This window comes from Trinickia sp., assembly GCF_051953405.1.
In the GTDB taxonomy this organism is placed as follows: domain Bacteria; phylum Pseudomonadota; class Gammaproteobacteria; order Burkholderiales; family Burkholderiaceae; genus Trinickia.
The window spans coordinates 1-53,214 of record NZ_JBQCIV010000156.1; the positions used below are offsets into that span (position 1 = coordinate 1).

At 61.3% G+C, this 53,214-nt stretch carries 47 protein-coding genes; 35 read left to right on the forward strand and 12 right to left on the reverse strand.

Annotated features, from left to right (window positions below; genetic code table 11):
• Positions 1–1,573: PQQ-dependent dehydrogenase, methanol/ethanol family (locus ACTHN9_RS28110; protein ID WP_440540110.1), on the reverse strand; the 1,573-nt coding region annotated here is incomplete at its 3' end.
• A 539-nt stretch (positions 1,574–2,112) separates the two neighbouring features.
• Here ACTHN9_RS28110 and ACTHN9_RS28115 point away from each other — a divergent pair.
• The 14 genes from ACTHN9_RS28115 to ACTHN9_RS28180 all read left to right on the forward strand — a co-directional run bounded on the left by ACTHN9_RS28115 (position 2,113) and on the right by ACTHN9_RS28180 (position 15,769).
• Positions 2,113–4,476 carry a TonB-dependent receptor gene (locus ACTHN9_RS28115; protein ID WP_440540111.1) on the forward strand — a complete coding sequence of 788 codons (2,364 nt, stop codon included), beginning with the start codon at positions 2,113–2,115 and terminating at the stop codon, positions 4,474–4,476.
• A gap of 212 nt (positions 4,477–4,688) precedes the next feature.
• Entirely contained in the window at positions 4,689–6,731 is a 2,043-nt protein-coding gene (locus ACTHN9_RS28120) for a sigma-54-dependent Fis family transcriptional regulator (protein WP_440540112.1), read from the forward strand.
• A gap of 322 nt (positions 6,732–7,053) precedes the next feature.
• Positions 7,054–7,128 carry a pyrroloquinoline quinone precursor peptide PqqA gene (gene pqqA / locus ACTHN9_RS28125; protein WP_006410019.1) on the forward strand — a complete coding sequence of 25 codons (75 nt, stop codon included), beginning with the start codon at positions 7,054–7,056 and terminating at the stop codon, positions 7,126–7,128.
• 69 nt (positions 7,129–7,197) lie between these two features.
• Entirely contained in the window at positions 7,198–8,127 is a 930-nt protein-coding gene (gene pqqB / locus ACTHN9_RS28130; protein WP_440540113.1) for a pyrroloquinoline quinone biosynthesis protein PqqB, read from the forward strand.
• Positions 8,124–8,858 carry a pyrroloquinoline-quinone synthase PqqC gene (gene pqqC, locus ACTHN9_RS28135; protein ID WP_440540114.1) on the forward strand — a complete coding sequence of 245 codons (735 nt, stop codon included), beginning with the start codon at positions 8,124–8,126 and terminating at the stop codon, positions 8,856–8,858. The genes pqqB and pqqC overlap by 4 nt, the downstream gene beginning before the upstream one ends.
• Positions 8,855–9,136, forward strand: coding sequence for a pyrroloquinoline quinone biosynthesis peptide chaperone PqqD (pqqD, locus tag ACTHN9_RS28140; RefSeq protein ID WP_440540115.1), 282 nt, complete (start codon positions 8,855–8,857; stop codon positions 9,134–9,136). Before pqqC ends, pqqD begins: the two co-directional genes overlap by 4 nt.
• Positions 9,108–10,277 (forward strand): pyrroloquinoline quinone biosynthesis protein PqqE, encoded by a 1,170-nt coding sequence (gene pqqE, locus ACTHN9_RS28145; RefSeq protein WP_440540152.1) that lies wholly within the window; start codon positions 9,108–9,110, stop codon positions 10,275–10,277. Before pqqD ends, pqqE begins: the two co-directional genes overlap by 29 nt.
• Before the next feature lie 380 nt (positions 10,278–10,657).
• A complete protein-coding gene (locus tag ACTHN9_RS28150; protein WP_440540116.1) occupies positions 10,658–11,953 on the forward strand; it encodes a toxic anion resistance protein in 1,296 nt (431 codons plus the stop codon).
• 1 nt (position 11,954) lies between these two features.
• Positions 11,955–12,371 (forward strand): hypothetical protein, encoded by a 417-nt coding sequence (locus ACTHN9_RS28155; RefSeq protein ID WP_440540117.1) that lies wholly within the window; start codon positions 11,955–11,957, stop codon positions 12,369–12,371.
• Between the two features lie 45 nt (positions 12,372–12,416).
• Positions 12,417–13,280 carry a heavy metal-binding domain-containing protein gene (locus ACTHN9_RS28160; RefSeq protein ID WP_440540118.1) on the forward strand — a complete coding sequence of 288 codons (864 nt, stop codon included), beginning with the start codon at positions 12,417–12,419 and terminating at the stop codon, positions 13,278–13,280.
• A gap of 31 nt (positions 13,281–13,311) precedes the next feature.
• On the forward strand, positions 13,312–14,151 hold the full coding sequence (locus ACTHN9_RS28165) for a heavy metal-binding domain-containing protein (RefSeq protein WP_440540119.1): 840 nt from the start codon (positions 13,312–13,314) through the stop codon (positions 14,149–14,151).
• 86 nt (positions 14,152–14,237) lie between these two features.
• Positions 14,238–14,633, forward strand: a complete 396-nt coding sequence (locus tag ACTHN9_RS28170; RefSeq protein ID WP_440540120.1) for a nuclear transport factor 2 family protein — start codon at positions 14,238–14,240, stop codon at positions 14,631–14,633.
• A 32-nt stretch (positions 14,634–14,665) separates the two neighbouring features.
• A complete protein-coding gene (locus ACTHN9_RS28175) occupies positions 14,666–15,409 on the forward strand; it encodes an SDR family NAD(P)-dependent oxidoreductase (protein WP_440540121.1) in 744 nt (247 codons plus the stop codon).
• Positions 15,410–15,442: 33 nt separating this feature from the next.
• Positions 15,443–15,769 (forward strand): low molecular weight protein tyrosine phosphatase family protein, encoded by a 327-nt coding sequence (locus ACTHN9_RS28180; protein WP_440540122.1) that lies wholly within the window; start codon positions 15,443–15,445, stop codon positions 15,767–15,769.
• A 30-nt stretch (positions 15,770–15,799) separates the two neighbouring features.
• Here ACTHN9_RS28180 and ACTHN9_RS28185 read toward each other — a convergent pair whose 3' ends face one another.
• Positions 15,800–16,705 carry a LysR family transcriptional regulator gene (locus ACTHN9_RS28185; RefSeq protein ID WP_440540123.1) on the reverse strand — a complete coding sequence of 302 codons (906 nt, stop codon included), beginning with the start codon at positions 16,703–16,705 and terminating at the stop codon, positions 15,800–15,802.
• A gap of 118 nt (positions 16,706–16,823) precedes the next feature.
• Between ACTHN9_RS28185 and ACTHN9_RS28190 the strand changes: the two genes are divergently transcribed.
• The 5 genes from ACTHN9_RS28190 (at position 16,824) to ACTHN9_RS28210 (ending at position 22,100) form a co-directional block, all read left to right on the forward strand.
• A complete protein-coding gene (locus ACTHN9_RS28190) occupies positions 16,824–17,414 on the forward strand; it encodes a flavodoxin family protein (RefSeq protein ID WP_440540153.1) in 591 nt (196 codons plus the stop codon).
• 72 nt (positions 17,415–17,486) lie between these two features.
• Entirely contained in the window at positions 17,487–18,536 is a 1,050-nt protein-coding gene (locus ACTHN9_RS28195; RefSeq protein ID WP_440540124.1) for an aldo/keto reductase, read from the forward strand.
• A 202-nt stretch (positions 18,537–18,738) separates the two neighbouring features.
• A complete protein-coding gene (locus ACTHN9_RS28200) occupies positions 18,739–20,499 on the forward strand; it encodes a sensor histidine kinase (protein WP_440540125.1) in 1,761 nt (586 codons plus the stop codon).
• A gap of 280 nt (positions 20,500–20,779) precedes the next feature.
• On the forward strand, positions 20,780–21,091 hold the full coding sequence (locus ACTHN9_RS28205) for a hypothetical protein (RefSeq protein ID WP_440540126.1): 312 nt from the start codon (positions 20,780–20,782) through the stop codon (positions 21,089–21,091).
• 295 nt (positions 21,092–21,386) lie between these two features.
• Positions 21,387–22,100: a hypothetical protein gene (locus ACTHN9_RS28210; protein WP_440540127.1), complete on the forward strand. Its 714-nt coding sequence runs from the start codon at positions 21,387–21,389 to the stop codon at positions 22,098–22,100.
• An 88-nt stretch (positions 22,101–22,188) separates the two neighbouring features.
• On the opposite strand, the gene ACTHN9_RS28215 is transcribed toward ACTHN9_RS28210, so the two are convergent.
• Complete coding sequence (locus ACTHN9_RS28215) at positions 22,189–23,064, reverse strand: LysR family transcriptional regulator (protein WP_440540128.1); 876 nt, start codon at positions 23,062–23,064, stop codon at positions 22,189–22,191.
• 108 nt (positions 23,065–23,172) lie between these two features.
• Between ACTHN9_RS28215 and ACTHN9_RS28220 the strand changes: the two genes are divergently transcribed.
• Positions 23,173–24,108, forward strand: coding sequence for an NADP-dependent oxidoreductase (locus ACTHN9_RS28220; protein WP_440540129.1), 936 nt, complete (start codon positions 23,173–23,175; stop codon positions 24,106–24,108).
• Between the two features lie 274 nt (positions 24,109–24,382).
• On the forward strand, positions 24,383–25,441 hold the full coding sequence (locus tag ACTHN9_RS28225) for a surface-adhesin E family protein (RefSeq protein ID WP_440540130.1): 1,059 nt from the start codon (positions 24,383–24,385) through the stop codon (positions 25,439–25,441).
• 51 nt (positions 25,442–25,492) lie between these two features.
• On the opposite strand, the gene ACTHN9_RS28230 is transcribed toward ACTHN9_RS28225, so the two are convergent.
• The 3 genes from ACTHN9_RS28230 to ACTHN9_RS28240 all read right to left on the reverse strand — a co-directional run bounded on the left by ACTHN9_RS28230 (position 25,493) and on the right by ACTHN9_RS28240 (position 28,036).
• The gene (locus ACTHN9_RS28230; RefSeq protein ID WP_440540131.1) at positions 25,493–26,557 is read right to left on the reverse strand and encodes a glycosyltransferase family 9 protein; all 1,065 of its coding nucleotides are present in this window, start codon (positions 26,555–26,557) and stop codon (positions 25,493–25,495) included.
• Positions 26,558–26,724: 167 nt separating this feature from the next.
• On the reverse strand, positions 26,725–27,057 hold the full coding sequence (locus ACTHN9_RS28235) for a putative quinol monooxygenase (RefSeq protein ID WP_440540132.1): 333 nt from the start codon (positions 27,055–27,057) through the stop codon (positions 26,725–26,727).
• Positions 27,058–27,322: 265 nt separating this feature from the next.
• Positions 27,323–28,036 (reverse strand): SDR family NAD(P)-dependent oxidoreductase, encoded by a 714-nt coding sequence (locus ACTHN9_RS28240; RefSeq protein ID WP_440540133.1) that lies wholly within the window; start codon positions 28,034–28,036, stop codon positions 27,323–27,325.
• A gap of 130 nt (positions 28,037–28,166) precedes the next feature.
• Between ACTHN9_RS28240 and ACTHN9_RS28245 the strand changes: the two genes are divergently transcribed.
• The 7 genes from ACTHN9_RS28245 to ACTHN9_RS28275 all read left to right on the forward strand — a co-directional run bounded on the left by ACTHN9_RS28245 (position 28,167) and on the right by ACTHN9_RS28275 (position 42,833).
• Positions 28,167–29,126: a LysR family transcriptional regulator gene (locus tag ACTHN9_RS28245; protein WP_440540134.1), complete on the forward strand. Its 960-nt coding sequence runs from the start codon at positions 28,167–28,169 to the stop codon at positions 29,124–29,126.
• A 1,137-nt stretch (positions 29,127–30,263) separates the two neighbouring features.
• Positions 30,264–36,338, forward strand: coding sequence for an MG2 domain-containing protein (locus ACTHN9_RS28250; protein WP_440540135.1), 6,075 nt, complete (start codon positions 30,264–30,266; stop codon positions 36,336–36,338).
• Between the two features lie 87 nt (positions 36,339–36,425).
• Positions 36,426–38,843, forward strand: a complete 2,418-nt coding sequence (gene pbpC / locus ACTHN9_RS28255) for a penicillin-binding protein 1C (protein WP_440540136.1) — start codon at positions 36,426–36,428, stop codon at positions 38,841–38,843.
• 70 nt (positions 38,844–38,913) lie between these two features.
• Positions 38,914–39,405 (forward strand): DUF523 domain-containing protein, encoded by a 492-nt coding sequence (locus ACTHN9_RS28260; protein ID WP_440540137.1) that lies wholly within the window; start codon positions 38,914–38,916, stop codon positions 39,403–39,405.
• A 112-nt stretch (positions 39,406–39,517) separates the two neighbouring features.
• Complete coding sequence (locus ACTHN9_RS28265) at positions 39,518–40,351, forward strand: alpha/beta hydrolase (protein ID WP_440540138.1); 834 nt, start codon at positions 39,518–39,520, stop codon at positions 40,349–40,351.
• A gap of 72 nt (positions 40,352–40,423) precedes the next feature.
• A complete protein-coding gene (locus tag ACTHN9_RS28270; protein ID WP_440540139.1) occupies positions 40,424–41,707 on the forward strand; it encodes an ankyrin repeat domain-containing protein in 1,284 nt (427 codons plus the stop codon).
• A gap of 202 nt (positions 41,708–41,909) precedes the next feature.
• Positions 41,910–42,833 (forward strand): hypothetical protein, encoded by a 924-nt coding sequence (locus tag ACTHN9_RS28275; RefSeq protein WP_440540140.1) that lies wholly within the window; start codon positions 41,910–41,912, stop codon positions 42,831–42,833.
• A gap of 132 nt (positions 42,834–42,965) precedes the next feature.
• On the opposite strand, the gene ACTHN9_RS28280 is transcribed toward ACTHN9_RS28275, so the two are convergent.
• The gene (locus tag ACTHN9_RS28280; protein WP_440540141.1) at positions 42,966–43,646 is read right to left on the reverse strand and encodes a YceH family protein; all 681 of its coding nucleotides are present in this window, start codon (positions 43,644–43,646) and stop codon (positions 42,966–42,968) included.
• Positions 43,643–45,028: an MFS transporter gene (locus ACTHN9_RS28285; protein ID WP_440540142.1), complete on the reverse strand. Its 1,386-nt coding sequence runs from the start codon at positions 45,026–45,028 to the stop codon at positions 43,643–43,645. The genes ACTHN9_RS28280 and ACTHN9_RS28285 overlap by 4 nt, the downstream gene beginning before the upstream one ends.
• 101 nt (positions 45,029–45,129) lie before the next feature.
• Between ACTHN9_RS28285 and ACTHN9_RS28290 the strand changes: the two genes are divergently transcribed.
• The 3 genes from ACTHN9_RS28290 to ACTHN9_RS28300 all read left to right on the forward strand — a co-directional run bounded on the left by ACTHN9_RS28290 (position 45,130) and on the right by ACTHN9_RS28300 (position 48,038).
• Entirely contained in the window at positions 45,130–46,005 is an 876-nt protein-coding gene (locus tag ACTHN9_RS28290; RefSeq protein ID WP_440540143.1) for a LysR family transcriptional regulator, read from the forward strand.
• 106 nt (positions 46,006–46,111) lie between these two features.
• Positions 46,112–47,089 (forward strand): magnesium/cobalt transporter CorA, encoded by a 978-nt coding sequence (corA, locus tag ACTHN9_RS28295; RefSeq protein WP_440540144.1) that lies wholly within the window; start codon positions 46,112–46,114, stop codon positions 47,087–47,089.
• Positions 47,090–47,198: 109 nt separating this feature from the next.
• Positions 47,199–48,038 (forward strand): AraC family transcriptional regulator, encoded by an 840-nt coding sequence (locus ACTHN9_RS28300; RefSeq protein ID WP_440540145.1) that lies wholly within the window; start codon positions 47,199–47,201, stop codon positions 48,036–48,038.
• Between the two features lie 24 nt (positions 48,039–48,062).
• On the opposite strand, the gene ACTHN9_RS28305 is transcribed toward ACTHN9_RS28300, so the two are convergent.
• The gene (locus ACTHN9_RS28305) at positions 48,063–48,650 is read right to left on the reverse strand and encodes a LysE family translocator (RefSeq protein ID WP_440540146.1); all 588 of its coding nucleotides are present in this window, start codon (positions 48,648–48,650) and stop codon (positions 48,063–48,065) included.
• A 230-nt stretch (positions 48,651–48,880) separates the two neighbouring features.
• Here ACTHN9_RS28305 and ACTHN9_RS28310 point away from each other — a divergent pair, with 230 nt between their 5' ends.
• Complete coding sequence (locus tag ACTHN9_RS28310; RefSeq protein ID WP_440540147.1) at positions 48,881–49,459, forward strand: transglutaminase-like domain-containing protein; 579 nt, start codon at positions 48,881–48,883, stop codon at positions 49,457–49,459.
• Between the two features lie 86 nt (positions 49,460–49,545).
• On the forward strand, positions 49,546–50,265 hold the full coding sequence (locus ACTHN9_RS28315) for a sulfite exporter TauE/SafE family protein (RefSeq protein WP_440540154.1): 720 nt from the start codon (positions 49,546–49,548) through the stop codon (positions 50,263–50,265).
• A 177-nt stretch (positions 50,266–50,442) separates the two neighbouring features.
• Here ACTHN9_RS28315 and ACTHN9_RS28320 read toward each other — a convergent pair whose 3' ends face one another.
• Positions 50,443–50,868 carry a VOC family protein gene (locus ACTHN9_RS28320; protein ID WP_440540148.1) on the reverse strand — a complete coding sequence of 142 codons (426 nt, stop codon included), beginning with the start codon at positions 50,866–50,868 and terminating at the stop codon, positions 50,443–50,445.
• A gap of 323 nt (positions 50,869–51,191) precedes the next feature.
• On the opposite strand from ACTHN9_RS28320, the gene trhA reads away from it, so the two are divergent.
• Positions 51,192–51,812 (forward strand): PAQR family membrane homeostasis protein TrhA, encoded by a 621-nt coding sequence (trhA, locus tag ACTHN9_RS28325; protein WP_440540149.1) that lies wholly within the window; start codon positions 51,192–51,194, stop codon positions 51,810–51,812.
• Between the two features lie 14 nt (positions 51,813–51,826).
• On the opposite strand, the gene map is transcribed toward trhA, so the two are convergent.
• Together map and ACTHN9_RS28335 are read right to left on the reverse strand one after the other, a co-directional pair.
• Positions 51,827–52,594, reverse strand: a complete 768-nt coding sequence (gene map / locus ACTHN9_RS28330) for a type I methionyl aminopeptidase (protein WP_440540150.1) — start codon at positions 52,592–52,594, stop codon at positions 51,827–51,829.
• Positions 52,591–52,803 carry a ParD-like family protein gene (locus ACTHN9_RS28335; RefSeq protein ID WP_440540151.1) on the reverse strand — a complete coding sequence of 71 codons (213 nt, stop codon included), beginning with the start codon at positions 52,801–52,803 and terminating at the stop codon, positions 52,591–52,593. Before ACTHN9_RS28335 ends, map begins: the two co-directional genes overlap by 4 nt.
• Positions 52,804–53,116: 313 nt before the next feature.
• Here ACTHN9_RS28335 and ACTHN9_RS28340 point away from each other — a divergent pair.
• On the forward strand, positions 53,117–53,214 hold a 98-nt coding region (locus ACTHN9_RS28340; RefSeq protein ID WP_440540155.1), incomplete at its 3' end, for a DUF4148 domain-containing protein.

Genomic DNA, 53,214 nt, shown 5'->3' on the forward strand with positions numbered 1-53,214 from the left:
GCGCCACGATGCCGCTCGCCAGCTTCGGGCTCTGCCAGAGTACCTTGCCGGTCTCTTCGTCGAATGCATAGAGGTGGCCGTCGAGCGAACCGCTAAACGCCAGGCCGCCCGCCGTGCTCGCGACGCCGCCGTTCCACGGCATCTTGCTCCAATGGCTCCACACCTTCTTCCCCGTGTTCACGTCGATCGCCTGCAATTCGCCGTAGCCTTTGCTGCCGGGTTCGGGTTGGATCTCGAACCCTTCGCCGAGATACGGCAGGCCTTCCATATAGCTGACCGACTTGCCCGACAGGCTCATGCATGCATGGAGCGTCGGCACGAAGGCCAAGTGCTTGGCGGGATCGTAGGAGACAGACCACCAGTTCTTGCCGCCGAGGAAGCTCGGGCAGGTATTGATCGTCGTGCCGACGTTCGGGTATTTCGATGGATCCTCGATCGGATCGCCTTCGGCGGTATAACCCGTGACCGACGTCGCCTTCACAAAAGGCTTCGCGTAAATGAGCTTGCCCGTCGCACGATCGACCGCATGGAAGAAGCCGTTGCGGTCGGCATGGATAATCGCGTCGTACGCCTTGCCGTCGTACTGCACCTTCGCGAGGATCGGCGTGTTCACGCCGTCGTAGTCCCACGTGTCGTTACGCGTGTACTGGTAGTGCCATTTGATGTCGCCCGTCTTCGGATCGAGCGCGAGCAGCGAATCCGAATACAAGTTGTTGCCCGGACGCAGCTTCGCAAGCCAAGGGCCCGGGTTGCCCACGCCCCAGAAGAGCGTCTTCGTCGACGGATCGAATGTTCCCGTCAGCCACGATGCACCGCCGCCGTGCTCTTGCATCCCGTCGGGCCAGGTGTCGCCGCCTTTTTCCTTGGCGCCCGGAATCGTCGTGCGCTTCCAAAGCACGTTGCCGTTATTGGGATCGAGCGCGGCGATGAAACCGCGCGCACCGTACTCGCCACCCGAATTGCCGACGACGATCGCCCCATCGAGCGCGAGCGGCGCAAGCGAGAAGGCGTACCCGGTACCCGGATCGAACATCTGCTTCTTCCAGGCGACGTTCCCGGACTGCGCATCGAGCGCGACGATTTCGCCATCGAGCATCGCGATATAGGCATTCTTGCCGTAGAGCGCCACGCCGCGATTCACCACGTCGCAGCAGGCATTCTTGAAGGCCTCGGGCCCGAGCTTCGGCTCGTACTTCCACAGCGACTTGCCCGTGGCCGCATCGAACGCATAGACGTTGTCTTTCGGCGTGCTCACGAACAGGTAGTTGCCGTTGACGATCGGTGTCGCCTCGAAGCCCTGCTGCAAATCGGCCGGAAACTTATAGCTCCATGCGAGCGAGAGGTTTTTGACGTTCGACGTATCGATCTGCTTCGCCGGCGAATGAGACTGCCCGTCGTAGGTGCGGTAGTAGGTGAGCCAACCGGGATCGCTCTGCGCGCTCGCGAGCCGGTCGAAGGTGACCGCCGGGTAATCGCCGGCGGCGTTGGACAAGTGCGGCGCGAGGCCGACGGCAGCGAACGCGCAGGCTGCGAGCGCTTTCCGCCAAGGGTCTGGTGCGGGACTGCTCTTCATGTGTGTCTCCTATATCGACCGGGGCGGGTGCCTACGCGTGGGAACACGCTGCGGTCCTATGCAAAGCTGGGTTCGACGTTCGGTCGCGGCGCGGCTCGTCTCGTGTGCGATGACACTTCGAATGAGCCAGGGCCGCGGGCGACGCTGAATGCAAAGGGTGTGCCATTGCAGGAGCAATGGGCCGCGAAGGACGAACGGTCGTCGTTCGTCAATGCCCCGCGACAATCGGTCTCGATTGAGCCTTCAAGACAGATCGCCTAAAGCTGAAACACTGCATGCAGAGCGAGTGTCGCGAAACGAAACAGGGTGTCCGCTTGCGCGACGTTCCGCTCAAGTTCGATTCGACTTCACGTCGTCATGTTCTCGATCGCGCGACATGCCGCGCCGTAGTGTGGCAAGCATTGGCATGGATCTCGCACAAATTCGCTAAAAGCCAAAACGACGAGACGAGTATCGGAGGAGACCATGAGCCGGTTCAGGAAGGTGTACTGCCCCAACCATGTGGGCTGCGCAATGCATGCTGAAGCGGCGGTAGTCGAATGAAGAGGAGCACCGATCATGTCCATGCAGTCCGGCGCCATCGCCCGCATATATCGAAGCCGCGTACGCGCCTTACGCGTTACCTCGCCGCGAGTGCGCTCGCGGGGCTCGCGCCCCTCGCCCAAGCGCAGACCGATGCCGCGCGAGCGCTGCCCGTTGCGGCAATCCCCAACCCCGCCGCTTCGGGCGGCGCAACCTATAGCACGACGCTCCAGCCGATCGTCGTAGTGGCGACCATGCCGCTCGTCGGGATAGGTTTGCCGCTCTCGCAAGTGGCCGCCAATGTGCAGGTGGTCCATGCGCGGCAACTCGATGCGCAGCATCGCGAAACGTTGGCCGATTATTTCGAGAAGAACCTGCCGAGCGTCGATGTCGGCGATGCGCAAGGCAATCCGTATCAGACTAACGTCAACTATCGGGGCTTCACGGCTTCTCCGTTGATCGGCACACCGCAAGGTCTCTCTGTCTTCATGGACGGGGTTAGGATCAACGAGCCGTTCGGCGATGTCGTGAACTGGGACTTGATCCCGCGACAAGCCATCGACACGATCGAACTCGTCCCCGGCTCAAACCCGCTGTTCGGCCTGAACACCCTCGGCGGGGCGATTGCGATTTCAACGAAGAACGGCAAGGACGACCCAGGCGGTAACGTGGAAGCGACAGGCGGTTCGGGGGGCCGCAAGTCTGTCGCGCTCGAGGAAGGCGGCACGATCGGACCGCACGTCGACTACTACTTGACGGGCAACGTCGCGAACGAGGACGGCTGGGCCGATCATAATGCAAGCCGTATTCGGCAGGCCTTCGGAAAGCTGCGCTATCGCGACGCCGATACGACCGTCGCGTTTTCCGCGGGCGGTGCCGACAACGACTTGCAGGGCATGCAGACGATTCCACGCTCGTTTCTCGACGACTTCCGGCAGGCCTATACGTTCCCGGATCGAAACTCGAACAGCATCGGTTATGCAACGCTGTCGGGCGAGCACGCGGTGAGCGATCAAGTCGAGGTGAGCGGCAATGTTTATTTTCGCCGCCTGCTCAGCAAGAACATCAGCAGTAACAACAATAACGACTACGGCGCGGTGCAGGCCGACGGGTCGATCGATACGCGGCAGGGCAGCAATGTCGCCTCGACGATCGGCACGAACCGCTATGGCGCGAGCCTGCAACTCACGCTGCTCGGCCGGCTCGGCGGCATGAAGAACCAATTCGTTGCCGGCGCGGCAGCCGATTTCGCCAACTCGCATTACACCGAAGCCTCGCAAGCGGCCTATTTCACGGCTTCTCGCGCAGCCGTCGGCATCGGCGACTCCGTTCAGCAGGTGAACGCCAAGACGCACGATGCCAACCTCGCCTTCTATCTGCAAGACACGCTCTCGCTCACGAAGCAATGGACGTTCACGCTTTCGGGACGCTACAACTGGGCGAAATCTCGGATCGGCGATGAAAGCGGTGCTCAGCCGCAGCTCGATGGTAGCCACGCGTTCTCGCGCCTGAATCCTGCACTCGGCTTGACGTGGCACCCGACCCCGACCTTCACGGCCTATGCCACCTACAACGAAGGCATGCGCACGCCGACGGCGATCGAACTCGAATGCGCCGACCCTGCCGCGCCTTGTTCCCTGCCGAACGAGTTCGTCGCCGACCCGGCATTGTCGCCCGTCGTCTCGAAGACCGTCGAAATCGGCGCGCGCGGCCGCATCGGCCGCGCCACGACATGGAGCGCCGCCATTTACCGCACGACGCTCTACGACGATATCGCGTTCATCAGCTCGCCCGCCGCGACGCAGGGATTCTTCCAAAACGTCGGCAACACGCGCCGCCAGGGTGTCGAACTCTCGGCTCGTACGCGGCTCGGCAAGCTCGACATCGCGGCGAACTACAGCTATATCGACGCGACCTATCGATCGAGCTGGACCGAAAGCAGCCGCGGCAATTCGAGCGCCGATATCGACGGCAACGTTCAGGTAAAGCCCGGCAACCGTCTGCCGGGTATTCCTGCCCATACCTTCAAGCTACGGCTCGACTACGCGGCAACGCCCAAATGGAGCGTCGGCGCGAATGCGACATACCGCAGCGGCATCTATGCCCAGGGAGACGAAAACAACCGGGATGCGAACGGGAAAATCGCGGGCTACTTTCTGGTCGACTTCGATACGGCGTACCAGGCGACCAAACGTCTGCGCGTGTTTGCGACCATCGCAAATGTCTTCAATCGCCGCTACGCGAGCTTCGGCGCGCTCGGCCGGAACTTCTTCAACGGTCCGGGTCACACGTTCGATGGTGCCGCGCCCGTCAGCGAGCCATTCGTCGGACCAGGGGCGCCGCGCGGCGCGTGGGCAGGCATTCGGTACGCGTGGGATTGATGCTTGGAGCGGGCCTATCGGCCGCGTATTCGGGGTATCCCCGATATTCGGTCGCACGCGCGAGCGTCATCGTATTAGATCGACGCCCTCTCGACGAAACACCCGCTTAAGCGGAGGGATCTAGCAGCACGGTTGCTAGCTGGCGCAATTTTTGCTCTCGTCGGAGTCAAAAGCGTGCGGGCCGTGTGCCGACGCACGACTAGGAGGAGACAATGCGCAACGTCGTTCATCGCCCCGAGCGAGCCGTCGCGGGTGGCGAATCGGGCTGGCCCACGCCGTGCATTCAAAAGGCGCACGAGCGTTCGGAGCGTTTCGGCCTCGTCACGAGCACACGCCCCGACTACGACATCTTGCCGGCCTCCGAGCTTGCGCTGAAAGTCGAGCAAAACCGTATTCTCTGCGCCCATGCCATGCCCGTCATGGAGACGCTGCGCGAGCAGATCGTCAACACCGAAAGCATGGTCGTGCTCACCGATGCCCAAGGGCTCATCCTGCATTCGATCGGCGACGACGACTTTCTCGCCCGCGCCGAGAAGGTCGCGCTGCGCCCAGGCGCGCAGTGGTCCGAGGACCGGCAAGGGACGAACGCGATCGGCACGGCGCTCGCGGAGCGCAGCGCCACCGTCGTCCATGGCGATCAGCATTTTCTTGCGGCGAATCATTTCTTAACTTGTTCGAGCGTGCCGATTCTCGATCCGTATGGCGACCTGATCGGCGTGCTCGACGTGACAGGCGACTACCGCAGTTACCATCAACACACGATGGCGCTCGCGAAGATGTCCGTCCAGATGATCGAAAACCATCTGTTTTCGGCCACGTTTCGCGACACCTTGCAGGTCGCGTTTCATAGCCGCCCCGAATTTCTCGGCACCCTGATGGAAGGGATCGCCGCCTTCACCGGCGACGGTCGGTTCCTTTCTGCGAATCGCAGCGCGCAGTTCCAGCTCGGCATGCCGCTCGCTGCGCTGCGCGCGCATACGCTTTCGTCGCTGTTCGGCATGACGAGCGCGGAGCTGGTCGACCGGCTACGCACGAGCCGCGACCCGATTCTCTCGCTGAATCTGCACAATGGCGCGGTTGTCTGCGCGAACGTCACGTTTCGGCGTGCGCTGCTGACGTCGGCTAGCTGGCAGGCCGAAGCCGGCTCGCAAACGAGCCCCCCGCCCCAGCCGTGCGCGGGCCAGGCCGCGCGCGGCAACCCGCGCATGCTGCGCCTGGACCAACTCGACACCGGCGATCCTCAGGTCGCAGCCGTGATTACGAAGCTGCGCAAAGTCATCGGCAAAGACATTCCGCTGCTGATCACCGGCGAGACAGGCACCGGCAAGGAATTGCTTGCCCAGGCCATCCATAACGAATCGCCCCGGCGCTCGGGGCCGTTCGTCGCCGTCAACTGCGCCTCGATTCCCGAAACGCTGATCGAATCGGAGCTGTTCGGCTATGAAGAAGGCGCGTTCACCGGCGCGCGGCGCAAAGGCGCCGTCGGCAAGATCGTGCAGGCCCACGGCGGCACGCTCTTCCTCGACGAAATCGGGGACATGCCTTACCCGCTGCAGGTTCGGCTGCTGCGCGTCTTGCAAGAGCGTGTCGTCAATCCGCTCGGTTCGACGAAGACCATCCCGGTCGACATCGCCATCGTCTGCGCGACGCACCGCGATCTTCGCGAGATGATCGCGCAAAACCGTTTCCGCGAAGATCTCTATTACCGCTTGAACGGCCTCATCGTGAAACTACCGCCGCTGCGCGAACGCAAGGATCTCGTGGTGGTCGTCGGCAAGATGCTGGAGCGAGAAGCGCTTAGGGGCGGCGACGGCCAATGTTTGACGATCGCCCAAGAAGTCATGGCGCGGTTCGAGCAATGCACGTGGCCCGGCAATTTCCGGCAACTCGGCAACTTGCTGCGCACCGCGGCCGCCATGGTCGATGAAGACGGAGAGATCCGGTGCGAACACTTACCGGACGATTTCTTTGGCGATCTGCGGCCGGAGCCGGTTCACGAGCAACCTGCTGCCGCAGCAGCGGCGGCGGTCGAAGCCGAACCGGCCTCGGCCTCGGCTTCGACTTCGCGCGCCGCTTCGGCTTCGCAACAAGGCACGCGGCTACAAGACGTCGCCGCCCAAGCGATCGCCGCAACGCTCGCGCAGTATGGCGGCAACGTCTCCGCCGCGGCGCGCGCCCTTGGCGTCTCGCGCGCCACGCTGTACCGGAAGATGCCGAATCTCGCGCCCGCCAAGCCGGACGACCGGAAGCACTGATGCCCCTTTGTTTTTCTCGTACGCTCCGCCCGAAGCATGTGTCTCGGTGAGCGCTCGGTGTGCTCGCCGCCGCTCGGTGTCGCACCCCGGTGTCGCAACTTGAGACAGTGTGTCGCCGGTTGAAACAACCCGCGTCGAGTCATCGCACACGAACGCCGCCGTGCGGCCGATACCGCGCGCATCTCGCCCTTCCATCGCCTTCCTTGCATTGGAACCGCACCCGCGTCGCCATCGGCATACGCCTTGCTATTAGAAAGCGACCGCCCGTTAAACAGCGCGGTACGTCGCTTCACCGATGTTCAACTCGCTCAAGGAGAGAACCATGCAATGGACCACGCCCGCCTATACCGATCTGCGCTTCGGCTTCGAAATCACGATGTATATCGCCAACCGCTAACGCGTAGGTGAGTGCGCCGCGCGCGAGGCCGACTCGCTTCGCGCGCGAGCGCCTACGAGGACACACGCTATGTTGATCAAGGTTCTCGGTTCCGGCGCAGGCGGCGGGCTGCCGCAATGGAATTGCAATTGCGCGAACTGTTCGAGAGCACGCGCATTCACGAACGGACTCAAGCCGCGAACCCAATCGTCGATTGCGATCAGCGAGCACGGCGAGGACTGGGTACTCGTCAATGCGTCCCCCGACTTGCTCGCTCAATTGCGCGCCCACCCCGAGTTGCAGCCGGCCCGCTCGCTGCGCGATAGCGGCATCGCGGCCGTCATGCTTTGCGATGCCCAGATCGATCATGTAACGGGACTGCTCATGCTGCGCGAGCGCACGAGTGCGCTGCCGCTTTATGCGACCCGCCCCGTGCTCGACGATTTGTCGAGCGCATTCCCGCTCATTCCCTTGCTCGGCCATTACTGTGGCGTCGAGCCGCATCCGATCGCACCCGGCGAATCCTTCCGCATCGAACCGCTGACCGGCGTGCGCTTCACCGCGATGGCCATCGAAAGCGCTGCGCCGCCGTACTCGCCGCACCGGAACGCGCCCGTGCCCGGCGACAACATTGCACTGATCGTCGAACATGTCGCGACAAGCGCGCGCGCCTTCTATGCGCCGGGGCTTATGCACGCCTCGGATGCCATGATGAGCGCGATGCGCTCGGCTCAGGTGGTACTCGTCGACGGCACCTTCTGGACCGACACCGAGATGATCGATCTCGGCCTTTCCGGCAAGCACGCCGCCGAGATGGGGCATCTCGCGCAATGCCCGGCAAACGGCCGACCCGGCATGCTTGCGCTGCTGGATACGTTGCCCAGTACGACACGCAAAGTGCTGATTCACATCAACAACACGAACCCGATTCTGGATCCTGCCTCGGACGCGCATGCGATCGTGCGCGAACACGGCATCGAGATCGCGGAAGACGGGATGGAAATACAGGTGCAGCCTTGAACGCCACACCCGCCGCCACATCGACGCATACCCCCCAATCGACCCCCTCCCCGTGGACGCGCGAGGCGTTCGAGGCGCAATTGCGTGCGCTCGGCAAGCGATACCACATCCACCACCCCTTCAACGTCCGTTTGAACAGCGGCCAATGCACGCCCGACGAGATTCGCGGCTGGGTGGCGAACCGCTTCTACTACCAAATCAATATCCCGCTGAAAGACGCGGCGATTCTCTCGAACTGCGACGATCGCGAGACACGGCGCCTGTGGGTTCAACGCATCCTCGATCATGACGGCTACGGCGAAGATGCGGGCGGTATCGAGTCCTGGGCATGTCTCGCCGATGCCGTAGGGCTATCGCGCGACGAGCTGTGGTCGCTCGAGCACGTGGTACCGGGCGTGCGATTTGCCGTCGACGCCTACGTCAATTTCGCGCGCCGGGCGCCGTGGCAGGAAGCCGTCTGTTCGTCCCTCACGGAAATGTTCGCGCCGCAGATTCACAAAGACAGGCTCTCGGGCTGGCCGGCGCTGTACCCTTGGATCGACCAGAAAGGGCTGCACTATTTCCGAAGCCGGATACCGCTGGCGTCGCGCGACGTCGAACATGGATTGGCCGTCACGCTCGATTACTTCCGGACGAGCGAGGCACAACATCGCGCGCTCGACATCCTTCAGTTCAAGCTCGATATCTTGTGGTCGATGCTCGACGCCGTCGAAAGGGCCTACGCGCGATGAACTACGACAACGCCATGACCGGCGCACCGTTGCGTCCTCGTCTCCGTTCGATCTACCGGCTGCAATGGGAATCGCAGCAGGACGCTTACGTGCTGCTTTATCCCGAGGGGATGGTGAAACTCAATCCGAGCGCCGGACAGATCCTCGTTCGCTGCGACGGCACGCGCGAACTCGACGAGATCATCACCGAACTCGAAGACCTCTTCAACGCGCAGGACCTTGCGGCCGATGTCTATCGATTCCTCGATCATGCGCGGCAGCGCGGCTGGGTGGATTGAAATGAACGCACCGGCTCCTGCTTGCGTGGCTGCGCCGCTTTGGCTGCTCGCCGAGTTGACCTATCGGTGCCCCCTTCACTGCGCCTTTTGCTATAACCCGATCGACTTCGCGAATCACGGGCCGGAACTCGATACCGAAGCATGGCTGCGCGTCATTTCGGAGGCGCGAGCCTTAGGCGCCGTGCAGATCGGGTTTTCCGGCGGCGAGCCGCTGGTACGCGACGATCTCGAGACGCTAGTCGAACATGCGCGCGAACTGGGGTTCTATACGAATCTGATTACGTCGGGCGTCGGGCTTACCGAGGCACGCATCGCCGCGCTAAAAGAGGCCGGGCTGGACCATATTCAGCTTTCGTTTCAGGACTCCACGCGCGAGGTGAACGATTTTCTCTCCAACACACGCACGTTCGAACTCAAACGCAGAGTCGCTCGGTTGATCAAGGCGTATGGCTATCCGATGGTGCTCAACTGCGTGCTTCATCGATATAACCTGCCCCATGTCGGGCAAATCATCGAAATGGCGCTCGACATCGGCGCCGAATATCTCGAGCTGGCGAATACGCAGTACTACGGCTGGGCCATGCTCAACCGCGAACAGCTCATGCCGACGCAGGAGGCATTGCGCGAGGCCGAGGACACAGTCAACCGATATCGCGCCATGGTGGGTGAACGTTGCCGAATCTTATTCGTCGTGCCGGATTACTTCGAGAAACGTCCAAAGGCATGCATGAACGGATGGGGATCGGTGTTTCTGGGCGTGGCGCCCGATGGCGCGGCACTGCCGTGCCATGCCGCTCGGTCGTTGCCGGGGCTCGATCTGCCGAATGTGCGCGAGACGTCGCTATCGTCGATCTGGTACGAAAGTACAGCGTTCAATGCATTTCGCGGCGAGCATTGGATGCGCGAGCCGTGTCGAAGCTGCGACGAACGTGCGACGGATCACGGTGGGTGTAGGTGCCAAGCCTATCTGCTTACGGGCGATGCGAGCGCGGCCGATCCGGTGTGTGCGAAGTCGCCGCATCATGGGGAAGTCGAAAGGGTCGTCGAATTCGCGCGGCAAGTAACGCCCGGCAACGGGTTAGAACGGCCACTCGTTTTTCGCAGCATGACGCCGCCTGGACGGACGTCGAATCGCGAGTAAGCGCGTCTCCTGCACGCCCACCCATTCCCTCCCGACACACGCGCCCCCCGCCCATAGCCGCATTAAAACTGGCGGGCCGCGCGCCGCAAAAATTAAGCTTCAACGCGCGAGCGACGCTCGTCGATAACCGCAAAGTTTTTGGCGATTACCTCATTCTTGCCCTGCGCGTCTGTTCGGCTCCCCAATGACTTATACTGCCAGCCGCGAGCGAATGCGCTATGGATGAGCTATATTCGCCAAATCATTAAAACCCTGCGCCCCGCGCAAACCCGGCCACGACAATGAAAGCTAAATGACATCGTAGGTCGGGATCGTTTTCATCCACGATACGATACGCGCGGGCCCGCCCCGCTTTTCCGTACTATTACTCGAGCATAGGTATGAGCGACGAAGCGTCGAATTCGAAACCGACCGATACGTCCGATGCACCGTTGGATTTATCGGCGTATCTGAATCCAGAAAGCCCGGAACCCACCGCCGCAAACGGCGAATCGACGGCGCTAGTGGCCGCGGAACCGGCGCTCGCGGCCAACCTTCCGCCCGAGGTTCAGGCGCCCATGGCGCCGATGGCGCGCCTGGTCGATCTCGCCTCGCTCTCGCCCGAGCAGCGCGCAATGGCGGAGGAGCGGGCCAAGGCCATCCGGTTCGACGATGCCACGTCCACCTTGAATTTCGTCGATAATGCGCTGGCGCCGCTGGCTACGGCATCGCGCCGGCTGCTGTCGGAAACGACCGTCGGCGAAGCGGGCGAGATCGGGCGCATCGCCGCCGCGGTCATCGACGGCATCAAGATTCTGCGCATCGAGGAATTGCAAGAGGAGGCGCGGGAAGCCGCACCGAAGGCGACCGGTTTTCTCAGCCGGCTCGGGCGACTGGGCAAAGTCGCGCACAGCGCGATCAAATCGTTCCAGGAAAACCGCAAGGCATTTCTTGCGTTGATGGACGAAGAAGTCGCCCGGGCACGACGGATCAAGAGCGACTTGATGATTACGATTCAGCAACTCGATCAGCAGTCGCAATCGGTGCGCACGGGTGTTTCGGAGTTGTCGATCAGCATCGCGGCGATGCAACTCGCCCTCGACCGCGGCCTCGTCGAAGCCGAGCAATTGCGTCAAGTGGCGCTGCGCACGAATACGGCCGGCGACGCCGCAATCGCCATGGATTACCGCAATACGCTCGCCAACTTCCGCGGCCGAATTGCCGATCTGCGCGAAGCGATGATTTCCGCCGCCAGCCTGATTCCCCTGATCGCCTCCAATCGCAAGGCGGCCGAAACGCGTGTCAGCAAGCTCAGCACCGGCATCATGGTGACGATTCCGCGTCTGATGGCGGTAGCGGCCCAAGCTGTCGTGCAGGCGGACACGCGGCGCGCCGGCGAGGAAAGCGAAAAGCTCGACGATGCCGCGCGCAAAATCACCGAACTCGCCGTGCAGGGGACGCACGAAGCGGCGGTGGATGCAGCCCGCAGCCTCGGCGGCGACCCGCGCAATCTCGAAACGCTGGCCGCCGCGGCCGACCAATCGATCGCGACGATGCGGGAAGTTCAAGAGATCGAACAACAGGTACTGGCCCAGGATCGAGCGCGCGAGCAGCAACTGATCGCCATTCGCGACAAGCTCGTCACCGGTATGCGCGGCGTCCAAGCACAGGCGCTCGCGCGGCCGATCGGAGAGTGACATGGGCAAACTCGACAGCCTGTCCGGCACCGGCGATAACGGCCTGTCCATGAAATTCGACTTGGCGGCGGCCTGGCTGCGGCATGCGGAAGCGGATCGGGCCGCCTTCCTCTCGCGCTTCGTGGCCATCGTCTCGCAAGCCTTGCCGCATCACACGGAAGTGCACAAAGTACGGCGCGGCTTGATCCGCAAGACGGAAGAAATCGTCGGCATCTCCGTGGCTTTCGACAACGAGACGTATTCGATGCGGCTGAAGGATGGCCACCATTTGACCACCGAAATCGAAAAGAAGGTCAAAGGCGTCGTGCTCTCGACGCGCCAAGTCGACGCGCATGTGTGGATGACCGGCCTCATGACCCATGTGCGCGAGCGCACCGAGCAGGCGCGGGCAATGTCGGAAATGCTTGCCGCCCTTTAACGCCTGAATAGAAAACAAAATACCTGGGAGAGTTCGATGGGCTGGTTGAGTTCGTTGTTTGGCAATCGATCCGGGCCGGCCGTGCCCGAACCAAGCTTTTTCGATGACGACGGCGTGCCCCGCCTCGTCCATCGGCGTTTGGCCGATTCGAAGAGCGGCGCACTGCCCTGGGTGTCGACCTTGACTGCGCCGGAGATGGCGCTTGCGCGCAGCCACGGGCTGAAGATGCTGGCGCCGATCGCCGCGACTTGCTGGATGCACTACGGCTTTTCGTGGACCGAAGGCCATGCGCAGGGCTGGCGCCAGGCGTTGAGCCGCCTACAAGCCGAAGCGGCGGCACTCGGCGCCAATGCCGTGATCGATACGCGGATGGTGACGGTCGATCTCTCGATCGAAAGCAGCATGGACTACTCGCTCGTCGGCACGGCGGTGCGGATCGAAGGATTGCCGCCGAGCAACACGCCCGTGGTCTCCACCGTGCCCGCGCTCGAATTCGTGCAATTGCTCGAAGCCGGGATCGTCCCGGTCGGCCTCGCCGTGGGCGCGCGCTTCCAGTGGAGCAACGGGCCGCTCGATAGCGACACCGGTTCCTGGCGCAACCAGGCGCTGAAACAAACGACAGCGTTTTGGGAGAAAGTTCGACGCCAGGCGCATGCCGACCTGCGAGCGGATGCGGCGCGTCAGGGAACGGGCGTGCTCGCGCAATTGCAATTCAGTCAGTTGTTCAAAGTCGAAAAACCCGAGCCGGCACGGCTGCTCGGGCGGCATATCGTCATTGGAACGGTGGTCGATTGCGAAGGGACGACGGGATTCAAGCATCCGGTGGAGTTCGTCGTCGATCTGAGCGATAAGCCGGACAACCTGCGCACCACTTCGGTTCATCACAATTCGTATAACGACGGGATTTGAAATCCCCATCATAGAGAGATTGAGAGATCACATGAGCGAAACGACCACGCAAAACCCCGCCACGCAGCTTCCCCCGAATGCGCGTGCGCGCCTGCAAGGCTTGCGCAGCAACGCCCATCCGACTGCCGTGTTCACCTCGGATCTATCGGTCAATGAGTTCTTGCTGGTTCGCAAGGCGGGGTTCGAACCGATCGGCTTGTGCGTGGGCAGCAGCATCTACCACGTGGGCATCCAATACGGCTCGTGGAGTAAGAATCAGGAACTCGAAGTGCTCTCGCAAGCGATGTATCACGCGCGCGAATTGGCGATGTCGCGCATGCGCGAGGAAGCACGCGGCATGGGGGCGGACGGTATCGTGGGCGTCCGTCTCGAGATCAAGCACGTGGAATGGGATGCCGATATTCTCGAGTTCGTGGCGATCGGTACGGGCGTGGTACACAATCACGATCGCGAAGGATTCCGCGCGCATGACGGCGGGCCGTTTACCTCGGATCTCTCGGGGCAAGATTTCTACACGCTGCTCAATTCCGGCTACCGGCCGATCGAACTCGTGATGGGCAGTTGCGTCTATCACGTCGCGCACCGCGGCATGCTCAAGGCTTGGAATCAGGTGGGCCGCAACGTCGAACTCGAGCAGTTCACGCAGGCGATTTACAGCGCGCGCGAATTGGCCATCGAGCGCATGCAAGTGGAAGCGCAAACCGCCAAAGCCGAGGGTGTGATCGGCACGACCATCCACGAGAAATCGTACCGATGGGAGAGCCACGTCATCGAGTTCTTCGCAGTCGGCACGGCCGTCGCGCCGCTGCATGTGGAGATCGATGCCAAGGACATTCCCGCGCCGACGTTCGTCTTGTCGGTCAACGACTGACGCGAGCGGGACGTCTAAGCCTCGGAGCCTCGCGCTCTGGGGTGGGGATCGCGATACTGCACACAAAAAACAGACGAGGAAAACGAATGCCCACGTCGAGTGCCACGCCTCAAGAAACGCCTACGCCCGGTTCGGTGGCGTTTCCCGTCCATCGACAGCTTGAAGCCTACAACGCGCGAGATATCGATTCGTTCGTGCAATGGTGGGCGGCCGATTGCGAATATTACGAGTTTCCTTCACGCTTGCTGGCTCGCGGGGTCGAGCAAATTCGGGAAAGGCACGTGGCTCGTTTCCAAGAAGCCAATCTATTCGGCGAACTGCTTCATCGGTCGGTCGTAGGCAACATGGTGATCGATCACGAGCGCGTCACGCGTACGTTTCCCGAGGGTCCAGGGGAAGTCGAGGTGTTGGCGATATACGAAGTCGCAGACGGCAAGATCGCCAAGGCTTGGTTCAAAATCGGGACGCCGCAGTTGGCGTGAACGCGCTATCGGAGCAACTCTCTGTGCCCACGATGAATACAACCGCTCCCGTCGCGCTGGTCACGGGCTCCACCTCGGGTATCGGCGCCGCGATCGCCCGACGTCTCTCGATGGACGGGTACGCTATCGTCCTGCATTCGCGAAGCTCCGTGGAAGTAGGCCGTGCTTTGGCACGCGAACTCGGATCGGCGGTTTATGTACAGGCCGATTTGGCCGACGATGCCGATAGAGTGCGTCTCGTTCGCGAAGCGATCGGTATGTGGGGGCGACTCGATGTCTTGGTCAACAACGCCGGGATCAGTCGTGTTATCCCTCATGCGGATTTGGCCGCCGCCACCCCCGATGTGTGGCGAGAGTTGCACGAAGTGAATGTCGTGGCGCCCTTTCGGCTCGTGACCGAGGCACAATCGGCGCTGCGGGAAGCGGGTGCGCGGGGACGAGCCGGGTGCGTTGTGAATGTAAGTTCGCATGCAGGCGTGCGGCCGAAAGGCGCATCGATTCCCTATGCTGCGACGAAGGCCGCATTGAATCATGTGACGCGGTTGCTCGCGCTTTCGCTGGCACCGGATATTCGCGTCAATGCTGTGGCGCCCGGGCTGGTGGATACGCCGCTCACGGCGGACTGGATCGACGCGCAGCGCACTTGGAAGGAACGCGCGCCGATGCGGCGGGCGGCTCGGCCCGAGGATATCGCTCATTCGGTGGCCATGCTCGTCGCGTCGGATTATCTGACGGGCGAGATTTTGGTTTCGGATGGGGGGTTGAATCTTACGTAATGCCCCTGTCTCCCTGTCTATAAGGCGGTGGAATTGACCCGAGCGCTATTCATCTGCAGCCGGAACCGACTGCGCAGCCCAACGGCGGAAGAAGTTTTTTGCCACTGGCGCGATGTCGAGACGGATTCGGCAGGCCTTGCTCCCGACGCGGTCACGATTGTGTCGGACGAGCAGATTGCGTGGGCTCAGATCATCTTCGTCATGGAACGCACTCACAAGTCGAAATTGGCCAAAAAGTTCGGTTCGCGGCTGCAGGGCAAAAAGGTGATATGCCTCGACATTCCCGACCGATATTCGTTTATGCAACCAGAACTCATCGCGCTGCTCGAACAAAAGGTCGCGAAGTTTTTGCGCCCGTGAGCGGGCACCGCGCCAAATCTTCCCTACCCGTCATTCGAAATACGGCGCCAACACCTGCTCGATCCAATTCATAAACGCCCTGACGCGTTGCGACAGATTCCGGCGATGCGCCACGACGAGCCACGCGTCGAGCGGCTTCGGCCGTAGATCGGGCAAGACCTCCACTAGCGCGCCGCGCTCGATATGTTGCGCAAGCGCCGAATAGCCCGCCTGAATCAACCCAACACCGGCAAGCCCGGCCGCATGATAGGTCTGCACGCTATTGACTTGCATCGCGCCAGGCAGCATAAGCGACGCGTACGCGTCGCCGTCTGGATACTCCCATCCGGCAAGCTTCCCGCCCAATGTCCACGTGTAATGGACCATCTGGTGGCCTTGGCTACGCAGATCCTCAAGCGTGTGCGGCGTGCCGTATCGTGCGAGATAGCTCGGGCTCGCCGCGTTGATCATGCGCAGCTTGCCGAGCGGCCGAGCAATCAACGTTTCATCGACGATCGACCCGAGGCGAACCACACAATCGAATCCCTCTTGCACAAGATCCACGCGTCGATCGGTGCTGGACAGCTCCAACTCCAATTGCGGGTGCGCCGCCAATAGTTGCGGCAGGGCAGGCACCACCACGCTCTGCGCCAACACCGTCGGCATGTCGACACGCAGTCTTCCCCGTAGCGGTGCGTCGTGACGGGAAAACATCGTCTCCAACTCTTCTACTTCGGCCAGCAGATCCCGCGCACGCGCATAAAACGCGCGTCCATCTTCTGTCAGTTGCACTGTCCGCGTCGTCCGGTGCAAGAGCGCGACCCCGAGATCTCGCTCGAGCCCGCGGACCACCGTCGAGACCCGCCCCTTCTGGATCCCGAGGCTTTCGGCTGCGCGCGTGAAGCTCGTCAGTTCGGCAACACGGGCGAAGATCAGAAGCGCATCCAGGTTTTGCATTGTTCACTCGGCGAATAACAGCACGTTCGGTTCGGCATCATTTATAACCCAATTGTGCCTCAGTAGACTCGATTCCCAGGTCGTCAACCGCGAACCATCCAGACAAAAGGGATCAACCATGACGCAACACACCTCGCCGGCCACAACAGTCGTCGTCTACCACTCCGGCTACGGGCATACCGAGCGAATGGCGACCGCCATCGCCGAAGGCGCCAGCGCCGCACTCGTTGCCATCGATGCCGATGGAAACATTCCAGACCATGCCTGGGAAACGCTCGCCCGCGCCGATGCCATCCTGCTCGGCTCCCCAACCTACATGGGCGGCCCCAGCTGGCAATTCAAGAAATTCGCGGATGCATCGTCGAAGATCTGGTTCGAAAGCGGATGGCGGAACAAGATCTTCGGTGGCTTTACCAATAGCGCGAGCCTCAACGGCGACAAACTCAATACGCTCGAATACTTCTTTCTGCTGGCCGGTCAGCACGGCGGCATTTGGGTCAGCATGGATATCAAGCCAGCGAACGTGAAGGCCTCGGTGCGCGACGACTTGAATCGTATGGGCTCCTATATCGCGCCGATGGCTCAAACGCCCGCCGACGCATCGCCCGACGAAATGTCGCCAGGCGACCTCGAGACGGCACGCCGCTATGGCGCCCGCGTCGCAACCATCGCGGAACAGTTCCGATCCGGACACGCTTTAAACCATTGAAATCGGGCGCGATGGATGCGGCCATCGGAACGCCGCCCTCTGTCACCCATGCCAATCTCGAAGGAAATCGCCATGAAATATAAGCAACTAGGCCGCACCGGCCTCTATGTCTCCGAACTGTGCCTCGGCACGATGACGCTCGGCGGCAACGCCGACGCCGGGATGTGGAAGGCGATCGGTTCCCTCGGCCAAAACGAAGCAAACGAATTGATCGCCCGCGCACTCGCCGCGGGCATTAATTTCATCGATACGGCCGATATCTATTCCTTTGGCCAGTCGGAACGCCTCGTTGGCCAAGCGCTGAAGGACATCGGCGTTCCCCGCAGCGACATCGTGCTCGCGACGAAGACGGCAGGTGCGATGGGCCCGAAACCCAACGATCAAGGCGCATCGCGCGGCCACATTATGGATTCGGTACAGAAAAGCCTAGAGCGGCTCCAGGTCGATCACATCGACCTTTACCAGATCCACGCGAACGATTCCGTCACCCCCATCGAAGAAACGCTGCGCGCGCTCGACGATCTGACACGGCAGGGGTTGGTCCGCTATGTCGGCGTATCGAATTGGCGCGCGGGCAAGATCGGTAAGGCATTGGGGCTCAGCGAAGCACTCCATGCCACACGTTTCGAAACGCTACAGGCCTACTATTCGATCGCCGGGCGCGACGTTGAACTCGAACTCGTACCGCTCGTGACCGAGGAGCGCATGGGCCTGCTCGTCTGGTCGCCGCTCGCGGGCGGACTGCTGTCGGGAAAGTTCGGCCCCGGGGCACCCACCGAAGAAGGCTCGCGACGCAGCCATTTCGACTTTCCGCCGGTCGATCTGGAGCGGGCTTGGCCGTGCTTGGCCGAAATGCGCGCCATTGCGGATGCGCACGGCGCTTCCGTCGCCCAAATCGCGCTAGCATGGTTGCTCGCCAAGCGCCATGTCACGAGCGTGATCATCGGCGCTAAACGCATCGAACAACTCGCGGACAATCTCGGCGCCGTCGATGTCGCGCTTTCCGAAGACGAGCTTGCCCGTCTCGATGCCGTGAGTGCTCTACCCCCTTACTACCCCGGCTGGATGATCGATCGTCAGGAAGCAGGCAGACGCCCCGTTCCTTTCAGGCCGGGCGCGTAGAAATAGAACTGGGAATCGGTTTCCGGGCGGCGCCGACAATATCGTCTGCGCCGCAGCTGCGCGCATACGCTTCCGACGCGGTTATCTAAAAGGGGCCGATTCGATTTATCCCGGCGTGCAGCATCGCATTTTCTGGGAGTAAGATACGAAGAATATGCAGCACCGATCCGAAATCGACGCGTGAGCGAGCACGGGGGCAAGCGTGAACGAGTTGACGACCGATTCACGGGTGTTCCTGTCTACCTTGCCGCCTGGCCGCCGCGAGCGGCGACTGGCGATCGTTGTCGTTCTGATGACGGCGATCGCCTTCATTTCGGCCACGCCATTCGCCAAAATCCAGCTGCCCAGGGTGTGGGCCTTCATTCCGGTCTACGAATCCGCGGTCGTCGTCTGCGATTTGCTCACGGCAGCACTCTTGATCGGGCAGTATCGGATTCTGCGGTCCAAAGCACTGCTTGTCTTGGCGACGGGATACTTGCTGACCGCCTTCACGGCGACAGTACACTTATTGACGTTTCCCGGCGTCTTCTCCGACACCGGCTGGTTAGGCGCTCGCAGTCAAACCACAGCCTGGCTTTACGTCTTCTGGCATGGCAGTTTTCCCCTTGTCGTGATTGCCTATGGGTGGTTGAAACGCGGTGGCGCGGCAACGCGAACGTCGCGGGATGGCGCTTGCGCGCCCGCCATTGTCGCGGGCATTGCGTTTGCCGCGCTCGTCGCTTGCGCTTTCGCGATACTGGCAACGCGTGGGTACGATTTACTGCCCCCACAGCTCTCCGGGCCGCCGCTGGCACCGCGCTACACCGTCGCGCACGGCGTGGTGTTCGCGCTCATTGGGTCGCTCGCGCTGTTTGCGCTTGCGACACTTCTTTGGCGGCGACCGCACTCCGTGCTGGACCTTTGGTTGATGGTCGTGGTGTGCGCCTGGCTCTTCGATATTTCATTCGCAGGCGTGCTCAACCATAGCCGATTCGATCTTGGCTTCTACGTCGGCCGCATTTACAGTCTGTGCGCCGCAAGCTTCGTTCTGATCATCATGACGCTCGAAAATATCAACCTTTACGCGCGTCTGGTGCAGGCGCTCGAAAGCGAGAGCGTCGAGCGCCGGCGTGTGCAATTGCAGACGATCCAACTGAACGAAGCGAACGCGCTGCTCGAGCACCGGGTCGCGTCGCGTACGGCCGCGCTGACGGCGGCGAACCGCGACTTGCTCAACGAGGTGATCGAACGCAAACGCGCCGAAGCGGCGCTCGAGCATTCGCGCGAGGAGTTGCGAGAATTGGCGTCGATCGGGACCTCCGCGCGCGAACAAGAAAACCGGCGAATCGCGCGCGAATTGCACGATGAGCTTTGCCAAACGCTCGCGGCATCGCGACTCGAACTCGAGCTGGTTGCTGAACGAAAGTCATTGGTGGCCGAGCTGGCACCCGTGCATGCTCTGCTCGACGAAGCGGTCGTGGCCACTCGCCGCATTGCGGCGGATCTTCGGCCGCTGGTACTCGACGACCTCGGCCTCGTGGCCGCCGCTGACTGGCTCGTGCAGAACTTCCGACAGCGCCACGGCATCGAATGCGAGTTGATCGTCGAGCCTGCGAACCTCGATCTCGAAGAGCCGCAAGCGACGGCAGTGTTTCGAATCATGCAGGAGTCGCTCACCAACATCGGGCGACATGCGCATGCCTCGCGGGCAACGCTGAGCTTGACGCGCCATAACGACCACATCTTGTTGATCGTGAAAGACAACGGCATCGGCTTTGATCTTTCCACACCGCGCAAGCTCAATTCGTTCGGTCTCTCGGGCCTTAGAGAGCGGGCTTATCTCGTCGCGGGCGAGGTCAGCATCGAGTCGTCGCCAGGCTATGGCACGTCGATCGCCGTGCGGATTCCATTGCCTGTCGCTCAGGCAGCCGCCGAGCCCGACGCCGCGTTGCTGCGTGCTGAACCAAGCACCGAGAAGCGGTAATGGTCGTCAGCAACGGGGCGCTTCTTCACCTATACTGTTGGAAGCATTTCAGGAAATCGGGTCAGTAGGTTTTTTCGTTGGCCCTAATATCGAGCCGTCGTGTCTCCACAGTAGCCCACTCGCTTCGATCTCGTGCGACTCGACGAAACACCCCAAGCGCACGAGATGGTTCCCGCCGATACCGCTTACGCGGTGTCTCCACGGCGATAGCTCGATTCATGGCCAAGCAGACGGCGATCGGCTGCGTCGATATTCCAGCCCAATCTTGGAGGAACGAATCGTGGACAAAACAATCCGTTCATTAGCAGCGGCCGTCGCCGCGCTCGTGCTGTCGGGCGGTGCTTATGCACAGGCCAACAACACCCTTGCCACCCCAACCACGAGGTCGCCCGCTGCAGTGTCGCCCGATGCGACAACGAGTGGCTATGGCACGCCCGGTTCGATCAACTCGGAGAGCGGCATGAGTGCCGAATCGCCGAACGCGGGCATGCGGAACAACATGAGCGACAGCTCGATGTCCGACGGCCCCGCTTATGGCATCAACAACACGTTGGCGACACCCACCACAAAGTCACCCGTTCAATCGCATTGATTGAGCGACGACACCCGGGCGCGCATGAACTTGCGCGCCACGCGAAACGAGCGGCTCGGCCTCAAAAAACAACTAGATCAACAATGGTGAGCGCCAACGCTTCGCGATTGACGGCGTCGGTCGACGCCGCCGCGCTTCGTATTTCGTTGGCAGATGAGACTGCGAGCAGGCGGGCTGCATACATTCCACTCTGACAGACAGCAAAACCGATATGTGAATGCCATTGTCGTAAAATCGGCCGGCCTGGGAATCTCGGAAACTTAAATACAGGCATCCAAACAAGCCAAGGACACGCATGGGATTCGGATTCGGGAAACGCACAGATGCGTTGGGTACATCGACGATCCACCTGGTAAAAGGCCAGCGGTCGCGAGCCAATGACAACTTCACGACGGACCTGACGGTGCGTCGAGCGATTGCGGTTTTCGAGTGCTGTGCATCGTACGGCACGTACGTCGATGTCAACGATGTCTATACCGGATGGCGCTATCTGTTGGGGGAACGGGTCGTTTCAACCGATTTGGAAGCCCCGTGGAAAGAATTGGACAGGATTCTGCTCACCTATTCCAATGCGGGAACACTCGCAAAATCGGACAAAGACCGCGCGCGCCATCTCATGGACACCATCGAGGAACATTTAGGCTCCGCGCAAGGCAAGGTAGAAGGGATGGCGGATGCCGTTGCCGCGTTCAATATCGCTCGACTCAACTATCCGTCGAAGAACTGGATCTTCGACGGGGTATTAGCCGCGGCTTGCGGCGTGCTGATCGGTGCGCTCCTCGGTACGGCGATCGGCGGGCTGGCAGGTCATTCGCTGGCCATGACGAACGTCGTCTTCTACCTCGTGATCGTCGGCTCGGTTCTCGCGGCGCGCTATCGCCACCAAAAGCGAATCGCTGCTGCCGATGCGAAGATTGCGCATGCGCGTGCCGAACTTGATCGCATGGTGCTTCGAAACTTGTCGCCTTGTGCTTATCCGCCACCAATGATGAACACGGACGCCAGTTGAGTTCGAGGAGAGAAAGCGCCCATGGTGTCCCGCAAGTCTTGGATACCCACTGTGCGCATGAGCGTCGCACCACCGGGCGCGCTGCCCCCTACCCCCTCAACACGAGCGACCCTCCCGGGTATCGCTCGCACATGAACTCCACAAACGCACGAACCTTCGGCGAGGGCAAACGTCGCGACGTATGTAAGACCCACAAGGCAACGTCCGCACCGGAGACCATCCCCCACTGAACCAGCTCCCCGCGTGTCAGTGGGTCCCATGCGATGGACTGGGGAATTAGCGCAGCCCCTGCGCCGGCCACAGCGGCGTCACGGATCATTAGGAACGAAGAAAGCTTCAGCCTTGGGACGGGCTGCAACACTAAGCGTCCTTCGTCGAGGCGCCAATGGGTGGGCTCGAAATTCGAGGACACAATGCCGGGCACGGATCTGACCGCCCCAGGGCTTGGCATCGGCACCGACGGCGCGGCCACGACGACAAGCCGGTCCTTCGCGAAACAACGCCCCACCAAATTGCTATCCGGGCTCGGATTGATTCGGATCGCCACGTCGAATTGTTCTTCGACGAGATCGACGATGCGGTCCGCCGCCACCAGATCGACAGTGACATCGGGGTAAGCCTCGCAAAAGTCGGTGCAAATCCGCCCCATCGCAAGGTGCGAGAAGAGCACCGGCGACGCAATACGCAAACACCCACGCGGCGCCGACAGCCCCTCTCGGGTCGCGGTCATCGCTTCGGCCACCTCGCGCATCGGCGCTTCGGTTCGCGCCATCAGCATTTCGCCCGCTTCCGTGAGTTTCAGCCCGCGAGCGCCGCGCTCGATGAGCCGAATACCTAGTTGCTCCTCCAATTCCGAGATTCGCCGAGAGAGCGTCGCCTTCGATTTGCCGCTCGCGCGGCTTGCTTTCCCGAGTCCTCCGTTCGCCGCAACCAGCGCGAAATCGAATAGCGCGTTCAAATCCATGGCGAGTGTTCCAATTTTGAAACGAGGTGTCTACATTTTCGCGTCTTCGTTTTATCTGCGCAACGCCTTATCTTCTCCTCACCACAACTTGATATGAGGAGCTTTGAAATGAACTCGACTCAACGCGCTGTACTGATCCGGGCCTATGGAGACGCCAGCGTCGCGGAAGTGGCCCAGATCGCCAAGCCCGAGGCGCACGCGGGCGAGGTCCTGGTTCGCGTTCGCGCCGCCGGTGTAAACGGCATCGACTGGAAAATCCGCGAGGGCTATGTTCGCGATGCCTTCCCGCTCCCCCTGCCGGCCGTGCTGGGTATCGAGTTGGCTGGCGTCGTCGAAGCCGTCGGCCCCGATACTTCGCGCTTCCGTGTTGGCGATCGCGTCATGGGATCGCTCGGCCGGCCGGGCGCTTACGCCGATTTCGTGACCGTCGGCGAGGCCAACCTGGCTTTGACGCCAGAGGGGCTCGATGACGTCCATGCCGCGGCCATCCCGGTCGCGGCTGTGTCGGCTTGGCAGAGCCTGCATCACGCAGGGCCGGTCAGCCCCGGCCAACGAATCCTGATCCACGGCGCGGCAGGGGGGCTGGGCGGCTACGCAGTGCAATTCGCCAAGCAGCTAGGTGCCGAAGTATTCGCCACCGCGGCATCGGCTGGCGTCGATTACGTGCGCAGTCTGGGCGCCGATCACGTCATCGATTACCAGCACCAGCGTTTCGAGGACGTCGCGAAGGAGATCGACCTGGTGCTCGACTATGTCGGCGGTGAAGTGCTCGATCGCTCGTGGCAAGTTCTTACGTCGAGCGGCGTCATCGTGGGCACGTCATCGCCCGACATCCTCGCGCGCACCCCGACCGGCCGCCGTGGCCTGTGGTTCATGAACAAGCCGGATGCCGACCTGCTGGGAAAGCTCGCAACCGACATCGCAAAAGGCGAACTGAAATCGACAGTGAGCGACGTGGTGGCCTTCGCGGAGATTCCCGCGGCGATCGAACGCAATCGTACCGGCTCGCGCATAGGCAAGGTGGTGGCCGATTTCATGCGCTAGTCGATTTCCGATGCGAGCGCTTGTGACACATTCGACCGCCGGCGCACGGGTGCCGCCGGTCGAAATTCGTTTCAACGCCATTAAAGAATTCATCGGAAAAGTCGATATCCGATATGTCGTCGTTTTACCCCGCTTTTCAACACAACATCGCTGAGATCGATCCTCTCCACCATGCCTGAGCCGCGGGTGGCGTAAGGTTGCCGCGTGCCCGAGTCGCACTGTTCGTGACGCGCGAACTTTCACCCCGCATTCGCCTGAACACATGAAGACAACGATGAAGTTTCCGTTCCTGGGCATGACGTTCGCTATCGCCCTCCTATCGCTTAGCGGCGTCGGCCAAGCGGCACAACCAACCGACCCGTTATCGACGCTCCCGGCCGACCCGCAACAGACCGCGCAACCGCTGTGGGTTAAAGCGATACCGCCCTACTCGCTGGAACCGCTGTTCTCCAAAGCGGAGGTCGACCTTCATTCCGTTCAGCAAAGCGACAACGGTCGAATTACTGCCTGGGAACGCGAAACCTACGAGCAAGTTCAGCAACCTTCGACCGACTACGCATTCCAGGTCGGCGAAGCGCAGGATTTGATCGACTGCAGCCACGGAAAATATACGGTGCTATCCGTGAGCACCAGGAGATCGAATGGCGACCTGGTCAAATCGGAACCCATGCCAGCGTTCGGACAGAACAACCTGGCCGACGTCCCGCCCGACTCGTTGATCAGCGCCGAAGTGACGCTCGCCTGTGAACAGGCAAAAAAGCAATGGCCGAACGACCCAAATTACGAGTTGCACGTTAAACCGAAGCAGCCCGTTACGCCCGCTGCGCTCACCTCGCAAGAGGTGGATAAGATCGATCGGGCGTTAGCGGAAAGAAAAGCACTCGACAACCGTAACGCGCCGCTGCTCGAGCCGCTGCTAACGGCGCAGAACGGCAAAAACATCTGCCATGCGATGAACGGAATCGATGGCAAGCGTTCGTCGTACGAGTTGTGCGACGCGCAGGGTATGTTTGCCCACGATATTTACAGCGTTCGAGCGGCAGGCTCGCCATTTCTACAGGGAACCGATGACGCCACGACGAAAGGCGTCGATGGCGTTCTCTATGGCTACCCGATCCGACTCCAATGCGAGCCCGTCACTCGTTTAGCGGACGACGTGACGAGCAAGACGATAGCGGGCGCCATCCAAGTCGATCGGATGGCTCAAAAGACATCTTCGTTCGATGACGAGCTGAAATCGGCGATCTTCATGAATGTGGTCGAAGTCGGAAGACATTGCGTCCTTAGCAACGAACAAGGGATAGTCGCAAAACTCGACGTCGTTTCGCCGTAAGGAAAACTTCAGGCGACGGCGGCGTGTGCGTCGAGCGATGGCATCCAAACGCTAAGCCGGCCGAGGCCGCGACGGCAGGCTCGGCAATGGGAGTCCGCGGCTCAACAGGCGTTGGAATGCGCGGTCAAGTACGCGTAGATCGGCGTCGCGGCTGCTCGCCTGAAGGCCGCGTAGGGAAGGCACGTCTATGGCGATGGAATCGCACAGCGGATAGTCTCTCGCGCGCAAGCCCGGCCCCACACTCGAAAAGAACGCCGTGGTCGGAACATCGAAGCCCGCGGCGATATGCAGCGCCGCGCTATCGCCCGTCATCACGAAAGCGGCGTTTCGCACCCAGCCGATAAAATCCGCTGTCGTGCGGCTCGCATCGCTGATATCTGTGTAAGCGGGATGCTCGACCCGGCCGAAGCCAAGGACGGGAAGTCCGTACGCTCGATAGATCGAATCGACCAGCCGCGTCCAATAGGGCGTAGGAATGGCGCGCAACGGCGTACTCGCGGCAGGCGAGAAAAGGGCATAGGCCGCAGGATGCCCTGGCGAGCGCCCAGGTGCCTGCGGTAGTGTCTGGAGCCACCCGTTGCGCTTGTGCGAAGAAGGGATGGCGGTGGGTTCGATTCCGAGTGCATCGAGAAAGAAATCGATCATCGGCTCTTGTGCGAACCGAGTCCAGAAAAGATGATTGCCCACATCGACGATGGGTTCGCCAGGCGGTATGCGATCGAGCGCACAAGGCAGACGCACGCATTCGTCGGCCACGACGCCGGCGGCAAGCGAATAGAGCGCTTCCACGTATTGTGGCGCTCGTCCTGGACGGTACAGGCGAATGCGAATGTTGGGAAACTGCCGTTTGATTGCTGCGATCGCTGTCAGGCCTACGATGGAATCGCCCAGCGTAACGCCCATTCCGTTCAATACATGAACCGTCGAAGCGGCTTCCCAATCGAGCCGAAAGGGTTTCGAATTCGCGTTGCGAACGCGCGAGTGGCAGGCCGCCGCGCAATATTCGCCCAGTATCGGGTCCCCAGATTCGAGGTCGTACGGCGCGACGACATCGCCTGTCGAAGCGAGCAACGAGCCTGGAAAGAAAAGGATTTCGTCTGGATCGAGCGTGCTCATCAACCAGTCGCCTAGTGGGATAGGGACAGTTTAACGACACCGGCCGGGGCGGCGCAACGAAGTGTCGCTCTGGGGGACGGCGAGGCTGCCAAGACATGCTCTAGGATGCTTGGCCGCCGTTGCGGGATCGGCGCGACGATCGCGCATCGCGCTTCGCCGCACACCGACTACGCGAGGCTCTCCGAACTAAGTCGCATCACCTTTGCGGGAGCAGCCCTAAAACTAGGGCTGTGCGCGTCCGCGGCGATCATATGAGGCGTCGCGTCGTGGGCGGCCAGCGCGTCGGCCGAGGCCCAACGCTCGATCAAAACGAAACTATCTTCGGCGCCGACAACGGCGTGAAGATCGTATTGAAGACACCCGGCTTCCGCGCGGACGATCGGCGCCAGCTTTTCATATGCCGCGACTTGCTCATAGCCTTTTCCCGGAAGGGTTTGGATCGAGACGATAAGCATGACCTCGGATTCGCTGCTTCGGCTGCGACTGTTCAATTCGTTCATGACGACTCCATGCAAGTGTAGAGCCGACAAGTGACGGACAGCCGTAAACGCAAAAGGCCCCGTCGTTTGCCGGCGGGGCCATTGGTGGCATGCAACTACAAAGATTACCTCGTGCGCACCTGCGACGACCCACCGTTGCCGGTAATCGTCGTTGTAATCATACTCACGAGGGGAATCAGATCGCGTTGCATGACGCTACGGTAACTTACGTGTCGGTGGGGCGTCAACCTATCGAGCGAAACGAAACGGCGGAACGAAACGAATGTCACCACCGGACGGTTCGGCCGCAATAATCCAGATACTCGAGACCGGGGCGGCCTAACTTAGTCAGCAGCACATTCACGACCCCGGGCACGCTCTCTTCGATCGACAATCGTCCTTCGGGTCCGCCCAATTCCGTGCGCACCCAACCCGGAGCCATGAGCAACATGGCCCGCCGCGTTTGCGCCTGGCGCGCGGCATAGCTGCGCATGAACTGGTTCAACGCCGCCTTGCTGCCGCGATAAAGCTCACGCTGACCGGACTCGTTATCGGCGACGCTGCCTTGCCCGGAAGACATGACCCCGATGAGTCCGTCCGGCGCAACGAGGTCGCACAGGCTCTCGACCACCCGCATCGGACTCAACGCATTCGTCACCATCAGGTTCACAAAATCCTCGGTCGATACCTCGCCGATGGTTTGGCTCGGGTCCGGATTGGTCGTTCCTGCGTTGACGAACAGGATGTCGAACACCCTGCCGGACAGCCGCTCTCGTAAAGCCCGAATCTCCTCGGGTCGAGTCATGTCCAGCGTCTCGATGTCGACCCACCCCGGATGGGCATCGGCCAAGTCATGCAAGAGGGTCCTGCCGCTACCGGCGCGTATCGTGCCTACGACGTGCCATCCCTTCTTCAGAAATTCGGCCGCCATCGCGTGCCCGAGGCCGCGCGAAGCGCCGACGAGCAGTACGGTAGAGGCAGGTGTGGGGACATGGGCCATGGCATGCTCCTGTTCGCAGATCGATGCCATACATTGTCGAGATTGCCGCTCGATTGCACCAGACGCCTGGCGTGCAATCGTCGGTTGCGCGAAACGCCATAGCTTCCTCGATTTCGATTATTCTTGGCGCATGTCTCGCGTCGATCTCAATCTCCTGCCCGCGTTGGACGCATTGTTGAGCGAACGTAGCGTGACCGGGGCAGCCCGGCGCCTCGGCCTCAGCGTTTCCGCCATGAGCCGCACACTCACGCGCTTGCGTGCCGTCACGGGCGATCGCCTGCTACTACAGGCTGGCCGTACGCTCGTACTCACGCCCTACGCCGAGCAACTGAGCCAGCGCATCCCGGCGCTGGCACGCGAGGCGCAAGCGGCACTGAGCCGCGCCGATCATCGGTTCGACGCGGCCACGCTCGAACACCGCTTCACCTTGCGAGCGGGCGAGGGTTTTATCGATCTGCTTGGCGCGACGTTGATTGACCGCATTCACCACGCAGCGCCCGGCGTGCAGCTACGCTTTGCCCCCAAGCCGGATTGGAATGCCCAGCCGCTCAGAGAAGGCGCGGTGGATCTCGAGATCGGTATCGTCAAAACATCCGCCCCCGAAGTCAGGACACGCTTGCTCTTTCGCGACCGCTATGTCGGCGTGTGTCGCATCGGGCACCCTCTGCTGCGCGAGGATGGCATCGACCTCGAGCGCTGGGCTTCGTATGGGCAGGTCATGACTTCGCGCACCGGCGAGGCGGAAAACCCGATCGACGCGGCGCTGGACCCGCCGGATCGGCGGCGCAAAGTGTTGATGGTGGTGCCGTCCTATACAAGCGCCATGCAGCTCGCGCGTCATTCGGATCTGCTGGCCGTCGCCCCGTATTCCTGCATGGGCAATTCCTTTATGCCAAATTACGCGGCAGCCAATGGCTTGCAGTCCTTCGAGCTGCCCTTGGCGCTTCCCGCTTTCGACATCTCGGCGATTTGGCATCCTCGTCTCGACCACGATCCGGCGCATCGATGGCTTCGCAATCAAGTGCTCGGCCTGTGTACGCAAGCCTACCCGCCACAATCGCCCGCGGATTCACGGCGACGGCGCCGCTAGGGTCGTCACGCCTGAGCAATGGAGCCGAAACCCAAAAGGTAACAAAAAGATGAGCCCTTTTCTCTGCTCTCGCCACGGTGTCAAAAGTTATACACGTGCCTCAAAAGCTATCCACGCACGCATCAAGGAAAGAGGCCTGTTCGCTGCCGACGAACTGGCCAAAGTTTCCGTCGACCGCCCCAAGCGAAGCTACACCACCTGGGCGAGTCGAGCCGACATCGCACCGACGATCCAGTTGGAGGAAGACGCCAGTCGCACGCTTCACATCAAGCGGCTACCCGATATCCCCATCTTCGAGCGAACGTTGGCGTTCGTCTGTCCGGAATGCCTAGACGAGTTGCTTGTTCGCTCGGAAAGGGAGCCGAGAAACCCCGTGTCGAAAGAGCAAGCATTCGATACGGCGCCGATCGCGGCAACCGCCATCGCCAGCGATACGTTCTTGCGGTGCAAACATCATGGCTTCGTATTCCCCACGAGATCGTCCTATTCGATATCGTTCGCTATCGACAGCAATGGGGTAATCAGCGCGCGAGACGTATTGCAGCTCTCGCGGCACGATAAAAAGCACACATCGGTATACTGGTTCGACACCGCATTCATCCACCACACGTTGAACCTGGACGTCGATGTCCCCGCGGACCGAGCGAGGCTGGCCGAGAGCCCACTCGTCGATTTGCTATCCCGACATGGCACACGCGTATGCCGTCGTTGTTTGGCGGATCTACTACAGCGAAGCGGCATTCAATCGGAATCGGCGCCCGGTGCAATGGCTTAAACCATACAACTCTGTCTATTCTATGGGTCGCGGGGGCGCCGGTGCCTCGGGCACCGCGCTCATTCGTCCGCGTCGCCGCCTCGCCCGAACTGTGGTTTTAAAGCCCCACTCGCCCTTACCCCACACGGTTTTGCGCTTGTTTCCGCCACGCCTTGTATGGCATGATCGCGACGAGTTTTCACTCTCGCTCGATATTCCCAGTGGCATTGCACGCACCGCGAGAGGCGTGAGCGCAATGCCGCCAATGCTCTGCGAAACAGGTACGTACGCGACAGGTCGAAAGCGTACGGATTCGGTGGTAATAACAAAATTGAAAAGAATCGGGGGTAAGAGGCGGCACGCTTATCCTTGAAATGGAAAGCATGGGCCTTCTTCGATTTCTGGCTGTTCTGCCGCTGCGCATCGTACGCGGCCTTCTCCACTTCCTCGCGCTCGTTCTGCGGCCGATATTCGGCAGCGTCTCATGGTCGGCTCCGGCATGGGCGCCCGCCGCGAGCGCAGCGATCTTGCGCGACCCGCGAAAATTCGCCGTTCGCGCGCTCGCCGCGATCGCCGTTATCGCAGCGGCATGGGGCGGCTGGCACTGGTACGAACACCGGCCGAAGCCGCCCGAGCCCGAGCGCATCACGTTCCAAGTGAAAGCGCCGCCCGTCACAAGCTACGTGTCGGGCGACGGTACGCCGAAGATCACGATTCACCCGTTGGAGATCGACTTCTCGCGCTCGGCCGCGCCGATCGAGTCGGTGGGCAAGACGGTCGCCAAAGGCATCGTCATGAAGCCTGCCGTCAAAGGCGAATGGAGCTGGGCGGACGATCGCACCCTGCGCTTCGCGCCCGCCGCCGACTGGCCGATCGGCACGCATTACGAAGTCGAGTTCGACGTCAAGCAAGCCTTTGCCGCCCACGTGCTGATGGCGGACGACCATCTCGCCTTCGATACCGCTGCGTTCACCGCGCAAGCGGGCGATGCCGAGTTCTATCAAGACCCGCAGAACGCGACGGCGAAAAAGACCATCATGCCGGTGCGATTCAACTACCCGGTCGACACCGCGCAGTTCGAAAAACGCATTTCGCTGGCGATGGCCGGCACCGACGGCAAGTTCAACACGCCGCTGAAATTTTCCGTGGTCTATGACGCCACGAAGCTGACCGCCTGGGTGCATTCGCAGCCGCTCGACCTTCCTCGCGACGACGGCGCCGTGCAGTTGACGCTGGACAGCGGCGTGCGTAGTTCGCGCGGCGGCGCGGGAACGAAGGACCCGGTGACGTCGACGGTGCGCGTGCCCGGCCTCTATAGCCTCGCCGTGAAAAGCATCGCCCCCACCCTGGTCGACAACGACCACTACGAGCCGGAACAAGTGCTCGTCACCGAAATCAGCGGCGCGGTGCGCGGCAGCGATCTCAACAATGTCATCAAGGCGTGGGTGCTGCCGAAGCGAAAACCGGGCGCGGACCAAAGCGACGACGATCCCCCCTACGAGTGGGACTCGGCGGATGTCAGCGAAACCGTGCTGCGCCAATCGAAGCCACTCGACCTTCAGCTCGTTCCGACCGAAAACGAATTCGCCGAGCTGCAAAGCTTCAAGTTCCACGCGGACCCGGGCCAGCGCGTTTATGTCCGCATCGCCTCCGGGCTGAAATCGTTCGGCGGCTATGTGCTCGGCAAGCCGTCCGTTCAAACGTTCACCGTACCCGACTATCCGAAGCTGCTGCGCTTCATGGCAGACGGTTCATTGCTCTCGCTGAGCGGCAGCAAGCGCATTTCGGTGGTATCGCGCAACCTGCCCGGCATGAAGCTCGAAATCGGCCGTGTGCTGCCGGATCAGCTTCAACATTTGGTCAGCTTCAATCAAGGCACCTACAGCCAGCCGGACCTCGGCTACAGCTTCAGCGAGGACCACATCGTCGAGCGCTTCGAACAAAAGCACGTGTTCCCGAAAGCCGGGCCCGGCGAAGCGCATTACGAGGGCGTCGATCTCGGTCAGTATTTGAAAGACGGCAAGCGCGGCGTTTTCCTGCTGCATCTATCGGCCTACGATCCCGTCGCGGAAAAGAAGAAGGCCGACAAAGCGGCGCAAGCCGCTGCCGACGGTAACGACAACGGCAGCGCCGACGGCAGCAGCAATGGCGACAGCAGCGATAACAGCGATAGCAGCGGTAACGACGCATCGCCGACCGACACGCGCATGATCGTCGTGACCGACCTCGGCATGGTGGTCAAGCGCGCGCTCGACGGTAGCCAGGACGTTTTCGTCCAGTCGATCCATACCGGGCAGCCCGTCGGCGGCGCAACCGTATCGGTGCTCGCGCTGAACGGTCAGACGCTCTACACGCAAGACACGACAGCGGACGGAGTCGTTCACTTCCCCACCTTCAAGGGCCTCGACCACGAGAAAAAGCCGATGCTCTACGTGGTGAAGAAGGCCGACGATCTATCGTTCCTTCCGATCGGCGGCCAGGATCGGCAACTCGACTTCTCGCGTTTCGACGTGGGCGGCGAGCGCAATCCGACGAGCGAAGGCCAACTGTCCGCGTACCTGTTCTCCGACCGCGGTATCTATCGGCCCGGCGATCTCTTTCACATCGGTTTGATCGTGCGCGCGGCGAGTTGGTCGCGCAGTCCTGCCGGCGTACCGCTGCAAGCGGAAATCGTCGACCCGCGCGGTATCACGGTGAAGCGCATGCCCGTTTCCGTCGACGATTCCGGCTTCAGCGAGGTGTCCTACACGCCGTCGGAAACCGCGCCGACCGGCACCTGGACGGTCAATCTGTACATCGTCAAGAACGGCAAGACAGACGCGCCGATCGGCTCGACGACGGTGCAAGTGAAGGAATTTCTGCCCGACCGCATGAAGGTGGAAGCGAAGCTCTCGCAGCAAGTGGCCGAAGGCTGGGTCAAGCCCGACCAGTTGATGGGCGTCGTCGATGCGCAGAATCTGTTCGGCACGCCTGCGGCGGATCGGCGCGTCGAAGCCTCGCTGACGCTGCGCCCTGTGTGGCCGCAATTTCATAGCTGGCAGGACTATCACTTCTTCGACGTGAGGCGCGCGCAGGAGGGCTATACCACCAACCTGCAAGACGGCAAGACCGACGAGAAGGGTCACGCTCAATTCGACCTCGACCTGAAGAAATACGCCGATGCGACCTATCAGCTCTATTTCCTCGCCAAGGCCTACGAGCCCGAGGGCGGGCGCAGCGTCGCGGCCAATGCACAGACGCTCGTCTCCAACGACGACTGGCTCGTCGGCTACAAATCCGTCGACGATCTGTCCTACGTCAAACGCGGCAGCCCGCGCACCGTTCGCTTGGTCGCAATCAACCCGCAAGCGAAGGCGTTCGAACTGAAGGGCCTGACGGCGCAGCTCGTGGAGCGCCGGTATGTCTCGGTGCTGACGAAACAGGACTCGGGCGTCTACAAATACGACTCGCGCCTGAAGGAGGTACCCATCAGCGAAAATCCGCTGACGATCCCCGCGGCCGGTCTCGCGTACACGCTGCCCACCGACAAGCCGGGCAACTATGCACTTGTGATTCGTCGCGCGGACCGCACGGAAGTGAACCGTGTCGAATACTCGGTGGCCGGCGATGCAAACATCTCGCGCTCGCTCGACCGCAACGCCGAGTTGCAAATCAATCTGAGCAAGCACGATTACGCGCCCGGCGAGCCCGTGGAAATCGCGATTCGCGCACCCTACGCGGGTAGCGGTCTTATCACCATCGAACGCGACAAGGTGTACGCGCACGCATGGTTCCATTCCGATACCACGAGTTCCGTGCAGCACATCACCGTGCCGCCCGGGTTCGAAGGCAACGGCTATATCAACGTGCAATATGTTCGCGACCCGTCGTCCGACGAGGTCTTCATGAGCCCGCTGAGCTATGGCGTCGTGCCGTTCTCGGTCAGCATGAATGCACGGCGCAATGCGCTGACGCTCGACGCCCCGCCGCTCGTCAAACCCGGGCAGACGGTCACGTTCAAGCTGCACGCGGCGCATCCCACGAAGGCCGTGGTGTTCGCCGTGGACGAAGGCATCTTGCAAGTCGGGCGCTACAAGCTGGGCGACCCGCTGCAGTACTTCTTCCGCAAGCGGATGCTGGAAGTGGGTACGTCGCAAATCCTCGACTTGGTCCTGCCCGAGTTCGAGAAACTCATGCAGATGGCAGCCCCCGGGGGCGATGCGGACGACGCGATCGGCAGCCAACTGAACCCGTTCAAGCGCAAACGCGACAAGCCGGTGGTGTACTGGTCCGGCATCGTCGACGTCAACGGCGAGAAGGACGTCAGCTACACCGTACCGGACTATTTCAACGGCAAGCTGCGCGTGATGGCGGTAGCGGTCTCGCCGGATCAGGTCGGTACGGCCACCTCGGGCACTACGGTCCGCGGCGATTTCGTGCTGTCTCCGAACGTACCGACGACGCTCGCGCCCGGCGACGAAGCGGAAGTCAGCGTAGGGGTTGCGAATAACCTAACAGGGCAAGGCGACAAGCCGGTTCCGGTCACCGTCGCGCTCAAGACCGGCCCGCAGTTGCAGGTGCTGGGAAGCGCCTCGCAGCAGCTAAATCTGGCGTCGATGCGAGAAGGCGTGGCCCTGTTCCACGTCAAGGCCACGGGCACGCTCGGTTCGGGCAACCTGACCTTCAGCGCGCACTATGCGGGCAAGTCGGCGGCGCAGAGCATCGAACTGTCCGTTCGCCCGGCCGCCGCCTACCGCACGCAGGTCGATATCGCCCGGGTCGGCGCAAACAGCACCGCGGACGTGTCGGGGCTGCGTCAGATGTACGACGCGTATGCATCGCGCGATGCCAGTTTCTCGACGATCCCGGTCGTGCTCTCGCAAGGGCTGACGTCCTGGCTCGTCAACGTGCAGAACTATTGCAGCGAACAGCTCGTCAGCGAAGCGATGCCTCGGCTCGTCGCCACGAAGTGGCCGACGGTGCCCGCATTGACGCGTGCCCTGCGGCCCGCGAACGGCAACGCGCAGCAGACGAACGACCAAGCGCTCGCGCAAATGCTCGACGTGCTGCGTTCGCGGCAAAACAGCGACGGCGGCTTCGGCGTCTGGTCAGCCACGCCCGATGCGGACCCGTTCATCTCCGCCTACGCCATGCACTTCCTGTTGGAAGCGCGCGATCGCGGCGTGGCGGTGCCGAAGGACATGCTCGACGCGGGCAACCAGTATCTGCATCGTTTAGCGAGCGACGACAGCATGAACACGCTCGACGAACTGCGCCAGCGGGCCTATGCGGTCTATCTGCTGACGCGCGAGGGCAACGTGACGACCAACGATCTGGCGGCCGTGCAAAAACGACTTCAGCAGGCATTCCCGAACGATTGGAAGAACGACCTCGCCGCCGCTTGGCTCGCCGCGGCCTACGAGCTGCTCATGCAGGACAAGGAAGCCAAGGCGTTGATTGCCGGGCCGCAACGCGTGCTCGAAAGCAAGCGCAGCGACAAGGATTTCGTCTACGGCTATTACACCGATCCCTTGACGCGCGATGCGAGCGTGCTTTACCTGCTCGCCAAGCATTTCCCCGACCGGGCCAAAGCCCTGTCGCCGCAGGTCATGGACAACATCGCCGGCCCGCTTTCGCGCAACGAGTTCAATACGTTGTCGTCGTCGATGACGTTACTCGCGCTCGACGCCTACGCCAGCCTGAATGCGAACGGGCTGGATAAGCTTTCGATCGGCGAAGTGCATGCGGACGGCAGCAGCAAAGCGATCTCGTCGTTGCAGGCTAACCTGTTGCAGTCCGGCAGTTGGAGCCCGGCCGCAACGAAGCTGCGCTTCGCGAACGGCAGCCCGATGCCCGCATGGCGCGTGACGAGTCAGTCGGGCTACGACCGCGGCGCGCCCGACAAGGCGATCAAGAATGGCCTCGAAATCGTGCGCGACTACACCGATGTCAACGGTAAGCCGCTCGATAAGATCACGGTAGGCGAGGAGATCGACGTGCACGTCAAGATCCGTGCGACGGGCGACCAAGCGGTCGGCAACGTCGCGATCGTCGATCTGCTGCCGGGCGGCTTCGATCCGGTGATCCAGCCTCCGCCGGCCGCCACCCCGCCCGCCGATAGCGGCAACGGCGGCGGCGACGGTCAGGGCGATCAATCGGGCGACGCATCCGGCGATCAATCGGGCGATCAATCGAACCAAGACGGCGATAACGGCAGCAGCGATGCGCAGCCCGCACCGTGGCGTTCCCCGATCGGACTGTCGAGTTCGACCTGGCGGCCCGAGTATGCGGATATTCGCGAGGATCGCGTCGTGATTTACGGCACGGCCACCTCCGACGTCAAGGAGTTCGTCTATCGGATCCGCGCGACCAACGCCGGTAAGTACCTCGTTCCGCCCGCCTTCGGCGAATCGATGTACGACCGCCGCCTCCAGGCGCGCTCGCCGGGCGGCGCCACGCTGACCGTGGTGCGACCGTAACGTTCTCGCCGCGACACGTCGACGGCTTGTGTCCGATGACGTGTCGCTTGGCGGGCAAGGCCGAACCGGCATTTTGTCGAAGACCACATGGTGTTTTCATTTCGGTTTTTACTGCGCCGGTGCGGCGATGGTGTTCGGCGCCTGCAAAACTGGTTGGCCGGCGCGCTGCTCGTCGCGCTCGTGCTGACGGCTTGTCGCCTGTGGCCGCATCCGCCGTTGCGCGATTGGAAGCCGTCTTCCACCGCCGTCTACGACGATCGTGGTCACCTGCTGCGCCTCACGCTCGCGAGCGACGACCGGTTTCGTCTCTGGGTGCCGCTCGCGGATATGTCGCCGCAACTCGTCGATGCCGTACTGCTGCACGAGGATCGCTGGTTCCGCTGGCATCCCGGCTTCAATCCCTACGGGCTCGCGCGTGGCGCCTGGGTCACCTATGTCAGGCACGGCAGCCCCCAGGGCGGATCGACGATCACGATGCAGCTCGCGCGATCGCTCTGGCAGCTAGGCACGCGCACGCCTTGGGGCAAGTTCAAGCAAGTGGCACGGGCGATCGAACTCGAACTGTTCTATTCGAAAAAGCAGATCCTCGAGGCCTACTTAAACGATGCCCCGTACGGCCGTAACGTCGAAGGCGCGGGCGCGGCGAGCATTGCGTATTTCAATCGCCCGGTGGGCCAGTTGAGTTTGCCCGAGGCCCTGACGCTGGCCGTCATACCGCAGGATCCGACGCATCGCTTGCCGAACGGTCCCGTCCGCAAGACAGACGGTGTCGATGCCGATGCGCAGAACGTGATCAACCGCGCCCTCGCCGTATCGCGCAACCGGCTTTATGCCCGCTGGCTGATCAGTCATCCGAAAGACGCCGCGCTCAAGCCGCTGTTCGCGCTGCCGCTCGCCATCCGGCCGCTCTCGCGTCTGCCGTTCGAGGCGCCGCATGCGGTCGATCAGGTGCTGGGGGAGCGTAAACTGGACGGCGCCGCTGGGGAATCGCGCGTGCGAACCACGATCGACTTGCGGCTACAGCGCACGCTCGAACGCGAAGTCGCGCGCTACGTGGCACGCAACGACAACATCGGCATCCGCAATGCGACCGCGATCCTCGTCGATACGCGCGACATGGGCATCAAGGCGATGATCGGCTCGGCCGATTACTTCAACCGTCCGATCCACGGACAGGTCAACGGGACGCTCGCCCGGCGTTCGCCGGGTTCGACACTGAAGCCGTTCATCTACGGATTGGGTTTCGATCAGGGCGTCCTCCATCCGCAAACGGTGCTGCGCGACGTTCCGACCTCGTTCGGCCCCTACACCCCGGAAAACTTCGACGGCCATTTCCTTGGGCCGATCACGGCCACCGATGCACTGAACCGCAGCCGCAATATCCCGGCCGTGTGGGTGGCGTCGCAACTGCACGATCCCGATCTCTATCGGTTCCTGCAGGAAGCGGGCATCGGGCACATGGCGAGCGAGCAGCACTATGGCCTTGCGCTGGTGCTGGGCGGCGGCGAAGTATCGATGCAGGAACTGGCTTCGCTGTATGCGATGCTGGCCAATCGCGGCGTGCTCAAGCCATTGCGCTTGCGCGCGAGCGATCCTCGCCCCGCCGGTATCCGCTTACTGAGCGACGAGGCCAGTTTCATGGTGATGGACATCCTGCGCCAGCATCTGCGGCCGGACGAAACGACGGGTGCGCAACCGTCGGGTTTGCCGGTGTATTGGAAGACCGGCACGTCGTGGGCATTTCGCGATGCATGGACGGCGGGTGTATTCGGCCCTTATGTGCTGGTGGTATGGGTCGGCAACTTCGACGGCACCGGCAATCCCGCGTTCGTCGGGGTGGATGCGGGGGCGCCGCTGTTCTTTCAGATCGTCGATGGGCTGGAAGCCGAGTTTCCGCAACTGGCCGAGCCGCCGCGGCCACGGCCGGCGAATCTGAAGCGCGTGCAGATTTGTCTTGCAAGCGGCGATTTGCCGAACCGATGGTGTCCGCAACGGGGCTGGACTTGGTTCATTCCGGGGAAGTCGCCGATTCGTGTGAGCACCGTCCATCGTCCGCTGGTGATCGACGATGCGACAGGCCTGCCGGCATGCCCACCCTACTCCGACAAGCGCACGCACGAGGAGGTGTACGAGTTCTGGCCGTCCGACTTGCAGCAGGTTTTCGCGCAAGCCGGCATTCCGCGTCGCAAGCCGCCGGTCAATCCGGCATGCCGTAACGCGGGCACGCCGGACGGCAGCCCGCCGCAAATTACGTCGCCGGTGCGGGGCAGCATTTATACGATGCGGTTGACGCAGCCGGACAAGCAGCGCATCGCATTCAGCGCGACGACGGATGCGGATGCGCACGCGCTTTACTGGTTCGTCAACGATGCGTATGTCGGGCAAAGTGCCCCCGGCGCGGCGCTGTATTGGCAGCCGCGTACGGCGGGCAGTTATGACGTCCGAGCCATCGACGATCACGGACGCGTCGATGAGCGCTCGTTGCAGGTCAGCTTGATCGAGTAGGGGGTGGGCGTACGCGAGGGCGGGCTCGGCTCGACTGTCTTCCAGTTATACGCATACAGACACATCGGATATGAAAAGAATACTTGTCAGCGCTTGTCTGGTCGGCCAGCCGGTACGCTACGACGGCACCGCGAAAACCGTCTCGGACGCGATACTGCAAGCCTGGCGCGAACAAGGCCGGCTTGTGATCGTATGCCCCGAGGTGGCGGCCGGCTTTGGCACGCCGCGTCGTCCGGCCGAAATTCAATGGCGTCGCACCGGCGACGACGTGCTGGCCGGCACGGCTGCGATCTGCGACGATGCGGGTACCGATGTCACATCGCTTTTTATCGAAGGGGCGAAGCATGCGCTCGAGCGGGCAATCGCACATGAGTGCCGATATGCGCTGCTCGCGGACGGTAGCCCGTCGTGCGGCAGCAGTTATGTCTATGACGGGACGTTCACGGGTGCGAGACATCATGGCGCCGGCGTGACCGCTACGCTGCTCGCGCAGCATGGCATTCGCGTCTATGCGCCGTCGCAGATCGACGAACTCGCCTCGCTGATCGAGCGCAACGCTTGACGCGATTGATTCCGTTCAAATGACATCGCCAGGTGCAGTATGAAATGCACTGGCCGAGCGTGACGATTGTGCATTGTCATCGGCAAAAACCTCGGTATAAAACAATGACGATATGCCACTGAAACGTTTATCGCTCGCCGCAGTCGGTATTCTCGCGACGCTTTACTGGGCCGTACCCGCTGCACTCCTGTCCTGGCAACTCGATCGACTGATCTTTACGTCCCAGAAGCACGACGCTACGCACGAGGCACAGCGTTTCGACGTTAGCATGGCCCCTGACGCCACCGTTTTGGTTCGTCGTTACGGGAATCCGGGCGCACGCTGCCTGTATTTCTTCCCGGGAGAGCATGGGGGGATGGGGACGTATGAAGAAACTCTCTTTCCCTCTCTTTTAGAATTTGGCACGGTCTACGCCATTTCATACCCCGGACAGGACGGTGCGCGCGGACAGGGCCACGTCGCGCTGCTGCCCGATCAGGTCGAGCACGCCATTCGGGTTGTCTCCCGAACCGCTCGCTGCGAAATCGACAAAAGCGTTTTCGTCGGCCGGTCGTTTGGAGCGACTGTCGCGCTGCTGGAGGCCGAACGATCGCACCCGAAGGGAGTCATTGTCGACGGTGTGGGCGCGGATCTACCCGTCGTCGTTCGCGCCTGGATCGCTCGCCACAAGGTGTTCTATGGATGGCGAATGCTGCCGGTCGAATGGCTCCTGGCGAAGCAACGTTACTCGCTTGAGCCCGTACTCACCGCGCTAGCTCCCATGCCGATCGTCATCTTCCAGGGCACAGCGGACGTCGTCACGCCGTTCTCCGCCGCACAAGCCGTGGCGCGCGGCCATTCGAACGTGAAGTTCTACCCGGTGACCGGCGGTCGCCACGATAACAGCTACGTGCTAGCGCGCGCGATGTATTTGGACGCATTGCGAAAAATCGTCGCATTCAGATGACATCCATCGACTTGCGTACACGCATTGCTCCGTAGACACCGCTCGAAGACCTTCCCCCAACCAGGAACACGCATGCTGGCAATCAAAGCCGAAACCCGCTCCCATCCCGTACTGCCCGTCATCCTCGCCTTGGCTGCGCTCGGACTGTGGCTACCGTTGCTGCTGCTCGCGGCACTCCTGTTTAGCGGTTCGCGGGACTATGGCACGGCTATGGCCTTCGGTCTCATTGCGGTTTTTTCGCTGAAGGTAGGTGCGATCGCCATCGTCCTACTTGTTCTATATGCCGCCCTAGCCAAGCCGTGGCGCCGCCCCGGACGAGCGGCCACTTTCTTCTGGCTGCAGATACCGGCCGCGATCCTCGTTTGTATCGGCATGGCGGCGATGGGCCCGGGCTATCTCGACGATGTAAAACGCGAAGCGCGGCAGACGCGCAACGACGAGCGCTTTAGACAGTTGATTGACGCACTGACGATGGATGATGTCGGGCGCTTTTCCCAACTGCTCCTATCCTGCGGTAGGGACTGCAATGGTCCATGGTTAGAAGATGCCGTGGCTTACAACGCACCTCGGTGCGTCGGCTTTCTGCTCAAAGATACGACTGCCTCAGGCTATAAAGAACGGCAGTACAGTGAGCCGCAAGACCGAAGCGGATGCGTCAATAGCGCGCTTTATAACATCCCGCTTTCGCTCGCCGGCTTCGTCGGGTTGCACGACAATCCCGCTATCACGAACCGGTTTGTACCGCTTTGGGATCGCGCCGATCTCCAGCAGGCACTCCATGGTGCAGCCGCTGGCGACCACGTCGATCTCATGAAGGACTTGGTTGCACGCGGCGCCGATCCGCACGAGCAGACGCGAGGCCATTCGAACCGAGGACTGATCGCCGCCGCACTGCGCGGTGGAGCGGTCGATGCGCTACGCTGGCTCGCCGCGAACCATGTGCGCATTCGTACGGATTCGGATCGAATGGAGGCATGGCACAGCCTGAGTATGTGGATAAGCAATACCAGCCTGCAAGTTTCCGCCCAACGGCTAGACGCGCTGTTGGACGCCATGAAAGCTTTGGGCGTTGACCCGGCGCCGCCGGCATCAGCAACGATTCAACCGCTCAAAGCATCCGTCGTTTCCATGGGACCCGATAACGGCATTCTCGCTGCAGCGTTGATTCGACACGGTGCGCATCCTGAATATCTCCCGCAAGATATCCGCGACGCCCTTAAGAATACGATTTCACGGCCAGCCTCGATTTATGCAGTCGATGACGGCACACTGAAGCGGATTTGCGAACGGCGAAGCAAGGGTGAAGCCACGCGCGACTGGACTTGGCCAGACTGGACTATCGGCGACCTTCCATAAAACATCGCTACAGGTAGCGCGATACGCGCAGGTCGACGGCTATCGCTTTTAAATCGCCGTCGCCTCGATCCAGCCCAAAATCTCATAGCGCCTCGTGGGCGGGTCACCCGGGTAATCGTCTTCACTCCCGCTCAGCACGTAAATGATATTATCTCGGCCGGCTGGAAAGAAGAAACTGACAAGCCATTCAACGAGAGAGACCATGATTGCAAAAATAGCTGCCGCAATTTCGGCCGGCGTATTGCTGACCGCATCCCCGCTTGTGCTGGCCCAAAATAACGATGACGTGAGCTGGCTCGTCAACCTTGTGAAAGCCAACGTCGGACATACGTTCTGTCCGTCCGCGAGCACAACGCTTCAAGATGTGGCAACTGCTTTGCACACTTATAGCCTCGCGCATCCCGAACTGCACGACGAATTCACCGATCCGGTAGCGAAGCAAGCTTTAGCTGAAATCTACCCTTGCCGTGGCTCGCATGCCGAACAGCAGGCGCCCGCCGCAACCGCTGCCGGGGGACAACGGCAGATCGAGGTGCCGATGCAAGGCGTCTATGCGACGATCGACACCAAACCGATCATGGAGGTCATGCACAAGCTGCAGACCACCGTCGGAAACGAGAACGACGACCTGATCTCGGATGTGGAGAAGCACTCGGGGAACTATGCCCCGCCGGTTTTCTTCGCACTAGCGAATTTATTGTTTCAGCAGGGTAAGGTGGACGACGCCCTATTCTGGCTCAACGCCGGTCGCCTCCGCGCGGATTTCGACGCCAAGCGGTGTGCCGATGCGAGCGCACGATCCGCCGTTTCTGCGTTAGTCATGCAGATGCCCCTTCCGCTTCGCCGCGCCGAATTTAACGATGTGGCCAAGCTCAGGCAAATTATTCGGAAAGTCGTCCAATGGGACGAAAGCACGCCGTACAACTATGAATTTCGCTGGATCAATCTGAGTGGGATGGATGCGATGCAAAGCGGGCTTGGCAGTGCAAACGCTAAGCAAAAGCCGCTGAGCTTGCCCGCAGACCAATGGCCCGATTTGGCCCGAAAAAACCGGGCCGACTACCTGGCCAGCTTAAATGAAGCGATCAAGACGTACGAGAGTCACAAACCAGCAGCGCGGGGTTAAAGCCAATTCCATCGGCCTCTCAATGAGCCGAAGCGACTGAGCGGGAGTTGCCGGATCGTTAGCGACGTACCGGCAACTGCAACAAGCCTTCGCAACCAGGAGGGGCGCGACGCCCGTTCGCTCAGCGTCGCCTCAATCCTGTTCCGGGCGGTCGACGGACACACCCAACTCGGCCGCCATTCGCTCGACAAGCGCCCTGAGCTGCGCCACTTCACCCGCCAAGCGCTCCTGTTCGGCCTTCAATGCCTCGAACTCACTGGCCGGAATCGATTCGTCGCCCCCTTCGCGCGTAATCGCGAATTGATCCGCATTCACCTCGCCGCACAACAGATGCATCCATCGATTTTCCCGTGAGCCCGGCGCGCGCGCCAATTTCACGGCGAGCGGCGGCGTACGCGCGGCGAGTTCGTCGAGGAACGCCTCGACGGACGAGTTGTCCGCGAATCCATGCAAGCGGGCGGCATTCATCCGCAATTCGGAAGCGGTCTGCGGGCCTCGGAGTAACAGGACGGTCAGTAGCGCGGCGGCTTGGCTCGGGATACCCAACACACGCCCCATATTGTGCTCGTAGCGCGTGACGCGGCTACTGCTCGCTTCCATGACGAGGCTCAACCGCTTGAGACCATCGACGGCCGTCTGAACGTCGGCCTCCGTTACGCTCATGACCGGCGAGCGAGCGGTTTTCTGATTGCAGCCGGCGGTCAAGGCGTTCAGCGAAAGCGGGTACGTATCCGGCACCGTATGCTGCTTTTCGACCAAGACGCCGAGCACGCGGGCTTCAAGGGGAGAGAGATCGCGCAAAGATTGAGTCATGTGGGCCGGGCGAGCGATGAAGACGGGTGGATATGATAGCGCCACCCACACAGCAACGCCCCGCCCGCCAGCAGCACCACGGCCATGCCGATGGAAAGATGCATCCCCATCATGAATGCACGCCGGCCGGTATCGCGCACGAGATACCCGAAGACGGCGACGCCCAGTAGGCCGCCGACCTGGCGCGCCGCATTGAGTACCCCCGACGCAATCCCCACACGCGTCGCATCCACCGACGACAACGTCACATTGACGAGCGTCGGCACGATCAGCGCAATGCCGCTGGCCGCCAACAACATCGGGACGACGAGCCATGCATACGCACCCTCCGCACGGACGGGCAGCAGCAACAGATACCCCAAAGCCGCCACCAACAGGCCGAACACCATCAACCGCCCCGCGCCCATCTTCGTGATGAGGCGCCCTGCAAGCACATTGACGGCGGCGAGCACGACGGTCATCGGCAAGAACGCGAACCCCGTTTCCTGCGGCGAAAAATGCTGCTGAATCTGGAAGTACAGACTGAACACGAAGATTAATCCGTAATACGCAAAGTTCACGATCACGCCGCAAATCGAAGCGACCGTAAAGCCCGACGCACGGAACAGTCCCAGCGGCAACATCGGCGAGCGACTACGCGCCTCGATCCGAATGAACGCTGCGATAAAGGCCGCAGTCAGCGCCCCCCCACCGAGGATCCAACCATTGCCCCAACCTAAGCGCCCGACTTCGGCGAGCGTCGCTGTGAGCGCAGCGAGCGAAAACATCGCCGCGACTTGCCCGGGCCAATCGAGCCCGCGATCATGGCCCGCGCCATCGGCCTGCACGTAGCGCAAGGTCAACCCGAAGCACAACAACCCAATGGGCACGTTGATCAAAAAGATGCTGCGCCAGCCGAGATACGTCACCAGCGCTCCACCCAAAACGGGCCCTGCCGCCAGCGAGATGCCGCCGATCGCCCCCCACCAGCCCACGGCGCGGCTGCGACGCTCGCGATCCGGAAAGGCTCGTTGCAACATCGCCAACGAATTCGGCACCAGCAGCGCGGCCCCGATGCCTTGCAGTAAGCGAGCCGCGACCAGCACGCCGAACTGCACCGCACAGCCGCATCCCACGGACGCAACGGTGAACAAGACCAAACCACAGAGAAACACCCGACGCGGCCCGAACCGATCGCCTAGTGCGCCGCTCGTCAGCAATAGCGCCGCGAACACGAGCGTGTATGCGTTCATCACCCATTGCAGACCCGCTACATCGATCCCGAATTGCCGAAGCAGCGCATCGAGCGCCACATTCACGACGCTGACGTCGAGCAAAACGACGACGAAACCCAACGCCGCGGCCACCAACGTGCCTTGCGGCGAAACAGAACGCCCCTTCATATCGGATTTCCTTGGAGAACCTGAATAACCGACATTGTCGAGGGACGCGAACCGTGCGTAAATTCGGTAATATCGCACATCATCTATGAGAAAACGCACAGATGGCCGATTGGGAAAATCTCCGACACTTCTTAGCGTTGGCGCGTGCGGGTACGTTATCGGGCGCGGCGCGAGCGCTGCGCGTGGATCACGCCACCGTCAGCAGGCGAATCGCGGCGCTGGAAGCCGAATTGAAAATGCCGTTGGTCGAGCGGCTCCCGCGCTCTTGCCGTTTGACGGCCGCGGGCAGCAGCGTGTTCGAACAAGTCAAGGCGATGGAAGGGGCCGCGTTTGCGATCGAGCGCCAGAGCCAAGCGCAACAGACGAAACTGCATGGCCGCGTCGCGCTCAGTGCCTCGCCCGTACTAACGGCGCATTTTCTTGCGTCACGGATGGCCGATTTTCAGGCGAAGTATCCGAACATTCAGCTATCGGTAACGGCCGAAGCTCGCCAAATTTCATTGAATCGCGGCGAAGCCGATCTCGCCTTGCGCCATGCGCGACCCACCGAGGCCAGTAATATCGCCCGCCGTATCGGTCGGATGTCGTTCGCTTTGTATGCCAGCCGCGACTACCCAGCGCTGACCACACCGGCGCACTGGCGCTTCATCGCGTATGACGAGCAGTTCGCCGACATGCCCCAGCAGCGTTGGTTGCTCGAGATTGCCGGGGAGCGTCCGATCGGTTGCGAACTCAGCGATATCAGCAGCCATCTCGTCGCGGCGCGCTGCGCGGCCGGCGTGGCGGGGCTGCCTTGCTTCTTGGGCGACGCGCATGACGACCTAATCAAGCTCGAGTATGAAGGCAAGGCGTTCTCGCGCGATATCTGCCTTGTTACGCACCGCGACATGAAACGCTCGAGCCCGGTGCGCGCCGTGATGGATTTTTTGGCCGAGGCGTTCGAGAATGAGGCAAAGCTCAGCATCACGCAATCCTAGGGAAACGTATTTCAGCGCTCGCAGTCGGATTGATGCACCATCCGCGGATGGTCGCCGCCCGTAGTCACCTCGCATAGTCCACGCCCGTTTCAAAGGTATCCCCACCATGCTGATCAATTGCGTCGCCTACCAGGACGGCAAAAAACTTGCCGACATCGCGATCGAAGCGATAAGCGACTATCTCGCCAAGCCCGACTGCTTAGTGTGGGTGGCATTGAAAGACCCAGAACCCGGCGAACTCGAAGTCATGAAAGAAGAGTTCGGCCTGCACGAGCTTGCCGTCGAAGACGTCTATCATGGCCATCAGCACCCGAAGATCGAGGAATACGGCGATTCGCTGTTCGCGGTGCTGCACACGATCGAGATGGACGAGCAAGATCAGTTGCAGATCGGCGAAGTCGATGTGTTTGTGGGCAGCAATTATGTCTTATCGGTCCGCAACCGTACGCGCCATGGCTTCCAGGAAGTTCGCTCGCGCTGCGAGCGGCAGCCGAATCTGCTCAAGGCAGGTTCCGGTTTTGTGCTGTACGCGCTTATCGACAGCATCGTCGATCGCTACTTTCCGATCCTCCAAGCGCTTTCCGCCAAGCTCGAGGAGATCGAGGACCAGATCTTCGAAAAGCATAGCCTCGCTGCGTCGCGCACGATCATCGAGGATCTCTATTCGTTAAAGCGCAGGCTAGTGGCGCTCCACCACCACATCGCGCCTTTGCTCGAGAGCGTCGGCAAGTTGACAGGGGGGCGCATTCCGCAGATTTGCGAGAGTATGGACGCCTACTTCCGCGATGTGTACGATCATTTGGAGCGCATTGTCAGGACGATCGAGGGCCGCCGGGAAATGACCGTCACAGCGATCCAGGTGAATTTGGGCATGATTTCGCTTGCCGAAAACGAAGTGACCAAACGCCTAGGCGCATTTGCGGCGCTGTTCGCCGTGCCGACGATGATCGCCGGTATCTACGGAATGAATTTCCAGAGCATCCCCGAATTACACTACGCGTACGGGTATCCGATCTGCCTTGCAGCAATGCTAGGCATCGATGTGATCCTGTGGTGGCGCTTCAAGGCGGCCGGCTGGCTATGAGCGAAACGTTGGACCGAGGCGGCGTCGTTCGATATCCGGGATTGCCTTCGATACCCTTACCGATCGCCGCAGCGAAGCACGGCGACATTCGACCCATCGAGTTCAAGAAATGAATCGCGGAACAACCCCCATTCGACGCTCGACCACGCCTACGTTCTGGCGCGAAGCAGCACTTCCGTATCTCGAGGCCCGCCGCGTCGAGGACGGACGCAAAGTCTGCTATGCAAAGCACGCGCACGATACCTTTTCGATCGGCGCGATCAACGGGGGCCGTAGCACGTACCTAAACGGCACGAATCGGCAGCACATCGGCACGGGCGCGCTGGTGGTAATCAATCCGGAAGATGTCCACGCGTGCAACCCGATCGATGACGAACCTTGGTCGTACCTGATGCTGTATGTGGACGCTGCCTGGTTGGCGGAGCTCCAGCGGGAATGCGGAGTGAACCAACGCCACGGTTTCAGCCGCTTTTCCGCCACGATGACGACCCGCGCCGATCTCCACGCGGGCTTGAATCGCCTCTACGGCATCCTCGCCGACGAACACGCCGACATTCTGCAAAAAGAAAGCGCGGCCCGCATTTTCTTCGGCGACGTTCAGCTCGCGCTCGGCGGGACGTCGCCGCTACCGGTTCATGCGTCTCATCCGAAGCTCGCACGCGCCGTAGAATTCATCCGCGAGAACTTCTCGCGCTCGCTCAAGCTCGATGAAATTTGCGCCGCCGCCGATCTGTCATCGTCCTATCTCATCCGTTCGTTCAAGCAGCGCTACGGCATGACGCCGCACGCGTACCTCATCAATTGCCGAATCGAGTACAGTCGTTCCGAACTGAAGCGGGGGCGGGCGATCGCCGATGTTGCCGCCGAGGCAGGCTTCGCCGATCAGGCTCATCTGCAACGTGCATTCCGCCAAATCACGGCAACGACGCCGAGTCGGTATCGAGGCTGATGCCGCACGCGGTCGTTCGATCGATCAAGCGCGGACCAAGTAGATTGCACTGCCGACGAGCAAAAACGCCATCAAGCGGTTGCATACCCGAACCTGCTCTGGAACACGCAGATGCTGGTGCAGCCGAGCCCCCGCATACGCCCAGCAGGCGATCGATCCATAGCAAATCACGAAGTAAATCGCGCAGAAGCGCAGAACCAGCATCGTGTCGCCATTGGCCGCGAATGCACCCATCCCGGCGAGGGACGCTAGCCATGCTTTCGGGTTGAGCCACTGCATGGCGGCGCCCGATGCCCATGAAGGCCCTTTGGTCGCTCCGTCCGATTCGAGCCGTCCGTCATCGACCGCGAGCTTATAGGCCATGTAGATCAGAAACGCGACTCCGGCCCATTGGATCGCCTTCGTCAAGTTCGGCCAATGATTGAGAAACTCATGCAAACCCAGGCCAATCAGCAAGAGCAGCAACGTAAAGCCGACGGTCGCGCCGGTCACGTGGCGCATGCCCGCTCGGAACCCGTATTGCGCGCTGGCACCCAATGCAACGATGTTGACGGGACCAGGGGTGATCGATGAAGCCAGCGCAAAAGCGCCCATGGAAAGTGCATTGCTCATTGGTTCCCTTCGGTGGTTCGGTTGCCGAGAATTCATCGAACTCGAAGGTATGCGACTGAGGGCGATCGGTATTGAATAAAATTGCCCTCTACCCAACGAACGCAAGCACACAACCCGCCCTTCGGATCGGCGCGCACCGTGTATAGTCACGCCCTTACCGTGATCCATTTGGAACCCATTCGCGACCCGCTTCAACCTCGGCTCACCCTCCCATGTTGAAAGGCAAGCCCATGCAACGTTATCTGTCATCGAGCGAATACATCGATTTCGAGGCCCCCGAAGTCCAGGCGCTGGCCCGGCATCTCGCTACTGAGGCGGCATCGGAAACCGAACTCGTCCGGTTGGCCTTCGAGTTCGTGAGAGACGAGATCCGCCATAGCGTCGACTTCAAACTCAATCCGGTGACGTGCAAAGCATCGGACGTCTTGCGGCACAAGACAGGGTACTGCTACGCCAAGAGCCATCTACTGGCCGCGTTGTTGAGAGCCAACGGCATCCCGACAGGGCTTTGTTATCAGCGCCTGTCTATCGCAGGAGGAGACGCGCCGTACTGCCTGCACGGGTTGAATGCCGTGTACCTGAAGGAGTGGGGCTGGTACCGCGTCGATGCACGCGGCAACAAGCCCGGCGTGAACGCGCAGTTTCAACCGCCGCGAGAGGCACTCGCTTTTCCCATCGTCGCCCCCGCCGAACGCGACCTGCCCGAGATCTGGGCAGAGCCCCTGCCGGTGGTCGTAGACGCCCTGTCGCGCTACGACACCTACGAGCAAGTGCTCGCCAACCTTCCCGATATCGAGCTGATCGCGTGAAACGCTAGCGGGCTATGCCCGCTCCCCCGTTCGTCCACCTTCTCGGATAGCTCAAATTGCACGGCCAATTTGTCACGTCGCTTTCCTTGTTCGCTCTGGGTATATTGACCGGCTTTGTCGGAACCAACACGGGAGGAAGCGCATTCCTGACGGTTCCGATCATGATTTGGCTAGGCATTGCGCCGCAATCGGCCATTGCATCGGCACGCATTGCATCGGTCGGTACCATGGTCGCCGGTCTGCGCCAGTTTCACCGGCAGGGGAAGGTCGACTACAAGCTCGCGGCGCCGGCGGCCATCTTAGGTTTGCTCGGGTCTCTCGGCGGCGCCGCCATGTTGCTGAGGGTCGACGCGTCGATCCTGCACAAAGCCATCGGCGCACTCACGCTGATGATGGTCATCCTGTCCGTCGTCAAACGCCCCTTGCCATCGGGCGCGTCGATCTCGAAGTGGCGTGCGGCATTCGGTTATGGACTATTCACGATCATCGGCATGGTCGGCGGTTTTTTCGGCGGCCAGGCAAAGCTCGCAACCTACGTCTTCATCTTGGTCTTCAACAAGAGCGTCAGTGAATCGGTCGGCACCCGGAAGATCAGTGGGCTTGTGATTTCGCTCGGGTCGTTGGCTGTCTATGGGTTCAGCGACATCATCGACTGGCGGTCGGCACTATCGTTGGTCGCCGGTACGATCATCGGATCGTCCGCGGGCGCGCGGTATGCGCTGAAAAAGGGCGACGAGTGGATGGAAAAATTGCTCAATGTCATCGTGATCGCGTTGGCGTTGCGGCTGCTCCTGCTGCCCGCATAGCATCGAAACGCGCTCGACATCCTCGGGCGCCCCTGCGGGCGCGCAGAACGCACCGGCCCGATCCCCAAGCCAGTCCGGGGGCCGATAACGTCGAACCGAACGCTTCGTATCGGCGGACGCGCATGCAGAGTTATCGGGGCACGTTCGGCGGGTCGAGTCAGATCAAGCCACCTCGCCTCACTTCGCGAACAGCATGTCGAGGTTACCGAACGATTTGAATTCGAGCGCGTTGCCGCTCGGGTCCAGAAAGAACATCGTGGCTTGTTCGCCCGGCTCGCCCTTGAAGCGAATATACGGTTCGATTACGAACTTCACACCGGCGGCCTTCAGTTTATCGGCGAGCGCCGTCCATTGCGCCATCGTCAGAATCGCGCCGAAATGGCGAACCGGCACGCCGTGCCCGTCGACGGCGTTGGTCGTGCTGACGCCGGTTTCATTCGGGGCAAGATGCGCCACGATTTGATGGCCATAGAGATTGAAGTCGACCCACTCGGCCGAGCTGCGACCTTCTGGACAACCGAGCAGGTGCCCATAGAACGCCCGCGCCGCATCGAGGCTGTGGACCGGAAAGGCAATATGAAACGGCAGGAGCGGAGTATTCATGACGAAGAGCTTTCAGGCGTTGTGGGAATGGGTGCGCTTCGCTGCTTCACTGCGCGCCGCAGCAGACATGGTATCCGCGATGAAACTGGATGAGAATCGATAAGTTTTCGTGCGGCCTTTCGTCATCTCAAGCAGCGGTGAGAACAATGCCGACGGCCTCGCAACGCCCTAATCTCGCACTCGAACCGCTGACGCAGCAGATCGAACGGCGCGAGCGCATAAGTTGGCCGCCCCACCCTGCGTCGCAAATGATCACCGCTTCATCGGCGGCACCGGTATGATTTGAGCTATTTATTTTTGACCGCGCTCGGGAGAATGGCGTCGTGCATGTAGGTGAGCGTTTCAACAGCATTACCCATCTCGTGGGGGCGGTGTTGTCGGTGGCAGGGCTTTCCGTACTGGTGACGATGGGCGCCCTCCAGGGCGATGCTTACAAAGTCGTTAGCTTCAGCGTATATGGTGCGATGCTATGCGTGCTGTACGCCATTTCGACGCTGTACCACAGCGCACGCACGCCGCTGCTGAAAGCCATCCTTCAGAAATGCGATCACTCGGCGATCTATCTGTTGATCGCGGGCAGCTACACGCCTTTTACGCTCGTCACGCTGCGCGGGCCGTGGGGGTGGTCGCTGTTCGGCGTGAGCTGGGGGCTCGCCGCGCTCGGGATTGCGCAGGAACTCACGCTGGGGCGACGAACGCGCGTCGTATCGATGATCTTGTACGTGCTGATGGGCTGGCTCGCGCTCGTCGCGATTCGGCCGCTGATTCATGCGCTGCCTGCGGCCGGAACGGCCTGGCTTCTAGCAGGCGGCATCATTTATAGCATCGGTATTTACTTTTTCATCAACGATGAGCGTATCCGCCACGGCCACGGCATCTGGCATTTGTTCGTGCTGGCGGGCAGCTTGTGCCAGTTCGTGAGCGTCGCACGATACGTGGCCTGATTCGCGAGCGCGACTCAACCCACCTCGGCTTCTTCGGGCCGCAGCGTGAGCACCCGTACGCCGTTTCGGGTCACCGCGACGGTGTGCTCGAATTGCGCCGACAACTTCCCATCGCACGTCACGACCGACCAGCCATCGTTTTCGGTCCGAACCGCGGCGCGTCCTTCGTTGAGCATCGGTTCGATGGTGAACACCATGCCTTCGCGCAGCGGCAAGCCCGTTCTCGGCATCCCCCAGTGCAGCACTTCGGGCGGCTCGTGCATTTCGCGACCGATGCCGTGTCCGCAGTATTCCCTGACCACCGAATAGCCGTTACGCCGAGCATGCCGCTCGATGGCATGCCCCACGTCGCCTAATCGCGCGCCTGGACGAACCGCCTGTATGCCCTTCCACATGGCCTCGTAGGTCGTTTGCACGAGCCGTTTGGCCCGCTCCGATACCTGGCCGACGAGATAGGTTTTGCTGGAATCGGCGATATAGCCGTTCTTCTCTAGCGTGATATCGAAGTTCACGATATCCCCGCTTTGCAAACGCTCCGAGGGGGACGGGACGCCGTGGCAAACCACGTGGTTACGAGACGAATTCAATGCGTACGCGTAGCCATACTGCCCTTTGCTTGCTGGCCGAGCATGAAGCTCGTCGACGATGAATCGATCGACGAGATCGTTGACGTCCATAGTCGTCATGCCGATCAAATCGAGCCGATTCAAGTAATGGAACACGTTAGCCAATAACTTGCCCGATTCCGCCAACAACGCGATTTCCTCCGGTCGCTTCGTCATACGCCTGAGCCCTCAATGGCTTGAGCCACCACGCCCGCGGACCGCAACGCTCGGGAGACGATCTCGTTGAAACTTTGCGTCGGATTCATTTCGCACAACATGCCGATCTTGATCCAAAAGGCGGCTTGCGCGTTGATCGATCGGCAGGACACTGCGCTCGCTTTGCGGAGCTGATCGTGCAATTCATCGTCGATGTTGACGATACCCATGATGGCCTCGATATATGGAACGTATACGAATCATATATTCCCGTTCGGCGAGTGCGCAAGCTGGCCTTGCCGATTTGTTCCGCTCGAGCATCGCTTCGACGTCAATCGGACGTAGCCGTCACCGGGAGAGCGCGCTGGGAATCGTAGGGAGGGACGCTCGTCGCCTCCACCCGATTGTGAACAAATTTGCAACGATGATTTATCAACTTAGGTATTAACCCTAAGGCCTCCGATCACTAGACTGCAGTCATCGGTTCAGCAACGAACACCGATGCAACCAGCAGATAGATAAACAACTTTGGAGGTCATCATCATGAAATCGCTCATTCAAGCCGTCGTTATCGCCGCCGCCATCGCCGCTCCCGTGGCCGCTTTCGCCCAATCGAACGCGCCCGTGACGCGCGCTCAAGT

What these genes read in the sequence shown, in the direction of transcription:
- ACTHN9_RS28195 (WP_440540124.1), top strand. Translation starts at nt 17,487, where the DNA reads ATGAAATATAAGCAACTAGGCCGCACCGGCCTCTATGTCTCCGAACTG.
- ACTHN9_RS28170 (WP_440540120.1), top strand. Translation starts at nt 14,238, where the DNA reads ATGCCCACGTCGAGTGCCACGCCTCAAGAAACGCCTACGCCCGGTTCG.
- ACTHN9_RS28185 (WP_440540123.1), bottom strand. Translation starts at nt 16,705, where the DNA reads ATGCAAAACCTGGATGCGCTTCTGATCTTCGCCCGTGTTGCCGAACTG.
- map (WP_440540150.1), bottom strand. Translation starts at nt 52,594, where the DNA reads ATGACGAAGCGACCGGAGGAAATCGCGTTGTTGGCGGAATCGGGCAAG.
- ACTHN9_RS28220 (WP_440540129.1), top strand. Translation starts at nt 23,173, where the DNA reads ATGAACTCGACTCAACGCGCTGTACTGATCCGGGCCTATGGAGACGCC.
- ACTHN9_RS28320 (WP_440540148.1), bottom strand. Translation starts at nt 50,868, where the DNA reads ATGAATACTCCGCTCCTGCCGTTTCATATTGCCTTTCCGGTCCACAGC.
- ACTHN9_RS28235 (WP_440540132.1), bottom strand. Translation starts at nt 27,057, where the DNA reads ATGAACGAATTGAACAGTCGCAGCCGAAGCAGCGAATCCGAGGTCATG.
- ACTHN9_RS28300 (WP_440540145.1), top strand. Translation starts at nt 47,199, where the DNA reads ATGAATCGCGGAACAACCCCCATTCGACGCTCGACCACGCCTACGTTC.
- ACTHN9_RS28150 (WP_440540116.1), top strand. Translation starts at nt 10,658, where the DNA reads ATGAGCGACGAAGCGTCGAATTCGAAACCGACCGATACGTCCGATGCA.
- ACTHN9_RS28210 (WP_440540127.1), top strand. Translation starts at nt 21,387, where the DNA reads ATGGGATTCGGATTCGGGAAACGCACAGATGCGTTGGGTACATCGACG.
- ACTHN9_RS28245 (WP_440540134.1), top strand. Translation starts at nt 28,167, where the DNA reads ATGTCTCGCGTCGATCTCAATCTCCTGCCCGCGTTGGACGCATTGTTG.
- ACTHN9_RS28290 (WP_440540143.1), top strand. Translation starts at nt 45,130, where the DNA reads ATGGCCGATTGGGAAAATCTCCGACACTTCTTAGCGTTGGCGCGTGCG.
- corA (WP_440540144.1), top strand. Translation starts at nt 46,112, where the DNA reads ATGCTGATCAATTGCGTCGCCTACCAGGACGGCAAAAAACTTGCCGAC.
- pbpC (WP_440540136.1), top strand. Translation starts at nt 36,426, where the DNA reads ATGGTGTTTTCATTTCGGTTTTTACTGCGCCGGTGCGGCGATGGTGTT.
- ACTHN9_RS28250 (WP_440540135.1), top strand. Translation starts at nt 30,264, where the DNA reads ATGGGCCTTCTTCGATTTCTGGCTGTTCTGCCGCTGCGCATCGTACGC.
- ACTHN9_RS28115 (WP_440540111.1), top strand. Translation starts at nt 2,113, where the DNA reads ATGAAGAGGAGCACCGATCATGTCCATGCAGTCCGGCGCCATCGCCCG.
- ACTHN9_RS28190 (WP_440540153.1), top strand. Translation starts at nt 16,824, where the DNA reads ATGACGCAACACACCTCGCCGGCCACAACAGTCGTCGTCTACCACTCC.
- pqqE (WP_440540152.1), top strand. Translation starts at nt 9,108, where the DNA reads ATGCGCGGCAGCGCGGCTGGGTGGATTGAAATGAACGCACCGGCTCCT.
- ACTHN9_RS28155 (WP_440540117.1), top strand. Translation starts at nt 11,955, where the DNA reads ATGGGCAAACTCGACAGCCTGTCCGGCACCGGCGATAACGGCCTGTCC.
- ACTHN9_RS28120 (WP_440540112.1), top strand. Translation starts at nt 4,689, where the DNA reads ATGCGCAACGTCGTTCATCGCCCCGAGCGAGCCGTCGCGGGTGGCGAA.
- pqqB (WP_440540113.1), top strand. Translation starts at nt 7,198, where the DNA reads ATGTTGATCAAGGTTCTCGGTTCCGGCGCAGGCGGCGGGCTGCCGCAA.
- pqqD (WP_440540115.1), top strand. Translation starts at nt 8,855, where the DNA reads ATGAACTACGACAACGCCATGACCGGCGCACCGTTGCGTCCTCGTCTC.
- ACTHN9_RS28165 (WP_440540119.1), top strand. Translation starts at nt 13,312, where the DNA reads ATGAGCGAAACGACCACGCAAAACCCCGCCACGCAGCTTCCCCCGAAT.
- ACTHN9_RS28240 (WP_440540133.1), bottom strand. Translation starts at nt 28,036, where the DNA reads ATGGCCCATGTCCCCACACCTGCCTCTACCGTACTGCTCGTCGGCGCT.
- ACTHN9_RS28275 (WP_440540140.1), top strand. Translation starts at nt 41,910, where the DNA reads ATGATTGCAAAAATAGCTGCCGCAATTTCGGCCGGCGTATTGCTGACC.
- ACTHN9_RS28265 (WP_440540138.1), top strand. Translation starts at nt 39,518, where the DNA reads ATGCCACTGAAACGTTTATCGCTCGCCGCAGTCGGTATTCTCGCGACG.
- ACTHN9_RS28335 (WP_440540151.1), bottom strand. Translation starts at nt 52,803, where the DNA reads ATGGGTATCGTCAACATCGACGATGAATTGCACGATCAGCTCCGCAAA.
- ACTHN9_RS28280 (WP_440540141.1), bottom strand. Translation starts at nt 43,646, where the DNA reads ATGACTCAATCTTTGCGCGATCTCTCTCCCCTTGAAGCCCGCGTGCTC.
- ACTHN9_RS28260 (WP_440540137.1), top strand. Translation starts at nt 38,914, where the DNA reads ATGAAAAGAATACTTGTCAGCGCTTGTCTGGTCGGCCAGCCGGTACGC.
- ACTHN9_RS28225 (WP_440540130.1), top strand. Translation starts at nt 24,383, where the DNA reads ATGAAGTTTCCGTTCCTGGGCATGACGTTCGCTATCGCCCTCCTATCG.
- ACTHN9_RS28175 (WP_440540121.1), top strand. Translation starts at nt 14,666, where the DNA reads ATGAATACAACCGCTCCCGTCGCGCTGGTCACGGGCTCCACCTCGGGT.
- ACTHN9_RS28305 (WP_440540146.1), bottom strand. Translation starts at nt 48,650, where the DNA reads ATGAGCAATGCACTTTCCATGGGCGCTTTTGCGCTGGCTTCATCGATC.
- ACTHN9_RS28230 (WP_440540131.1), bottom strand. Translation starts at nt 26,557, where the DNA reads ATGAGCACGCTCGATCCAGACGAAATCCTTTTCTTTCCAGGCTCGTTG.
- ACTHN9_RS28215 (WP_440540128.1), bottom strand. Translation starts at nt 23,064, where the DNA reads ATGGATTTGAACGCGCTATTCGATTTCGCGCTGGTTGCGGCGAACGGA.
- ACTHN9_RS28270 (WP_440540139.1), top strand. Translation starts at nt 40,424, where the DNA reads ATGCTGGCAATCAAAGCCGAAACCCGCTCCCATCCCGTACTGCCCGTC.
- ACTHN9_RS28285 (WP_440540142.1), bottom strand. Translation starts at nt 45,028, where the DNA reads ATGAAGGGGCGTTCTGTTTCGCCGCAAGGCACGTTGGTGGCCGCGGCG.
- ACTHN9_RS28310 (WP_440540147.1), top strand. Translation starts at nt 48,881, where the DNA reads ATGCAACGTTATCTGTCATCGAGCGAATACATCGATTTCGAGGCCCCC.